This is a genomic window from Nostoc sp. KVJ20 (assembly GCF_001712795.1).
Lineage (GTDB): Bacteria > Cyanobacteriota > Cyanobacteriia > Cyanobacteriales > Nostocaceae > Nostoc.
On sequence record NZ_KV757608.1, the window covers coordinates 1 to 57,671 of the forward strand.

A 57,671-nucleotide genomic window follows, 5' to 3' on the forward strand; every position below is an offset into this window, starting at 1 on the left:
AAACCCCTACCCTTGAAAGCTGCTCCCCCTGCTCCCCCTGCTCCCCCTGCCTCCCCATCTCCTCGTACCTGCTTCCCCGACTGACAAGCATTGAGAATACAAACGGGAATCCCCTTCCCCGTCAACAAATTCGCTAATTCCCCCGCCTCTATGGGATCAGCTTTTCCCTTACTTTCCCCATCCAAAAACAAAAATGCCCTTACCCCCTCATAAGGTTGAATATCTTCCCGTCCCCACCTAGCTTGATAGGTATATCGGTTGCGTGTCACCCCATCTTGAATATCTGCATAACCCATCAACGCCCCGTGACAATCAAAATGGATGATATGGTAATATCCCGCACCCTTGGCCTCTAAATGCCGTTCTAAACTTTCATAAGTACCCGGACGCAATAAGTCAATATTTACAGGCAAGTGACTATTTTGAATCACCTCAATCAACGGACGGGCAATGGTACGATAACCCACATCATGCTCCTCATCCGGTCGAGCAATTACCACCAACAAGTTAATTATCGGCGATTCTGCCATATTCGCCGCCACTGATGCGGCTTTATCAAGGCGCTTGCGTATCATTACGCAATCCACACTCAAAGGTCGCGGCCAATCCTTATCCCGCAAAGCTTCCCAGTGTAGCGCGTGAAATTCGGGACTATTACCTACTATCTCAATTTTTACCTGCTTCAGATTTCCCCGCAGTTGACGATAATGGCTATAAGCATCAATATCAGCCTTAAAAACCTGGTTAAATAAACTTTCTCCGTAACTAACAACACTCGTTTTCGCTGCTTCTGCTTTCTTCCCGTTTAACATCGGGTAAGTCAGCCATTCTTCAAAATACCATTCGAGTTGCTGTTCTTCCTGGTGTGTAAAAGGGTCAGTAATATTGATTGGGTATTCGCTATCACCCTCAAAAATCAAACTTGCGGCAAAACCGTTTTCTGTTGGCTGCTTTTCCCGAATCGTGATGACTGCCATACACAAGTTAGCTCAACGTAAATACCAGGATATATTTATATACTTACGCATAAACTCCAATTCCAGGAAATTGTCGCCAATCGGTTAAGGCAAGAGACGCGATGAATCGCCGTCTCTACAATAATTAGTCTTTTGTAGAGACGGCGATTTATCGCGTCTTGCCCAATACCCCATGCTCTAACTAACAATTCCCAATACAAACTCGCCTTCATTCACAGCTTGGTTGGTTGCGACATCATAAACTAATCCATCTTGTTGAGCGCAGACATCAATTACACTAGGTAGTTGACCTTCTTTATTAAAGCTGAGAATTTGATAGAGTTTGTCTCCAGCTTTGACTTTAGTACCTAATTCTATTCTGGATTGAATCATGCCACCTGCGATCGCATAATATTTTTTCCGGTTGCTGCTAGATGCGAAAGTCATCTCATGAGTTTTTGCGTCTTCTGATAAATTAGAAACTTGTATTACACCTTTTTGCGCTAAATAGTTTTTCACACCCAGTACACCTTTAGCGACTGAATCAGGGTTTATTTGCATTCCTGTTCCTAATTCTAGTGTCCAAGCTTCCACATCAAACTTGATTTCTCTACCAAACTCTTTAAAACAAGCTTCCAGTGCTAACCAAGGTTTGATAAAAGCTTCATCAAAAGCATCACCATCGTATTTATCAAGCAAAATTCCAAAATCGAGTAGAAAGTATTTTGCACTATCTTCTCGATTTTGGAAGTAATAAACGTAATCTAAAGCTTGATTTGTAGAGCTATGTAAATCAATTAAATAATCTGCATCTAAACTGAGGTTTTGTAGTTTGTAGGCAAAAATCTCAGTATAAGGAACACCGCTAGAAGAATTAAGTTTTTCTAAAATTTTTGCGAATTCTTGCTTAATTATAGTTAGATAATTTTGTCGAATGACCTTTAGATCACTATGAAGTTGAGATTTAGTAAAAGCAACTAAATCATCAGCTTCTTTCTCATAGTCCCAAAATATCCTATTCCAGTCTTTGGCTTCATAAATGCAGTATCGTCCAGGAGAAAAATGATGAGCGCGTTCATTTGTCCCCATTGGATTACAAACGGGAACCAGCCAGATTTCTCCAGTTAAATCTGTATCATTTATTTTTAATAAAAACTCAATTAACTGATGAATAACGGCATTACCAGCAATTTCTGCACCGTGCAGATTAGATTGAATGTATACCTTTTTACCAGATTGAGCGCCAATAAATTTGTATAGTTGTAAGGATAGGCGATCGCCTGAAGCCATTTGACGTAATAAAATTGTTTCAATAACTGGCTGCATAAAAATTTGAATAAATTATGAATCAAAATCCACACAAACCCAAATCATACCAATTATTTTCGTAAGGGAAGCAGTTGCAGTTATTTGAGCTAGTATTTCGCAGTACATACGAAGCAATCTGAATCTTACTTTTGATCGGGGATGCCACCACATATAGAATTATTGAGTTATATCCTTAATCGTTTTTAACTCATGTCGTCACCCAGTACTCTAGAACAAGACCGATACAATCTATCTGCCCAGGAAGTACTGGACAATCCCTATCCTACCTACCGCCGTATTTTATTAGAAGATCCTGTTTACTGGAGTGATTTTTTTGGGGGCTGGTATCTAATGCGCTATAAGGACGTTGCCGCAGCTATGCAAGATAAACGGATTTCGTCCAAGCGTCCACCTATTAGTAAAATACCAGAATCAGAGCAACAGAAGATACTTCCCCTTCTGGAAACTCTATCAAAATGGATTCTATTTTGCGACCCTCCAGAACACACACGTCTGCGTCCGTTATTTAACAAGGCATTCACTCCTAGTATCATTGGCAGCATGGCAGAGCAAATTCAGACGCTAGTAGACGAACTAATTGATGGTGTTTATGAGCGGGGTAACATGAATATTATTCATGATTTAGCTTATCCAATGCCCGCGATCGTCATCGCCCAAATGCTGGGCGCAAAGTCCGAAGACCGCGAACAGTTTAAGAAATGGTCTAGCGATTTGGCAAGATTTTTTGGCATGTTCCGCATGAAGCCAGAAATTTTGACCACCGCTCAACAAAGTATTATCGAAATGACCGAATATTTCCGCCACATCCTTGAAGAACGTCGTCATAATCCCCAAGATGATCTCATGAGTAGCCTCATCTTTGCACAAGAAAAGGGAAATTCTCTCAATGACGACGAAATTTTATCCAATTGCGTTTTCTTAACTTTTGCGGGTCATGAAACTACCACTAACTTGATTGCTAACGGCTTACTTGCTTTACTCAAAAATCCTAGTCAAATGCAAAAGTTAAAGGATGATCCCTCGCTAATTACAACTACTGTAGAAGAGTTTTTGCGCTATGACAGCCCAGTACAACGTCAAGCCCGCATAGCAGTTACCGATCTCGAAATTGATGGCAAACAAATTAGCCAAGGGCAACGCCTATTTCTGGTAATTGGTGCTGCCAACCGTGACCCTGAGCAATTTCTAGACCCCGATAAATTAGACATTACACGCTCTGAAAACCCACACTTGGCATTTGGAAAAGGAACCCACTTTTGCCTCGGTGCATCTCTTGGCAGACTTGAAGCACAAATTGCCATCGACACCATTGTGCGCCGCCTTAGTAATCTCCACTTGGATACAGATCGAATTGAATGGCATCAAAACCCATCCTTGCGAGGTATGAAATCAATGCCTGTAGCTTTCAATTTATAAAATACTGCCCTAGCGAAAGCAATGCGATACAAGTGACTCCTTCACGTCCCTGGTAAATTTAGCAACCGCTCATCCAAATGACTACGGTCTGCCAAAACCTTTAACAACGGCCCATGTGAGGTAAATTCTACAATACTGACCGAAGCAACAGGACATCCCAAACGAAAACGGAAGCGTCCCACATCAATCCCCAGCAAACTACACAGAATTATTCTGATAGTTGCCTTGTGTGCAACAACTAAAACATTACCATTACTGTAACTTTGTTTAATTTCTTCAATTACCTGCAAGGCACGAGAAGCAATTGTAACCGCCATTTCTCCACCAGTAGGAGCATTCCAAGCCGGATCTGCTGACCAGCGAATATAATCATCGTGATATTCACGGCTAATTATTTCTGGCGTTTTTCCTTCCCACTTGCCATAGTTGATTTCCTTTAAACCATCCCTAAGTTGTGGTTCCATCCCTATTGCTTCACATAAGGGTTTTGCTGTCAATACAGTCCGCCGCATTGGACTACAAAATATTGCTGTCCAATCCATAGAACTATATGCATCAGCAAAAGCCTTTGCCATCTCCAACCCTTCTGGGGTAAGTTCTGAGTCTATAGAACCGCAAAAGGAATTATTGCGACTACATTCTGTCTGTCCGTGACGGAGGAGATAAAGAGTTAGGCTCACGGTATATTCCCATCAATTGTAAATTTAAGAGCGCTAACAATCAGATGTCGCTGAAGATAGTTAATGCCTGTGGTATGTTACTACAATTTTTTGAGATTTCGAATAATTTTCAGGCGAAAGTTGCCGCAGCTACGACCAGCGTAGATATTCCCATTAAAAAGGCAGGTATTGGTGCAGGAGCAAAAATTAAACTAATTTTTAGGTAATATTGCACCATCTTTTACCAAAGAATACATTAAACAGAATGTTAAGTGTGAAATTATAAATTTTTAACTACACACTTAACACGCTCTATCGTACCTATTTAGAAGTTGTTGACCTAAGCTCTTGCCGTATCTTTTCGTTGCTGCTTGTACTTGCGGCAGAAAGCTAGACCAAAACCACCGACCATTAATAAACCCAATGTAGTTAAAGGTTCGGGTACAGACACTTTAGTTTTGAATTTGCTGGTAATAAACAGACTATACACATTATCATCATTACTTGGGTTTACAGTATTTAACTCGACGAACGTATCACCTGCCTGGATAAAAGGATTAGGATCAGCGCTATTACCAAGAGCTAGATTATAAAGTTCATCATCAGTCCTAAAACCGCCAGAATCAGAGGCAAACGGATCTGGGTTAGTCAAACTATCACCAATACCGCCAGCAGTGATTAGAGCACCATTAGCTCCTTCTCCATCATCCTGACCGCCAGCAGAGCTAGTTAAGCGTCGAGAGCTAGTAGAGTCTGTTATCACGTCCACAATAGTTAATTGACCAGATGGCTGAATGCTATAGGTATCGGCAAAAGATACTATAAAGTCGCCACCGCTATAAGGTTGATCAAAATTCAACCTGGTTGTGTCTCCTGTGGGGGATAGCTCGCCGTCTAAGATAAAAGACGACAAACCGACGGTTGTGGCATCTTGATAAGACACAACTAAAGTTTCACCGTCATTGTCTCCTAGCTCTTCAATAGTATGGTTTTGCAAACCTCCTAAAGAGCTAAGAAGGCTGGTAACATCCCAACGTACAGTAGTTGCTGGGTTTTCGTTAGGCGCGAGTACAAAGGCATCAGCAACCTTCAACAAATTACCGTTCAGTTTGACATCACTTACAGGGCCATTATAATCCTCCCAAACAGAAGAGGCATAAAGGTATGCTTTGAGAACAGTTGCACCTACAGGTACGTCTGTTTGCAATGTGCCATTGTTACTGGTGCTACCAAAAGCATCTATGGAAAGTGCCGCATTGTCGAAGCTCTCACGAAACAACAAAGCTGCGGATGCTGGCGAACTTAAGGCAGCAAACCCAAAACTGACACCAAGCACTGCAAATGTACTCAAAGTAGCTTTGCGTATGTCAGCAGGCAAATATTTCTGTAACTTCTGTCTTACCTGAAATCTATTCATGACACTTATTATGGGTATTTGATATTCTTAGGAAGAATTACGTGTTTTTTCGTAAATCTCCAACTTAATATCGCTACACAAGAATATATTTTCAACAAATCATTACCTATATTTATGAAAACTTTAAGATATTTTTTTGATGAAAATATTTTAAAATGCAGCTAAAAGCTATAAATAATAAAGTTATTTTACACTTTAAGGAAAAAACATATATGTAAGTATGTAAGATTTATGTGAATTTTATTTGATTAAAAATAAATAATCTAGCGTGAATTCAACAGACCTCCCTTTCCCCGGTTCTCTCTCCAAAGCGCAAAAAGAGGAGCAACGCAAAAATTAGCTTCTTAAGCCTCTCTGCTTCGGGGAAAGGTTTGGAGAGGGGTCAAATCAAACTCGTGGAACTCACGCTAATATAAATAATGTATTATACATAATCTCTACTGAATAGTAGGTAAAAAATAAAGGCGGGCAATGCCCATCCCAATCTTTAGATAGTACGGTTTTATTTTGCCAATCTACTTAGCTTGCCAAATTAAACTAATTGAATTTATAAGTTTTGAATTTATAGAAATAGATTATCTAACTTTTAGAAGCTTAAATTTAAAAAGTGAGGATTTTCTAAAGCTCATTTTTGAAGGGAGCTGGGGGATCTGAGTTCGTACAGTCTTAATTTTGTAAGAATAATAATAATTGTAGAGACGTAATTAATCACGCCTCTACAAAAGTTCAAAAAATCAAGCTATTCCTTTATTTTTCTACACTTCCTAAAAAGAGAATAAAGGTGTATAACATTGATTTTCTAACACTCCATACCTTTTGGCAAAATGGAATCCATCCCATTGATATCCCTAGCTGCAAAAAGGTTATGAATTGCTAGTCAATGTTTTTCTTGACATTATCTTTTACGTCTTCAATTCCGTGACGTACTTCGCTTTCAGCTTGCTTGGCTTTACCTTTAGCTTTATCTTCTGGATCTCCAGTGATATTTCCTAATGCTTCTTGGGCTTTACCTTCAACATTTTTAGCAGCAGCTTTAGCGCGATCTTCAATACTCATTTTGTACTCCTGATTTTGTAAAAAATTCACTTCAAAGCTATAACTAACTTTGAAATCTTTTGTGATTACTATTACACAGTAGCTTAATTATTTTGCTAAAGCCTTCCACCACAAGGCATATTAAATAATTTGTAATTCGTAATTCGTAATTCGTAATTAAGAAAGGTAGTTGTAGTAAGTGTTCTGGCTGTTGAGTGAATATAAAATAAGGTAAGAATAGTTTAGTTACCTATGCTAAAAGACATAGAACAAATGCAAATCTAGTAATTTCTACTTTTGACTGTTTAAATAAAAAAACCAGTTTCGCATGGAAACTGGGTTAATAAAGTATATGGTGATATTTTTTTCTAATCTAGAAAACCCATTAGGCTTTCAGAATTGTCAATCTCATTTGATGCTATTGGACGATTACCGAAGGTGGAATAGCTTTCATCAATTACCAATAAACTTGAGCCAATTGGACGAATCCCAGAGAGGTTGATACTTTCAACAACTTGGAATGTATTAGCACCAATTGGACGAATACCCATTGAGTTATAGGTTTCAACTACTTCCAAGGTACTAGTGCTAACGGGACGCACCCCAGCAATTGAGAGGTGTTCAGCAACTTCTAAGTCGCTAGCGCCTATTGGACGAATTCCAGAAATGGCGAGTGTTCCAGAAGCTCCCACTGGCAGTTCAGTAACTTCCTCGACTTTATCTGCATTCAAGCTCTGGTCTTGTTGATTTTCAACTTCCTCTGTACCTTCCCCTGGAGACTTGGCAGGCTTTTGCCGAGAACTGGTTGCTTTGCCAGCGTTGCTAATAGTCATAAACGAAAACCTCTAGTTTGTTAATTGGATTTTACAATAATTAAGGAAAGATGAAATTTTTTCCCATATACATTAAGAGTTTAACCTTAAAAAACCTCACATAGATATAAGTATCTTTAAAACTGATACATAAGTAAATTTTAATTAATAATTTTTGTAAAAAATTATTGCCATTTATTTTGGTCTAATAAGCCAGCTACAATGGATACAGGGCGGAATCGTCACCATGAGATAGGGTATTTTCAGCAAAACTGTATGACAGAATTTTGTCTTCAAGCTCCCTTTAGTCCCACAGGCGATCAACCACAAGCGATCGCACAACTAACTGCTAGTATCCAATCAGGCAATCGTTATCAAACTTTACTAGGAGCCACTGGAACAGGCAAGACATTTTCGGTAGCAGCAGTTATTGAGAAAATTGGCAAGCCGACTTTAGTTCTGGCCCATAACAAAACCTTGGCTGCACAGCTTTGTAACGAGTTACGAGATTTCTTTCCCAACAACGCAGTCGAGTATTTTGTCAGCTACTACGATTACTATCAGCCAGAAGCGTATATTCCTGTTACCGATACTTATATTGAAAAAACAGCAGCGATTAATGATGAAATAGATATGTTGCGGCATTCAGCGACGCGATCGCTGTTTGAACGCCGTGATGTCATTGTCGTTGCTTCCATCAGTTGCATCTACGGTTTGGGAATGCCGGCAGAATATCTGAAAGCTGCCATCCCTCTTCAGATAGGTATGGAAGTAAATCAACGCCAAATTTTACGAGATTTGGCAAATGTTCAATACAGCCGTAACGACATCGAAATGGGTCGGGGAAAATTTCGCGTCCGAGGTGATGTCTTAGAAATTGGCCCAGCTTATGAAGACCGGATTATTCGTGTAGAATTCTTTGGTGATGAAATAGACGCGATTCGGTACATTGACCCGGTGACAGGGGAAATACTCAAGAGTTTGGAAGCAGTGAATGTCTACCCTGCGCGTCACTTCGTCACCCCAGAAGAACGGTTAGAAGTAGCTTGTAATGACATCGCCGCCGAATTAAAACAGCAAAAACTAGACTTAGAACAAGCTGGGAAACTATTAGAAGCGCAACGCATAGATCAACGTACACGCTATGACCTAGAAATGCTGCGCGAAGTCGGTTATTGCAACGGCGTTGAGAACTATTCCCGTCACTTAGCAGGAAGACAAGCTGGAGAATCACCAGAATGTTTAATTGATTATTTTCCCAAAGATTGGCTATTAATTATTGATGAATCTCACGTTACTGTACCCCAAATTCGCGGGATGTATAACGGCGATCAAGCGAGAAAAAAAGTTTTAATTGAACATGGATTTCGTCTTCCTAGCGCTGCTGATAACCGTCCTTTAAAAGCAGAAGAATTTTGGCAAAAGGTGAATCAGTGTATTTTTGTTTCCGCAACTCCTGGAAATTGGGAAATAGAAGTTTCAGAAGATAATGTAATTGAGCAAGTGATTAGACCAACTGGAGTAGTTGATCCAGAAATTTCTGTGCGTCCTACGGAAGGACAAATTGATGATTTATTAGGAGAAATTAAAGATAGAGCCGATCGCCATGAACGAGTGTTAATTACCACATTAACCAAACGCATGGCTGAAGATTTAACCGAATATTTGCAAGACCACGGTATCAGGGTACGGTATTTACATTCCGAGATTACTTCTATTGAGCGCATTGAAATTTTGCAGAACTTGCGCGAGGGAAAATTTGATGTTTTGGTTGGTGTGAACTTGCTGCGAGAAGGTTTGGATTTACCCGAAGTTTCCTTAGTGGCAATTATGGATGCAGATAAAGAAGGTTTCTTAAGAACCGAGCGTTCCTTAATTCAAACTATTGGTAGAGCCGCGCGTCACGTCCAGGGACAAGCGATTTTGTATGCCGATAATATGACAGGTAGCATGATTAAAGCTATTGATGAAACAGACAGGCGGCGGGGGATTCAAACGGCACATAATCGATTGCATGGGATTACACCGCAACCAATAGTGAAAAAATCAAGTAATGCGATTTTGGCTTTTTTAGATGTATCTCGGCGGTTGAATGCAACAGACTTGAAAGTTGTAGATGAACATCTAGATGAACTGCCATTAGAACAGATTCCAGGGTTGATTACTTTGTTGGAAGCACAGATGAAAGAGGCGGCGAAGAAACTAGAATTTGAAGAGGCGGGGAAATTGCGCGATCGCATTAAACATCTGCGGGATAAAATGCTAGGACGTTAACGTGAATTTTATGCTGACCAATATTTGCCTAATAATATGAATTACCTTTAGCCGGAGGTGTGTTTCAACTCCGGCATTAGGCTGATGCATCATCTTTTAAATTAGTCTCATTTTCAATTAATTCAAAAAATTGCGAAATCTGCTCCGTTGAGCGAATGTGATAAACACTTTTAGTACTTTGAGCTTGCTTGATGTACTCACGATATTTTGGGGTCAAATATTTGTGACATAACCAAAGCACGCGATAGCTAGTAAGCGAACTCTTAAATATTGGACTCTTTTCCGGCCAGCCTTCTGGCGGTTTAAAAAAGCCTGTAATTAGTCGTTTAGTCACCCACCAGAAATGCACATATAGCGGTAAATCGATAAAAATTAGAGTATCCGCCTTGTTCAGTCTTAGCCAGACAGTTTCTATGGAACCAAACCCGTCAATAATCCAACGGTCAGTAACCAAAATTTTCTCATGGGTGTGCTTATATTCTTCTTGTGGAACCTCAATCCCGCCTGATTGATATTGAATCTTGTCTAAGACGTGAAGTGGTAAACCAGTGATTTCCGATAATCTTTTGCTTAGAGTTGATTTACCGCCTCCAGTATTGCCAAACACCGCTACTTTTTTCATCGCCACTTCCTTTTAGTGCAATTAAGTCACTTAGTAGACTAGATTGAGGTATGAAACGAAAGCCAACAATCTCAGTCCTTGAATACCTAAGAAACGCTTGTACCAGACAGATGCGTTGGCTTCATTTATATTTTATCTGTCGCTGGTAAAGCTAGCCGTTGTTCTAATGGCAAAGTATAAATCTTGACGCCAAAACGCGGTCTAACAATGCGTTAGAGTCGACACCGCTGATTTGAGCCGTTAATGACAAGCTTCTGCGATCGCATTAAACATCTCCGGGATAAAATGTTAGGACGTTAACGTGAATCTTATGCTCACCAATATTCGCCTAATTAGTGTTCGAGAATATCACCAAATGGCGGAAACGGGAATTTTTCATCCTGAAGAACGCTTAGAATTAATCGCGGGACAAATCATTAGAATGTCAGCAAAAGGTACTGCTCACGAATCAGCAATTACCCGCACAGAAAGGTTGTTACGTCAACGTTTGGGTGACAAAGTTTTATTAAGAATCTAGTCGCCAGTGCAACTTGATGATTATTCGGAACCAGAACCAGATATTTCAGTGGTGAAGCTGAATCCATTAGATTATGAGGATCACCATCCCAATGCTTCCGAAGTATTTTTACTGATTGAAATAGCTGATTCCAGTCTCAAGTACGATCGCGAAGTCAAAGCGATCGCATACTCTAAGTCAGGGATTATTGAGTACTGGATTTTAGATGTGAATGGACGCAAGTTATATATGTATCGTCTCCCTAGTCCAGACGGCTATCACAGTGAGAGCATACTTGCAGAGGATGTGACAATTTCACCTTTAGCTTTCCCTGATTGTGCGATCGCTATTCGGGAATTATTGCGAAAAATCTAAATAATTCGTAATTTAGAAAAACGTTAGTGAGTCCACGAACGTTTTTCTAGTCATACTAAAAGAGAACGCCATTTTTTAGCTATCCTAAATCAAGTGAATCATTAAGGGATCGTACCAATGGTTGCTTTACCCGACAACATTTTGATGAGTGCAGAAGAATACCTGGTTTGGGAACCTACCCAAGAGGAACGCTACGAGTATTGGGATGGCGAAGTTGTGATGATGAGCGGTGCTACACGCAACCATAATCGGGTTTCTGGAAATTTCTTTAAGCTCTTAGATGATGCCTTAGCCGATCGCACCTGTGAAGTATACATTGTAGATGTAAAGGTGCAGGTAGAACCGGGGCAAAAGTATTTTTATCCAGATGTGGTGGTGACTTGCGATGAGCGAGATACTGATCCACAATTGGTACAATTTCCCTGCTTAATTATCGAAGTGCTATCACCTTCAACAGAAGCAGCTGATAGGGGGAAAAAGTTTGCCAAATATCGCCAATCTCCAACCTTGCAAGAATATGTCTTAGTACAAGTAGCGCAACCGGGTGTAGAAGTGTTTCGACGCAACGAACAGGGGAAATGGGTGCTGTCGGAGTATAATTTGGGCGATATATTGCGGCTAGAATCTGTAGATGTGGAAATTGCGATCGCTAATTTGTATCGACAAGTGCAGTTTGAAACTGAAGCCACCGAAAATTGACATCAGAGATAGTTAATACTAGTTAACAATCGCAAGTCCCGCAACTCTAGAAAATTCATTGACATTGTGAGTTACAAGAGTCGCTTGAAGTGCTATAGCTATTCCTGCAATCAAAATATCCATCGGGCCAATTGGAGTTCCTTGCTTGTCTAACTGGGTGCGAATTTTAGCAGCATCAAAGAGCAGCATTGTAATCGAAGGGAACCAGGTTTACTCAGCTTAAAAGTTGCTGAAGTTGCTGGGTACGTTTTGCTAGCGAGGTGGATTTTTCAATACCGACTTGTAACTCAAAAACAACGATTGTCGGAATACTAATTTCTTCAGCAGAGATACTGAGAAGGTTATGAGCAACTTGTCCTTGACCCTTGAAGTAGTAAATTAGGGTGTTGGTATCTAAAACGTACATCTAGAGACTTTCCCGTAGGATGTCTTGTCCCATTTCAGCCCGAATATCTTCCAGGCTTGGAAAGTCTTCTTTCCAAGTTCCACTAAGGGAATAAACAAGTTCTGCCCAAGAAACTGAGTCTGCTATGTCGATGGGTTGGTTATCATTTAGGTTCTTATTACGAATAAATTCAGCAAAACTCAAGACCTCCCTAGCTTGCTCTTGGGCAAGGGATTTAACGAGTGCGTAAATCTGTTCAGCGATGTTCATAATAGGATTCCAGATAAAGGTTATAAGAATCTTGGCAATCTGACCTTCCGACTGTCTTTGAATTTGATGCTATCTCCCCAAATAAGTCGCATACAATGGTAAAAATTCTGAAGAAGTTGTAAATAATTACACTTCCTGAAAGGCTAATTTGGGATTAAACCAGTTGTCTTATGCAAAGTATTCCATATCAATACCGACTGCTGATTTTGTTTTTGCTGATGGGTTTGGTTGTAGCTGTAGACTACTGGCGTAATCCCACAAAACCGACAAAACTTCAGGAATATTCGTTTTTAATCGTGTCCGGTTTAATTGGTGCTGGGTTTGGTATCGTTAACGATCAGATTACCTGTACTCTCTCACCCGCTTACTTTTATTACTTCAAAAATGTTCCTTATGGTTCTAATTTTCGCTGGGAAGTGAGTGAGGTTGGATTTCAGGCAGGGTTTTTTGCTGGTTTTTTAAGCTACGGCATATTTCTCTTGGTTAATCAGAGACGAAAGTTACCTTTGTCTTATCGTCAATTACTTAAAATGGCACGGTATCCCATTATTTGGGCAATTGTAGTTGCTCAAATAACAGGATTCATATTTTATTATTTTCAATTTCCCTTCTTTGCCGATCAGATTACGCCAGTAGTTCAGCCAGCAGAAGTTTCTAGATTTATGTTGGTTTGGGGAATCCATATTGGACTTTACATCGGTGCAGTGTTAGGAATTGTGCATGGTGTAGCAAAGATTCGTCGAAGAGTGCCATATCTGTCACTATAAAGACTATATCCACCCTCGTAATTTTTTATGTACCTGCGCTAAATAGCACATATAATCATCAATTTTGTAATTATCAGCAGCTTTCACTATGTAATCCTGAGCTAAATCAAGATTATTTTGAGCTTCGTAATATAATCCCAAGTAAAGATGACTGTAAAAACTTCCTTTTATTCCTTCTGATTGACCAACAGTTAAAACATCATCTGGTGTACAATTTCCTGCATACAAATCATATACGCATTGCATAATACGTCGAGGGTCATTTTTCACAGTTAGTAAAGAATTACGTGCCTCTTCAACCCCTAAAGAACGAGCTATGCAGAGATATCGCCATACTGTTTCTTCTACATCTTGAGCATTCACTGTCAAATCTATTTCAAATTGTTCAGCGCCCTCAGCAAATCTTTCTGCATAATAATACGATAATCCCCGTTGCCAGAGATACGGTTTAATACGGGTGTCCAATTGCTCCGCCATATCAAAATCTTGAATAGATTCATCAATCTTGGCCAGTTGAAAGTTAACCATGCCTCGACGAATGTAAGCATTGGGATTTTTCGGCTGATTGCGAATGGTTTCATTCCAGCGCTGGAGTTGATTTTCCAGAGAATTTGAAAAAAACATAAATTTGCTAGCTAATAGGCATTAAGTAGAATATTTTCAGGCTTGGGGAGAACTCGTCAACCCCTAAAATGAGTCAAGTTTTGTCATACTAAATTCTTGACGTTATATTTCTACTTTTTTATGACCAGTGTGATTGAGTTTCCTTGGCAGCAAGAGGCTATTATTCTCCACAGTCAATATCTAATAAATAGTTTTCAGCATTGGACAGGAAATTGTTTGCTAGATGCCAATGCTTCTGAATTTGAAACAGCAAAGGCGTTATTTGAAGCACCTTTTGTCTTAGTTTCTCACGGCACTGAGTCAGATCCAATTTTTAACTATGGTAATCGCAAAGCGTTGGAACTATGGGAGCTTTCTTGGGAAGAGTTTACCAAAATGCCTTCCCGAAAATCGGCTGAAGAGGTTGTGCAGGAAGAACGCGATCGCCTATTATCAGAAGCAACAACTAAAGGCTTTATCAATAATTATTCCGGTATCCGCACTTCTAGCACTGGTAAACGCTTCTACATAGAAGATACCACCCTATGGAACATCTTAGATGAACAAAATCAGCACTGTGGTCAAGCTGCTTTTTTCTCTAACTGGAAATTTATCTCATGAAACCTACTATTTCAGGGGGTAGTCCTACAATAAATCTTAAATATAATACTGAGATCCATCCATGAGGTAGAAGAAACTACTTACAAAATTCCGTATTGTAGAATCGCTGTCTTAACAAATTAGGAAAAACGCCCGTGGTTCCAATTAGCGATAATAATCCTGCAAAAATCACGCCTTATGTTACTTATGGACTGATTGCTGCCAACGTCCTCGCTTTTCTTTATGAAGCAAGTCTTCCCCCACAAGCATTAAATGGGTTTTTACACCTTGCAGCTGTAGTTCCACGAGAACTCAGCTTAAGCTTTGCAGGTGTTTCTGTACATCAACCAGTGCCAGAGTGGGCAACTTTGATTACTTCACAATTTCTGCATGGGGGATTGTTGCACTTAGGTGGCAATATGCTATTTCTCTGGATTTTTGGCAACAACGTTGAAGATAAGTTAGGTCATGCCAAATATTTACTCTTTTATTTATCTTGCGGTATTTTAGCATCCTTAACTCAGTGGTTCTTCGCTCAAGATTCTAGCATTCCTTCTTTGGGTGCAAGTGGTGCGATCGCAGGTGTCATGGGTGCATATATTCTCCGCTTCCCTAACGCCGAAGTTCTAGGCGTTGTACCTTTAGGATTTTTCTTCCCGACTTTCCGCGTTCCCGCCTATTTCTTTTTAGGATTCTGGTTTCTCGAACAAGCCTTTTACGGACTTGCTAGTTTTGAAACACGTACCAACATTGGCATGGAAAGCGGCGGTATCGCCTACTGGGCCCATGCAGGCGGATTTATCTTTGGGGCAATTCTCGGCCCCCTGTTGGGTTTATTTAGCGATAAATCCCTGAAAGAATCTTGGTATAAGTAACTCTTCATGTTATACTTCGTCCCTCAATCATACTGATTAATTTAATAGGTGAAATTGCCTAGCCTTCGCAACTGCTAGCCTTACAAGCTATATTGCAGTTAGTCAATAATTTAGGAAAAACACCTGTGTTTCCCCTCTACGATGAAAATCCGACGCGAATCACCCCGTATTTCACCTACGGGTTAATTGGCATGAATATTTTAGTTTTCCTTCACGAGGTGAGCCTGTCAAATGCACAATTGAGTCAGTTTTTCAATCAATATGCGGTAGTACCTCAAGAATTAACCACCAATTTGGGTGAAGAATGGATAACGTTATTTACGTCGCAATTTTTACACGGTGGTTGGTGGCACTTAATCTCAAATATGGTGTTTCTCTGGGTTTTTGGCAACAATATTGAAGATCGATTGGGTCATTTAAAATATCTGATTTTTTATTTGGCGTGTGGTGCTTTAGCTGCCTTGTGTCAATGGTTTATTGGCATGAATTCTGAGATTCCCTCCTTGGGGGCAAGTGGTGCAATTTCTGGAGTTTTGGGTGCGTACATTATCCGCTTTCCTCACGCTAAAGTCATGACTTTAGTTTTTTTGGGGATTTTCATCACCACAATCAGAGTTCCAGCACTAGTAATCATTGGACTTTTTGTTGTGCAAAATGTAATATCTGGTCTTGCTACTCTGCAAACAGCGGCTAATATGGCTGTGCAAACCGGTGGAGTTGCCTACTGGGCCCACATCGGTGGTTTTGTTTTTGGAGTAATTCTCGCTCCCCTATTTGGCTTGTTTAGGCGCGACTAAATACAGCATTTCCTAAAACTCGTAATGCTTATGAAAGCTCTGCGTATCCTCTGCGTTAAAATCTCCATATTTGGAAACTATTAGTTTTTGTTGGCACTCGCCGAAACTTCTTCAGATTCTTCCACCTCAGATGTAAATGTTGATGATGTCGATGATGGTGCAACTTGTTCAGGTGCAGAAACGGTGATATCAGCACCATTAATAATTGCTCCCAATAACCCTAGTTCAGCTTCCACTAATTGATCAATAGCCTCACCTAGCATATTCTCTTGTGTATAGTGTGGTCGCGCTACTAGTACGATCCCATCGCTGTAGGGCTGGATTAACAAAGGGTCATTAGATATGCTGAGAGGGCTAGTATCTAAAATCACTAAATCAAAACGTTCCCGCACATCCTCCATCAGCCGCCGCATTTCGCTAGATTCAAGAATAGCAGCGGATTGCCGTACAGGACCGGGGCTGGGGACAATGTATAAATTTTCTACATCAGGCACTAAACGAATACATTCACTCAAGTTAGCGTAATAACGCAGGGGTTCAATAGTTGCTTCAGGATCAGGAATTACATTCAGGGATGTACAACGGGAAGGCGATCGCAAATCTGTTTCGATAATTAAGGTTCTTTTACCAGCGCGGGCTGAAGCTACACCCAAGTTATATGCACTTGTTGTTTTACCCTCTAGGCTACTGGTGCTAGTAACCAACACCACCTTTAAGTTTTTACCACCAATCCGGCGCAGATTACTACGGAATTTCTCATAAAATTCTAAATAAGGAGAATCTTGGGAAAATAACACCGGCACAGCATCTTGATCCAAATCATCAACTGGCATTAAAGGCAATTCTCCCAACACTGCCACTTCCCGTTGCTTGAGACTCTGGCGGATATCCTCTCTGGTTTTGAAAGTTCCTTCCAGCGCTCCCAACAAAAATATCACCCCGCCACCAATTACCAGACCCAAGAAACCACCCACAGCAAGGGTAATAGGCACACTCTTCGGAGGTTTTAGATCGACAGTAACAGTGGGGCGTCTGGCAATGCTGAGACTGCTGGTAGTTTCTGCCTCTGCGGTTTTAGCATCGGTTAATTTCACCTGCATTTGATCATAGATAGCTTTTTTGAGCGCAACCTCCTGTTCTAAACGCGATCGCTCTAATTGCTTATTAGGTATCAGAGAATACTCTTGCCGTAGTCGCGCTTCTTGTTGGATTTCTTGAGTTAGTTGTTGTTGTAGCGTCTCTCGTTGGGTTTGCAAAGACACCATTTGGTTTGCCAATTGCTGGCGGGCTGGATCTAAGCTGCTTTGGGTGCGAATACCTGCAACACTACCCTGAAGCGGAGCGGCTGTTCCATCACCACCTAATACCTCAGAGGCACGTTGTTGCAGCAATTCTTCCGCAGCTTGTTTCTGACGTAGCAACTGAACCATCGTTGGGTGTTCCGGTCGCAAATCTTTTCTGAGCACGGCGATTTGCGACTCACTTTGATAAATTTGCGCTCGCAAGTTACCAATTATGGGATCAGCACTCAAAGCAGAAGAAATATAAGCCTGTCCGACTGTTAAGCCTAACTTATTTTGTAAACTACGAAGTTGCCCATCAACTCCAGAAATGGTTAATTGAATTTGCCGTTGGAGATTTTGGCTAGCAGTAATAGCGCTTAACAAGCTGCCATTCTCGGCTGCTAATATTGCTGTTCGCTCTATGCGATCGTACTGTTCCAACTTCTGTTCAGCAACTTGCAGTTCTCGTTTAGCTTGTGGTGTGCGATCGTTAATCTTTTCAATAATTGCTTGTAATCGTCCAGTATTGATATCACTGCTCAACTTGACCATTGCTTGCATCAATTCTGTCAAGACCTGTATGGCTCGTTTGGCATCACCATCGACATATTTCAATTCCAAGATACTAGATTCTAATTCTCCACTCCTAGGATTTTTTTTAGGTACAGAAAGGACAACACTGGCACCGAGCTTTTGCGGTTTGACACCAACTTTTTCTGCCACTGCTGCAATTATTTGGTTTGAGAGTAAAACTTCCTCATTCAGTTCCTTTCCTTGCTGTTGGATTTCACTACCAGTTGCAGAGAAAGAAACTGGTGGGCCACTATAAGTAAGTGCAGCAGATGCTATATAGCTAGTAGGTGGCTCTGGTTGCATAGCCACCACAGTTGACCCTGCTACAACTAAAGCAAAACTAGCTAGTCCAATCCACTTGTACTTATCAAAAGCAATAAGATAGCGCTTAACAATTGGTGGGGTCATGGCAGGGGCATATAGAATCAGTAATCAGTTGTCAGTTATTTAGTTATCAGCTGTCAATTTTGATTTGTTATTTTTCACCATTATCTTCTCTATCTCTCTCATCACAATTATCTCTGTTCATCTAGCAACAATCAGCAAAAAAGTGAGACTCACTAATTTGAACCACCACCACCGAAGTTGTCAAAAAATCGGAGAAAGGATTGAACATTAAAGAAAGGTTGGGTAATGGTAGTCAGGAAATTAGTAATTCTACCGATGAGGTTCCGACCAACAACAAGAACATCATTATCTTGAAGCGCTACATTTTGGGATGCATCACCGCCCAGAGCTTTTTTAGCATCAAGTTTCTGAGTAACAGCTTTACCTCGTTCAGGATCAAAGCGAACCAGAGCGATATCTCGAAGATTAGCAGTGTCGAGATTTACTCCTCCTAAAGCATCTACAAATGTACTGCCGTTAGGCAACGCTTGAATGGAAATACCTCCCGCAGCATAGTTTAAAACCCTGACTCTAATTTGTGGCACAGCCAAGGATGAACGTGCTACCAAATTCCGGTCATAACCGTCATCATTACCAACTTCACGACGCGGCACGAGGATTGCATCTCCGTCTTGTAAGCGTAAATTAGGGATTGAACCACCATTTTGCAGCGCTGCGTATAAGTCAATAGTTTGTGAAATCACAGAACCATCCATTAGCTTCCGACGTATTTGCACTTGTCGCAGGTCTGCATTCAACGTTGAACCACCAGATATTAGCAAAGCATCAGCAACACGGGGTGTTGTTGAATTAATCGGATAAATTCCTGGTCTAAATATTTCCCCACTAATGGTAACTTGGACTGGTCGCGTCCCTGCCAAGGATACTACCACGATTGGATCTGGGAAAAAGCGACTCAAACCCAAGCGAATTTTTTCTTGAGCTTCTTCCAGGGTTAAACCTTGTAATGATACCGTTCCCACTTGCGGCACTACAATGTTGCCTTCTGGACTAATTACAGCTTGAAAACCGAAGTCTTGACGCTGCGTTGCTAAGGCTAAAACTATTACTGGATCAACCACATAACGATTTAAACCCAAGCGAATTTTTTCTTGAGCTTCTTGCAAAGTTAAACCTTGTAAGAAAACTGTTCCCAGCAATGGCACTACAATATTGCCTTCTGGGTTGATTAAAGCTTGAAAACTTAAATCTGGAAAGCGCTGAACCGAAACGCTAATTCCATCTCCTATCCCTAAGCGGTATGGGCCAGGAGGACGCTGAAGCACAACGCCAATTATATCTCCTGGGCCCAAGAGGTAGCGGCTAAGTTGGGGGGAAATTTCGTCATTTGCACCTGGAGGTACAAATTCAGTACCTGGAACAGGCGAGGGGGGTTGCCTTGGTGATTGTCCTTGAGGTGGAAAGGGCTGGGCAACAACAAGTTGGATAGGTGTTGTTAAAAAAACTCCTACTTGAAGACTGGCACAACACAAGGCGCTGAATCCACGCATATAATAACTGGCATCTATAAACATCGGTGCAGAAAATACTGATATAGAAATTAGTCGCGCCGAGTGGTTATTCTACTCTAAAAATGTCCTAAATGTCTCTTTTATCTACAAGTATTTACTAAGAGAAGGAGAATAATTTTGCTAAATTTAATTTCTAACTTCATATTGTCAACATCTTTTAACTGAGTTTTAGGGTGAACGTAATTATAGAGATGCTTTTGATAAATTTTTGCCCAAAGGCATGGATAACAGACTCTACAAAGGGCCTGCCATCAATGCAGCTTGTACTGTTTCCCCAATCGACTGGGCTAAAGGCCAAGATGTTTCTACCTCCCCTAAAGGTTCCATTGGAATTAGAATACTTACACCCACCCAAGGAATGCGTTGCTGATGCCATTGTGCCAATTGATCCGCCAAAAACCAGTGGAAAGGTGATGGATTTCCGCCATCTGGCATAGCGTACCATTGCAAGACAGCGAAGGTTTGCTGTGGTGTGGAGGCGCGAAAGAACCTAGCTTTTACTTGAGTTTTGAGATTAGATGCCAACTTTGCAGGTGGTTTCACAGTAAATTCAGCAGAACGAGATTGAGCTACATCCCACTTTCCCCAGCGTGATCTTCCCCAGCCGTTAACGTCTGTCCACTCTACCTCTGGTTGATCCATAGGCCCATTTTGGGGCAGTAAAAGCAGGATTGCCTGGGATTCGGAACCTTCTTTTTTTATTACCTGCAAAGACCATTTATGTTCGCCAATTTGCTGTTCTGCTTGTTCAGTAGTTTGCCAAGCAGGAAGGGCTAACCCAGTCTTGCGGATCTGTCTTAACTCGTTGAGGGTAGTAACAGGGGGCGGCTGTTTCCATTGCCATTGTCCTGTCAGGTATCCGGGAACCCCTCCAATTGCCAGCAGCACTAGCAATAACAAAAGTGCTGCTACTTGACTCAATTGGTTTTCTTTAAAAAACTTGGAGAAGGAAGTCATCAGTAAAATTTGCAGTACTTAGGCAAAATTTTACTTTATAAAATAACATTGTGAGTTCAGTAATATTTAGGACTTATGGGGAGATGAGGGAGCAGGGGAAGCAAGGGGAGAAGAACCAATGCCCCATGCCCCATGCCCAGATTCTAACTTTCTACTTCTTGCTGAGTTTCTAGAGATGCTGAAAAATAGCTATTAATCCAATTCAGTAAGGGCACTAATGACACCAGCATACAAGCAGAGTAAAGATCACCGCCCCATCCGTCATGCAGCCATTTAAAAGCTCCTTCTTGACCTGTGCCATGAAAGAAAGTGAGTAAAGTATTACGAATGATATTGGCAGTAGTACTAACGATCGCAGCAACAGATAAAAACGATATAGTTGTGCGCCGTGAAGACAAAGCATCTGTCCAATACAACAGCATTAAGCCGACATAGAGAGTCGTAAACAACATTTTTAGCCCCGCACAATAGGGGGCAACTTCCACAATCCGTCCTCCTACGTAGAGATTTATCTCATCTACGGTTACTTCCATACCAAATTGATTCAGTATGAAACCTGCTGTACCAGCGATGAAGCTTTGGAGAGGCAAGGTATAGGGAGCAATCAGATAAGGCATTGCTGTTGGGGTTGCCAAAAATACTAGTAGCAGGGGAAATCCTTGCGATCGCAAACCTGATATTCCCTTAAACCATAAGCATAATCCTACCAAGATAACGGGCAACGAAATGTTAACCCACTCTGTAACACCACTAAGATAAAAAACTGCCCCTAATAGTAAGAAAACAGCGCCCAAAGGATGGATGGTATCTGGCAAACGTTTCCACTTTTTCCGGTTCATCCAACCCAGATAAGCCGCAAATGGTAGACCAATAATCCCGTGGCTGAAATATTCGTGTTCTGTACTAATATTTTTGTGCAGCCAACCATCCAACCAGTGTAGCAATATAGGAGCATAAAGCAGCAGCAAAACGCCTAATACAGCTAGATTTAACAAGCCTGATGCGTTTATGTTTTTAACCTGTTGCCGGAGTGCCATGATTTTAAGTATTAGTCATTGGTCATTGGTCATTAGTCATTGGTCATTGGTCATTTGCAAAGGATAAATGACAAAGGACAAAGGACAAATTAAGTATGAATTAATTTCAGGCTACCACGCTGCCCAGGTCAGCAGGAGATAGATTATCTACCTGATAAATTGTTGATACTGCATGAGCGATCGCTGCTACAACTTCTTTAACTTGGCTACTACTCAAACCAGGATACATCGGTAATGATAATATTTGTTTTGACAGTTTTTCTGCTTGGGGAAAATCTCCAGGCTGATAGCCTAAGTTGGTGAATGCTGGCTGGAGATGACAAGGAATTGGGTAGTGAATGCCAGTTTGAATTCCCGCTGCTGTGAGTTTTTCCTGGAGTTGCTGACGTTCTATTGGGCAAGAATCATCAACTTTAATGACATAAAGATGATAAACGTGTCCTGTATCACTTTGGTTTTCCATAGGGATAATGCCAGCAGTTGCCAAGGGTGCTAGTTCTTTATCATACTGCTGGGCAATAGTCAGGCGATCGCGATTCCACTGTGGCAAATATGGTAGTTTTTTGTGCAAAATCGCTGCTTGTAAAGTATCCAACCGGCTATTTGTACCTGGTTCAGTATGAAAATACTTTTGCGATGCACCATAATTTCGCAAACGCACCATCTTCTGGGCTACATCTGAATCTCGTGTCAGCAACATTCCCCCATCCCCAAATGCGCCCAAATTTTTGCTGGGATAGAAACTAAAAGCTGCTGCTATCCCTACTGAACCAGCGTGATATCCGTCTCTTTGGGCGAGGTGTGCTTGGGCTGCATCTTCAAAAACTAATAGTCTGTAGGTATCGGCAAAGTTCACTAGATCGCGTGGTGATACCATCTGACCATAGAGATGTACAGGAATAATTGCTTTAGTCTGAGGTGTAATTGCCTTTGCTGCGGCTTCTAAGTCAATTAAAGCTGTTTGGCGATCGCAATCTACCAGAATTGGCTTGGCACCAGCGCGGATTACCCCAATCAAGGTTGCGACAAAAGTATTTGCGGGTAAAATCACTTCATCGCCAGCACCAATATTACACGCTTGCAATCCGAGAGCGATCGCATCTGTTCCTGATGCAACACCAACTCCATATTCTGTCCCAGACACTCTTGCAAATGCGGCTTCAAAATCTGAGAGTGCTTGTCCTAAAATAAAATCTCCCTGTTCCAATACGGATTGGATTGCATCTTGTAATTGGGTTTGAATTGGTTCGTGTTGTAATTTCAGGTCTACAAAAGGAACTCTAATAGTCATTTTATTCATTACCAGTTGTCCTTAAAAATATTTTCTCGTGTGCAAAAAATAGAAAAGCCAACACAATTTTTGGCGGGAAATTGTAATAGGTTTAATCTATTGGATGGAGACTTATATCAACTATCGAGTACGTTATGGGTAATTCAAAACCACACCCTGTTCTGTTGATTGTCCGAAGTTGCCATTAGACTTCTTTGCAACTGCCCCTCCGACTTCTTTCAAAACTCAAAAAGCTGATAAATTAAGCTTTTCACAAATTTTGTAGCTTGCTTACTCATAGGGATATTGGTTGGTCTATTTACGTCATCCTTTACTAGGATTGTTAGCCCTGGGTACTATCTGTCATCAGTAAAAATTGCTATCAATAGTTACACTAACACAGTAGTTATATTAAGTAAATTTACTTTAAACATACCAGTAAAAAATTTTCTCTTATATACATAAATAATGACAGTCACTTTGTATTCTATCCTTAGCGTTAGGTTACCCTAGCTGAATCCAAATCTAACGCAGTCTGATTGCAAAATCTCAAGCAATAAAGACTACACCAGTGGTAAATAAAGAACATTCAGCACCAGTAAATCGTAACTGGTAGATACCACATTGTCGGCTTAGTGGAAGGAATAAAAAATTTTTGCCCCAAATTTGTTTGTCAGAGGCAAAATTAGGGAATGCTTAAAAATAGCAATTGATAACCCAGTAATAGGGCTTATATCAATTACAGTATCGAGAAATTATTAAGGTAGCAGTGGCAATGATAGAGCCTGAAAACAAATTATTTGCCCTAAAGGATGGTTGGGATTCTCATGAATCAAGAGAACAACAACGCCTCAAAGCTTTGTCAGATTTAGGTTTGCGGCAACCAGAAACGATTCCAGTTTTTGAAGAAGCTACACAGACTGCTGCCCATTTTTTGGAAGCACCAATTTCCATATTGGGATTTGTGGATCAAGAACGGCACTGGTTCAAGTCGGCGGTCGGCTTATCTAGGCTGGGATTAATGAATCATTTGGCACAAAGCCGCCAACTGTCACGCCGGGAATCCTTCTGCACTCAGGTAGTAGATAGCTATCAAATATTTGTAATTAATGATACGCATAAAATTACAGATCCCGTACTTTCTAGCAGCAAGTTGGTGCAAGATTATGGTATTCGTGCTTACTTAGGAGCGCCACTGATTGATGCTGAGGGACATTGTTTGGGTGCATTGGCGGTGATGGATTTAGTACCGCGCAACTTTACAACCAGAGACATTGAGTTTTTACAAATCATAGCTCGTTGGAGCATGAGTGAATTTGAACGTAACCGACTTTTGCAAGGGAAACTCGAATCAAACACTCCCAAAAATGCTCCTATATTTTCACTCAATGACGAACTTAACACAGAGATTAAAATCACCACACCCACCAAAGATAGCGACTCTGTTTCTACCAAGCAACTGAAACTGGAACTTTTAGGTCAGCTAACTCAGGAGTTACGCACACCTTTAACATCTGTACTCGGTATGGCTAGTGTTTTAGGACGTGAGATTTATGGGCCTTTGACGACTAAGCAGAGAGAATATTTAGAAATTATCCAACACAGTGGTCGGTACTTACTTTCCCTAGTAAACGAAATTACCGAACTAGGAGCTATCGATGAAAACTCAACTGTGCTAAATCTAGCTCCTGTGGATATTGAAATGCTATGCCAACAAGCTATCAATACCCTAGAAGAAGTAGCGAATCGCCGCGAGCAAGATATTCGCCTGTCTATAGAACCGGGACGCAATCGCATTTGGCCTTTAGATAAAGACAAGGTGCGGCAAATGCTGTATCACCTGGTTTTCAGTGTGATTCAACTTGCGGCTACAGGTAGCATTGTTCGCATTCATGTTTCTTATAAGGAAGATACGCTCAACATTACTATTTGGGTTTCCCATCCCTGGCTAGGGGACGGCATAACTGAGGTTGATCCTTACTTCCGTCTCAATTCTTTGTCACTGCTGGAACTGACAGGTGAGGTAGCAACTTACAATACTCATGCAGAAAACCAGGAGCAACTAGATAATTTATCAGTGGCAGTAGACAATTCAAAAAAATTGAGTGATTCCCACTCAAATTTCTTTGCTAGTAGTTCAGGTATAAATTTAGCTAAATCACATGGAAGTCTTTCTCGTGAAAGCTTGGGTCTATTACTAAGTTGTCAATTGGCAGAATTGCACGGTGGACACATTTTGATTCAAGGTTCACCAGAATCAGGATATCGTTATGTGCTTTCTTTGCCACTGCAACTAGCAACTCCTTCACAAGCAATTAGCGATGTTTAATCTTGGGGATTGGGGATTGGAGACTGGGAAAGATGTAAATATGAGTCCTATCTCTATTATTTAATTAATTCGTAGCGAATTCTCTGCGTGCTTCTGCGCTTACCTATGCGTTTAAATTTCAACCCTCAATTCACCATAATTTTACGTAAAGCTGTACTAAGTACATGAAAGACTATCTTAACTTTGTATTAGCTGATGGCTAGGAATAAGAGCGCCATCATGCGATGTGCAATCTCCGTTATTACCTTTTTATAGCTATAAGCATTATGATCAATTCCAAGTTCTGCGTCGGCAGGCTAATTGATCTCAATGTTTTTTATGAATTTAGTCTGGCAACGATTTACTTTATCATCTTTACCGCTCAAAGAATATCTTGCTACCAGTTACGTACACCGCTCTCTGGTGGGACTGTTGAGTTCTTGGCGGCAAACCAGCATTTTGCTCCAGTGGGGAGATGCGATCGCAGCGGCTTTACTCAGCTTAATATATGCCCTTGCACCTTTTGCTTCGAGTACGTTGGTGGGTTTGTTGCTGGTAGCTTGTGCAGGATTTTGGCTACTGTTGACTTTATCTGATGAAGTCATACCAGCAAATGTCTCGTCAGTCACTCCCATTCACCTGCTGGTATTGCTCTACTGGGGAGTTGCCGCAATTGCAACAGCATTATCCCCTGTGAAAAAGGCGGCACTTAACGACTTAGGAACCTTGACCTTGTATTTGCTACTATTTACCCTTTGTGCCAGGGTATTAAGGTCGCCTCGCCTCCGGTCTTGGATTATCATCCTTTATCTACATGTATCGTTAATTGTTAGTGTATATGGGTTACGGCAATGGTTTTTTGGAGCCACAGCACTAGCAACTTGGGTTGACCCAGAATCTCCTCTATCTAAGACTACAAGGGTCTATAGTTATTTAGGCAATCCCAACTTATTGGCTGGATATCTCTTACCAGCAGTAATTTTTAGCTTAGTGGCAATTTTTGCATGGCAGAGCTGGCTTAAAAAAGCTCTAGCATTAACAATGCTAATTGTCAATACTGCCTCCCTAATCCTCACTTTTAGTCGTGGTGGTTGGATTGGACTAGTAGTAGCATTTTTAGCTGTGATGGCATTGCTAGTTTATTGGAAAAGCGTCGAAATGCCTCCTTTTTGGCGTACTTGGTCGCTGCCGATTGTCTTGGGAGGTTTGATCGGCGTATTGCTGCTAGCAGTGATATTTGTAGAGCCAGTGCGCCTGCGAGTGTTCAGCATTTTTGCCGATCGCAAAGATAGCAGTAATAATTTTCGCCGAAATGTGTGGGATGCGGTCTTTGAGATGATTCGCGATCGCCCGATTTTCGGCATTGGCCCCGGCCACAACTCTTTTAATAAAGTTTATCCTCTCTACCAACGCCCTCGTTACACTGCTCTGAGTGCCTATTCGATTTTCTTTGAGGTGGCTGTAGAAACTGGCTTTGTTGGTTTAGGCTGCTTTCTCTGGCTAATAATTGTCACATTTAATACGGCATTTCTACAAATCCAACGACTGCGACGAATCAGAAGTGTAGAGGGATTTTGGTTAATTGGAGCGATCGCTACTTTGTTGGGTATGCTAGCTCACGGAACCGTAGATACTGTCTGGTATCGGCCTGAAGTCAATACCCTCTGGTGGCTCATCGTTGCCTTAATTGCTAGCTACTGGACACCTTTAGCTCAAAACCAGACAAATTCATCTCACTCAGAACCAACAGTAAACTAATCACTAGTAAATTGTCAGTTGTTTTCCTGATCACAACTGACAACTCACATTTTGGAATTTTGTAGACAGATAGCAACTTGCCAAAGGTTATTTTGAGTTGCTTGCACCAATTTTTAAAATTATTCCGACAGATAGATTCACAAAATCCAGATGCAATAGAGGATTCCCAATCCAAAATCTAAAATCCAAAATCTAAAATGCTATTAGTCTCTATAGGTAGTGGCACTTGGCGCATTAGGATCGCGATAAGCGGTCGGTTCGTTATCGCGCTTTTTGCCAGCCAAACCGGCTAGACCGAATAGACCAATTAATCCTAGCCAACCCCAATCAAAATCGTTGCGATCAGAAGTGGTCGTTGTTGGAGCAGTATTGACTCCGGGATCATTAGTTGTCTGAGCTTGTGCAGATAGAGTTAAGGGTAAAATTCCCATACTCAAGGTGAGAACGCCAGCGCCAATAGCTTTAATGAAATTACTTTTCATAAGTTGTGAAAATTCCTGATGCCATCCGAAGTTACTCACAACTGTATCGAGTTCTAACCTTAACAAAATCAATCTGCGGCTATAAACTAGACATTTTCACAACTAACGCTATGGATAGACAAAATACTTTGATAGCAATCTGTTTCTCCCTCTGGTGTGGTAGTTTGCTTACACTAACCGTTAATAGCTTTTCATTGCCCGTTGAATGTCACGCTGGTCTTGGCGTCGTTTCAAGTCTTCTCGCTTATCGTGGAGCTTTTTACCTTTGCCAAGGGCTATACTCACTTTTACCCAGCCTCGTTTGAGATACATTTTCAAAGGGATTAAAGTTAAACCCTGCTGTTCTACTTTGCCAATTAGCTTACGGAGTTCTTGACGATGCAATAGTAGCTTGCGTGTACGCCGTGGCTCATGATTGAAATACTGTCCACTAGCGTTGTAAGGCGAGATATGAATATTGATCAACCATGCTTCGCCATTGCGAAGCAAAGCATAGCCATCTTGGAGATTGACTTTACCCGCACGAATGGACTTCACCTCGGTTCCTGTCAACTCAATTCCAGCTTCGTAAGTTTCTAGAATTTCATACAAATAACGGGCTTGGCGGTTGTCGCTAATAACTTTGTAACCGTCGTTCTTGTCGCTCATTGATAATTTTGTGTGCTTTAAATGTACCTAAAAAGTTATTTGGATTGGCTTGTGAATTATAGGGTGTATCTTAGAACCGCTATAAATTATGAACTGTATATCACTAATTTAGCTTTTCTAAGTTCACAATTAAGACTTTTTTGGCAATATTGATTAAGTTAATAATTTATACTATGATAAGCATTTACTATGCCTTATTGATGAGTTGTTACAAATTACAAAGCTCTCTATGCCTCTCAAGCAGAGGGAGTCAAAGGTGAGTTAGACTTCGTTAACTCATCCTAAAGATTTAAGATTTTCTTTATAAATAAACCCTGAAGGCAGTCCTTAGCTGGTAATCCTGTCATAGTATGAAACATAAGAACACTATTATTATCTGTGTTCACCGATGGAGCACGTAGAAGTAAATTTCTGAGTAAAAAAATGCTAGGGGTGTACTATCCATGCCCTTGACGATCCTTGTAGTGGATGATGATTTGGGCACTCGTTTGTCTGTTAGCGACTATCTTGAACTGTCTGGCTACTCGGTGATCACGGCTAATGACGGTCGAGAGGCTTTAGTTATGGTAGATGACTATCATCCTGATTTGATTGTCACGGATATCGTCATGCCACAGATGAATGGCTATGAACTGGTGCGCCGGGTGCGTCAACAGCCAGTGTTTCGTTTATTGCCTGTAATTTTATTAACGGCACGCACTAAGACTCAGGAAAGAATTATGGGCTACCAGTCAGGGTGCGATTTATATTTACCCAAGCCTTTTGAACTGGAAGAGTTAGCAGCAGCAATTCGTAATCTTTTGGAGCGATCGCAAATCATTCAATCAGAGTATCGCTTTTCTCATAAAGAGAGCTTGGGCATTCCCACCTCAACAAAAACGGGGGATGCCCATAATTCTCTGTCCACTCAAATTCAGAAATCCCATCTGCACTCAGCCCTAACTCATAGAGAACAAGAAGTCCTAGAGTTATTGACTCATGGTCTTTCTAATGCCGATATGGGTCATCAGCTACACTTGAGTCCTCGCACAGTGGAAAAGTACGTTAGCAGTTTATTGAGAAAAACCTCAACCAGCAACCGAGCGGAATTAGTGCGTTTTGCGATGAAGCATGGTTTGGTGGAATAAAAGTTAGGAGTTAAAAGTGAGGAGTGAGGAATTAAAACTCCTAACTCATAACTCCTCACTTTTAACTTTTGTTAGCAGACCTTCACAAGCATCGATTAGTAAATCAATCACCTGATTAAATCCCTCTTGACCACCGTAATAGGGATCTGGAACTTCCTTTAGAGTGTGTCGAGAGCAAAACTCGCACATCAAACGCACTTTATGGTGATATTGCTTGGTTTGATCAAGAGTGAGGATGTTCTCATAATTTTCTTGATCCATCGCCAAAATCAAATCAAACTCTTGAAAATCTGACCTTAGAAACTGTCGTGCTTGGCCACGCAGTTTAATTCCCAATTTAGTAGCAGCCGCAGCACTCATACGTCTGTCAGGTGGGCTACCAACGTGATAGCTAGATGTACCAGCAGAGTCACAGAGGATGCCATCGCTCAAGCCAGCCTGCTCAATTAGATGATTCATGATGTTTTCTGCCGATGGAGATCGGCAGATATTACCTAAGCAGACAAACAGCAACTTGTAAGGCATAGATATTATTTGTCCTTTGTCAATAGTCATTTGTCCTTTGTCGAATGACCAATGACCCTTCGGGTTCACCAGTTGCTCATGGGGGAAACCCCCAAGACCGCACTGGCTCACCAATGACTAATGACCAATGACTAAAATCCAGGTAACTCCAACCCACTGGTTAATTCTTCCATACGTTCCCGCATGGTTGCTGTGGACTTGTTGTAGGCTTCTTTCATTGCCACTGTGACGAGATCGGAAAGTACTTCTGCACCTTCTCCCAAAGCATCTGGAGAAATTTCTACCCGCTTGGGTTCTTGGTTGCCACTGACAATTACCTTCACTAGACCGCCGCCAGATTCTCCTAGAATCTCCATTTGCTCCAATTCTTCTTGGAGTCGCTTTGCGCCTTCTTGAACTTGCTGTGCTTTCTTAAAAGCTTCGGCCAGTTCCTTCATTTTTCCTAAGCCAAAGCCAAATCCCTGTCCTTTTCCTGTCATAATTATTTGTACGCGTGTGCGTTGAATAACAAATCAAATTCAATTATAGATGCGGTAAGTAATTTGACTCTTTTTTTACCAATAATTAATGCGTCATGATCATCGGGAGTAGGGATTAGGGAATTGGGCATTGGGCATTGGGCATTGCATATTGGTTATTAATTCATCTCCCCATTCCCCATTCCCCATTCCCCATTCTTCACTCCCCATTCTTTATCCACAAGCACCTTGAAACTCTCCGAGCATTTTGACTTCTGGCTCTAAATTAATAGACCAACGTTCTTGTACTTGATGTTGGATGTGGCGAATGAGACAGAAGATATCACTAGCTTTTGCCCCACCTCGGTTAACGATAAAATTAGCATGGAGTAATGCTACTTGTGCTCCACCAATTTGGTAGCCTTTCAGACCAGTTTGTTCAATTAACCAGCCAGCACTGTAAGGTTTAGGATTGCGGAACACACTACCACAACTGGGGAAGTTGTATGGTTGGGTGCTTAACCGATGCTTTTTGTGTTCTTTGGTGATTGCTACAACTTTTGCTGGGTCTGCACCTGGCGCAAGTTGTAAGGTGGCTTGGGTAACTATGCGATCGCCACCTTGCAATAATGAAGTTCGGTAGCTATAACCTAACTGTTCTGGGGTAAGAGTCTCTAGCGTCCCATCGGGTGAAAGTACCTCGGCACTAACTAACATATCTGCGATACAGCTATTATGTGCCCCTGCGTTCATCACCACGGCACCACCTGCTGTTCCGGGAATACCAACAGCCCACTCCAATCCTTGCCACCCTAGCTCTGCTGCTGCCCATGCCAAGCTGGGAATTGATTCTCCGGCAGCAACGGTTAATTGACCTGTTTGGGGGTCAAAGTTGCTAAAGCGGAGATGACGAGTAGCAATGACTAAGCCTGATATACCGCCATCACTCACCAACAGGTTAGAACCTGCTCCCAGTGTTGTCACTTTTAAATCACGTTCTTTTGCGTATTTCAGACTTGCTTGTAGTGCTTCTAAGTTTCGGGGAGAAACGTACAAGTCAGCTGCTCCTCCAACTCTATAGGAAGTAAACGCTGACAAAGAAGCCTGGGACTTAATCGCACAATCAGTACTGGGTAAGTAAATTACTTCACTGTCCACTGAATTAGCTGTTTGGTGTTTCTTTGTATTCAAAGCAGAAACTTTGCAGACGTTTCCAACTGCCTGGGAAATGGTCATCTTTACTTTTTTTGGTAAAATTTTTACATTTATTTACCGCAAAGATACGGTAATAGAGTTCACAAATGAAACCGTTGCTAAAGGGGTACTTTACTCAGAAATAAAACTTCGCAAAGTCTCCATTTAGGATGTAGCTTTAGCAGGCTCACAAAGTGTCGTAATTACTTCAGGAATCACCTGATTCAAATTCCCAGCCCCCAAAAACAACGCCAAATCTCCTGGGCGTAGTGTTTGTAGCAAGTATTCACATACTGAGGGTAAAGTTGGTTGATAAATTACCTGCGAATGCTGTTTAGCAATTTCCGCCGTTAGATGCTCACCACTAATTTGCCCTAAATTGGGTTCGCCTGCACTGTAAATATCAGTCAGTACAACCAAATCAGCATGGGTAAAAGACTCGGCAAATTCTTCTAAAAAGGTCAGTGTCCGGCTATAGCGATGGGGTTGAAAGATAGCAACTACTCTTTGCCCTGGTCTTGCCTGTAAACGTGCTGCGGCGAGAGTAGCGCGAATCTCGCTGGGGTGATGAGCATAGTCATCGATGAAGGTAATGCCATTGACTTCACCTCGGAATTCAAAGCGGCGTCTTGCTCCTTCAAAGGTGGCGATACCTTTGGCAATTTCTCCAAATTCTAAGCCTAATATCCGACCAACAGCCACCGCTGCTAGGGCATTACTGAGATTGTGCCGACTAAGCAAGCGCAACTTCAACACGCCCAAAGCTTTGCCTCTTTCCCAAACTAAAGCTGTGGTGCCATCAGCACGATAATCGATATTAGTAACGGTGTAGTCAGCGTCGGTATCTGAATGTAAGCTGTAGGTAATTGTGGGTTGTAAGCGATCGCGCACTGTAGCACAGTCAATGCTACCTATCAACGTTTTACAACCCTTGGCAAATGTTTGGAAGGTGTCAATAACTTCTTCTAATGTATCGTAATGGTCAGGATGATCGAGTTCAATATTGGTGATGATGCCAATCTCTGGAGCGTGTTTTACCAAGGAACCATCAGATTCATCTGCTTCGGCTACCAAATATTGGCTTTGTCCCAATCTAGCATTGCCTTCCCAAGCATTGACTTCGCCACCCACTAAAATCGTTGGGTCTAGACCAGCTTCCAGAAGCATATAGCCAATCATGCTACTGGTTGTCGTTTTGCCGTGTGTTCCTGCCACTGCAATACTATGGTAATCGGCAATTAAGGCGGCTAACACATCTGAACGATGTAAAACTGGACAGCCTAATTCTAGTGCTGCTTTGTATTCTAAATTATTAGTGTTTATTGCTGTTGAACAAATGACTTGAGGCAGTTTTGACTTAGTATCAGCAGGTAATTGTTCTTGTGAATTTAATACTACTGTATTCGCCAATACCTGAGGGCGAAAGAATTCGAGATTGCTTGCCTCTTGTTTACCAAAAATATGAGCACCGATAGATTCCAACTTATGCGTAATATGGTTTGGACGAAGATCCGAACCTGATACTGGAAATTGGCGCTTTGCGAGAACGTATGCCAGAGCAGACATACCTATACCACCGATGCCAATGAAATGAAATGGTCTACCACTAAAATCTACAGAATTAGTCATTTATTACTCCTCTTACACCACACCACACCATAATCACAAATGACACGCGTATCATAACAGGAATTTGATTTTTACCGTAACTGCTCCTATATCATGTTTATATTTGATGCCCAGATGACTTTTCCGCTCTGGTTTTCCTTGTTCAGAATGATTTTACCTTGGTTAGAGGTTTTTGCTATTTCTAAACTGTTCTTAAGATTATTCTGAAAATTTTGGCCGCATCGGGAAAGAAATTCTTGTAATGTCAAATACATATTTTTGGCTACCTTACTGGAATTGGCTACATAATACATTGTTTAGTGAAACTGATTTGAAATTGCATCAAGTCTAGGCGTGAATTGAGTACAATAGTACATTGGTAATGAAACTATTTTTCAATTGCATAAAACCCAGGCATAACTGGATGCAGCAACTCGCAATTTTTGGTGGCACATTTGATCCAATTCATTGGGGACACCTGCTGGTAGCCGAGACAGCTTTGCATCAAGTATCCCTTGAAAAGGTAATTTGGGTGCCATCCCTAAATCCTCCTCACAAAGAAGCAGCTTTGTTTGAGCATCGTGTGCAAATGCTGCAATTAGCTACAAAAGATAACCCAGGGTTTGCTGTCTCACTAGTGGAGACAAATCGCTCTGGGACTTCCTATGCCATTAACACCCTGATTGACTTATCTGCTTGTTACCCAAATACTCACTGGTACTGGATTGTTGGCTTGGATACTTTCCAAACCTTACCCCGTTGGTACCGTGGACACGAACTAGCACAAATGTGTGATTGGTTAATCGCACCCCGACTGCTAGGTGGTGAGACTATAACTCAAAGCAAATTAATCTGCAAGCAAGTGGAGCAACAACTCAGGGAGCAGTTACATACCATTCACTGGCAACTCTTGAATATACCTTTAGTAGGAGTTTCGTCAAGTCTAATTCGCAAATTTTGCCGCGAACGCCAGTCAATTCGTTATTTAGTCCCGGAACCGGTAAGATCATATATTACTAACAACAATCTCTACTCGAACAAATCTGAATAAATTATGTGTTTTTTTATTGATCTAACACTTTATGGTTAAAAGTGCCCCCCCCCTTTGCGATATGATTGGGGTCAACGATATCAACATATAAGCATAAATACAGAGGGCAAGACACTGTGATTAGAGTTGCAATCAACGGTTTCGGGCGAATTGGACGTAACTTTGCGCGTTGCTGGGTGGGTAGAGAGAACAGTCAAATCGATCTTGTTGCTATTAATGACACTTCAGACCCTAGAACCAATGCTCACCTGCTCAAGTATGACTCAATGCTAGGGAAGATCAAGGGCGCTGAGATTAGTGCCGATGATAACTCTATCATCGTTAACGGTAAGACCATTAAGTGCGTATCCGATCGCAACCCAGAAAACTTGCCCTGGAAAGATTGGGGAATTGACCTAATTATCGAAGCAACCGGGGTATTTACTAGCAAAGAAGGAGCGCTCAAGCACGTAAATGCTGGAGCCAAGAAAGTTCTGATTACCGCTCCTGGTAAAAACGAGGATGGTACTTTTGTGGTTGGTGTGAATCATCATGACTATGACCACAACAAACACCACATTATCAGTAACGCTAGCTGTACTACCAACTGCTTGGCACCAATCGCCAAGGTGTTGAATGATAAGTTCGGCATCATTAAAGGTACGATGACCACCACCCACAGCTATACAGGTGATCAACGCTTGCTAGACGCTTCTCACCGGGATTTGCGACGGGCGAGGGCAGCAGCGATAAACATTGTACCCACCTCTACTGGTGCAGCAAAAGCAGTAGCACTGGTTATCCCAGACCTGAAAGGCAAGCTAAATGGCGTTGCCTTGCGCGTACCAACCCCGAACGTCTCAATGGTAGATTTCGTAGTTCAGGTTGAGAAGCGTACTATTACTGAAGAAGTTAACCAAGCTCTCAAGGATGCTGCTGAAGGCCCATTGAAAGGCATTTTGGACTATAGCGAACTAGAACTGGTATCGTCTGATTATCAAGGTAGCGATGCTTCTTCGATTGTCGATTCCAGCTTGACTTTAGTTATGGGCAATGACTTAGTAAAAGTTATGGCGTGGTATGACAACGAGTGGGGTTACAGCCAACGAGTCTTGGATTTGGCAGAATTAGTAGCCCAGAAGTGGCAATAATTCATCATTTGCATTTGTCATTTGTCATTGGTCATTGGTCATTATAAAAATGACATAGACGCGCTAGCGGCTACTCTACGAGTTCTCCAGCGGAGTACCCGCAGGAGTAGGACTATTGACGAAAATGTTGATATCCCTGACTAAGATTTAGAACTTGGTCAGGGAATTTTTTTTGTTCGTCGTGTAATAGTACTCTTGATCCGGCTGTAATCTTACCTACGATCGCAGCACCTTCTCCAAGATGTTGCACTAAGGCTGATGCTAATTCTTGTGGTAAGCACAGTACTAATTCAAAGTCTTCGCCACCGTATAGAGCATATTTTAGCGCTTGCTCTGGTGGCAACCAATGGTTAAAAGTTTTTGGTACGGGAATTTGTCTGCGTTCTAGGACAGCGCCAACACAACTGGCGCGGCAGATTTGGATAATCGCATCTGCCAAACCATCGCTGCTATCCATACCAGCAATGGGCATGGGGCAATGGGCATGGGGCATGGGGCATTGAAATGCTAAAATTTTCCAGAGGATTGGTAAGATATCTAATCGTGGCTGTGGGCGTTGGTGTGCGTGGATTAAAGCCGTCTTTTCCACGTCATTGAGGTCTTGTGCTAATTCGGGATGCAAGAGGAGTTCTAAGCCAGCGTGGGAGGCTCCATGAACGCCTGTAACGACGATCGCATTTCCAATAACGGCAGCAGAACGGCGGATAATTTGACTGGGGTTAACTTGACCAAAAGCAGTAATTGCCAGGGTAGTTACAGGCGATCGCACGACATCACCCCCGACAATTGGAGTATTGTATTTTTGCAGGCATTCTGTCATTCCCTGATACAAGCGTTCTACCCAACTAACCCTAAGTTCACTGGGTAGTCCTAACCCGACAGTGATTCCCAGTGGGGAAGCGCCCATTGCTGCTAAATCTGATAAATTGGCAGCAGCAGCTCGCCAACCTGCATCTTCTGGGGAAGTGGTGAGGTTACTAAAATGCACACCATCAACGAGTACATCTGTAGTCACTACCAAAGATTGTCCTGGTGCAGTCTCAAGTACTGCGGCATCATCGCCGATAATTTCTGGTGGACAAAAGCGCTGTAATCTTTCTAAAAGGCCTTGTTCGCCAATCTCTTTTACTTGTTGAGAAGATAACTCACTGTTCACAATCGGTTTTCCGTGTTGCAAAATTACGAAGAAAACTGATGATTTACTTTACTGTTTAAGATAAGGGTATCGTCTAGGAGTCAGTTGGAATGGTAAAAACACCAGTAACCAGCATTACGTTTGAGGAGTACTTAACTTATGATGATGGTAGCGATTTTCATTATGAACTGGTGGATGGGAAGCTAGAACTAATGAATCCACCTACTATTGAACATTTCCTGATTGCCAAATTTCTTGAGCAATTACTAGATGCAGAAATCAAACGTTGTAACTTTACTTGGCTGTGTTTTCGGGAAAGTGGGGTGAGAACGGGTAGAAATAAATCTAGGTTGACTGATTTGTGTGTTGTGACACTGGAGCAAGCCAGAGAATTATTAAATGTCTCAGCAGTATTTGAGTCACCCCCGTTACTAGTTGTCGAAGTGGTTAGTCCTGAGTCGGTGAAACGGGACTATCGTTATAAACGCTCGGAATATGCGGTCTTAGAGGTTCCTGAATATTGGATTGTAGACCCACTGAAAGCAAAAGTTTCGGTGTTACTACTGGAAGATGGATTTTACGAAGAAACAGTTTTTACAGATAGCCAGCAAATAGTATCACAAATTTTTCCAGAGTTAAGGATCATAGTTGATCAAATATTCACCGCCGGGAATCTGAATCAGGAGAGACGCGATTAATCGCGTCTGTACAAGAATTATTCTTCTCCTGATTTCTTCTTATGCAGCTTGCGGCTCAACCAGATTTTCTATTCCTTTAACCACGGTTGCCGATTCAATTTTGTCACCAGCCTTCAGTTTATCCAAAACTTCTTTGCCTTCGGTGAGATAGCCAAAAACGGCATAACGACCATCTAATAGGTTGCGTCCGGCGGGGGTGAGTTCTGGTTCAAACAGAAAGAAGAAAAATTGTGATGAACCACCATTTACTTCACTTTCGGGACGAGCCATTACCACTGCACCAAAGGCAGAAAAAGGCAGAACTGGCATATCAACGTAACGACCAGCTTCTTCTAGAGTAATGCCATAAGTAGGTTCTTTATCGCCCTCAACCAAGACTTCTAAGGGTATGGCACGATATTTGCCCGTTTTTGGGTCAATGAAACCTACGTCTTTTCCAGCAGGATCTCCAGTTTGGAGAAAGTAAGATTCTTCAGAACGAGTAAATTCTAAGCCATTATAAAAACCCCTCTGTACCAAATCTACAAAATTACCAGCAGTAACAGGGGCGCTATAACCGTCTACTACAAAGGTTAAATCGCCTTTGTTAGTTTTCAATTCTATAGTGGCACGACCTTTAAGTTGCGGCAGGTTGCTGTACTCAGTAGGCACTTCAAAGGGGAATTGTTTCACCATTGACTCTTCTAGCAAAGTAACGAGATTTAGCAGTTTAGTTCTCTCTTGCAGAATTTGTTCTTTATCTTTGCTGTTCGCCAATTCTTGTAACTTACCCACCCCAGATTTCAACTCGGCAATCCAAGCTTCGGCTTGGGGTTGGCGTTCTTCGGGAACGCTTGTTAAGATTTGGGAAGGTTTATCGAGAATGCGGGATGCTTGGCTAATGTCTTTGGAAATAGCACCCCAACGTCGATTCGCCCGCAGTTGGGCAGAGATATCCTCTAAACTGGCTTGTAGTTGCCGCACAGGTTTGTTATCTATCGGGAGTGCATACCGCAACAAAGCCTTACCGTCGGTAATTGCATTGCCAGATGGCAGTGCGGCGCTACTGGAGGGAGTCCACCCAGCTGTAGTTATGCCTAAAAATATTGTTACCAGCAGTATTGCCATTAGGCTGTTCTTCAGCCAGGATTTTAATAAGTTAAGCATGGGATAACTCAAATGCAGCATTAAATTGTTGACTGGACGTAACCCATAAATAATCTTCCCACGTTAAGGGCGGAGGATAAATGACAAATGACTAATGACAAATGACAACTAACTAATGACAAATGCCCAATGACGACCCTAGAAGGGTACAATAAATGCCGATTGTCTTCAAAAATTTGAAAGTTTCATGATCTCCAGTAACGACTTTCGACCCGGTGTTTCAATTGTATTGGATGGGTCTGTATGGCGAGTGCTTGAATTCCTACACGTCAAGCCAGGTAAAGGTTCTGCCTTTGTACGAACTAAGCTAAAAAATGTCCAGAGTGGGAGCGTTATGGAAAAAACGTTCCGCGCGGGGGAAACAGTGCCGCAAGCCACCCTAGAAAAAAGTACGATGCAGCATACCTATAAAGAGGGCGATGAGTTCGTCTTTATGGATATGGAAACCTACGAAGAAGGCAGATTGACCCGTGAACAAATTGGCGATCGCGTCAAGTACCTTAAGGAAGGTATGGAAGCTGAAGTTATTAAATGGGGTGAGCAGGTTCTAGGAGTAGAATTGCCTAAGTCTGTGGTTCTGGAAATTGTACAAACAGATCCAGGCTTAAAAGGTGATACTGCCACAGGTGGCTCAAAACCAGCAACTCTGGAAACTGGTGCAATTGTGATGGTTCCTTTGTTTATTTCTCAAGGGGAACGCATCAAAGTTGACACTCAGGAAGATAAATATATCAGCAGGGAATAACTTTCATCTCTGTAGAGATGCAAGTCCCGATTGAAATCCCTATATAGGGATTAAATCCCTGCCACACTTAAGATGCTCATTTACGGATAGGTCGAGGTAATAAAAACTGTGCCATTGGACTTTAATGAAATTCGCCAATTACTGGCAACTATCGCACAAACAGATATTGCAGAAGTCACGCTCAAAAGCGATGATTTTGAACTAACAGTCCGTAAGGCTGTGAGCCTCAGCAATCAGATGTTGTCGGTGGGTCAAGGGACTTTAGGCAGTGTGGTAGGTTCTGGCTCGACATCGGGTTCATCTGGGGGAAACCAGTTGAACGCCAGTCAAGTAACGGAGGTGTCCACATCTCGCGTGTTTGAAAATACTGGTACTAGCACACAATTGCAGTTGTCAGTAAATCCTCCCTCAACCATTGACCAGAGATTAGTAGAAGTGCCTTCCCCAATGGTGGGAACGTTTTATCGCGCTCCCGCACCTGGGGAAGCGGCATTTGTGGAAGTGGGCGATCGCGTCCGCAAAGGTCAAACAGTCTGTATCATTGAGGCCATGAAGCTGATGAATGAAATTGAAGCCGAAGTCTCTGGACAAGTAATGGAAATTCTTCTCCAAAATGGTGACGCCGTAGAATATGGCCAACCTTTGATGCGAATTAACCCTGATTAAGTATTAATGTATATATCAAGTGAGTAATTGTTAAAACTTTCAGTCTTTGCGGGTTAATCCTGATGAAACAAACGTTGCCTTTACCACCCGAAGTGGTGCAACAAGTAGCTGAATACTTCAGTCTGTTAAGTGAGCCAATGCGCCTGCGGCTGCTCCACTTATTACGGGATGAAGAAAAATGCGTGCAAGAGTTGGTAGAGGCAACACAGACTTCTCAGGCAAATGTGTCAAAACACCTGAAGGTAATGTGGCAAGCAGGTATCCTTAGCCGCCGCAGTGAAGGAACTTGCGCCTATTACCGGGTGGAAGATCAAATGATTTTTGAGTTGTGTAACCGGGTTTGCGATCGCCTCGCCACAAGGTTAGAGGAGCAAGCCCGTAATTTTCGTGTGTTAAATAGCAAACGGTAATTCTAAGAGAGTTATGAGTTATGAGTTATGAGTTATGAGTTATGAGTTAAAACTCCTCACTCCTAACTTGTAACTCCTAACTTTTTTAAAGCGGATAATTTTTCTGAAAGCTTTCACGAGTTAGTGGTTGTTGTAACTCTACACCCTCACCGCCTAAAACATCTAACGGTTTGCCGTTTACGTCAATGTATACCTTGGCTTTGGGATTTAAACTTGTCGCAGTGTAAACAACTTGTCCCACGCGACCCATCATTGAGGTGCTACCACCACCGCTGGTAAAATCTTCAGATAAATTAACGTGAACTTCATCATTTTCTGTCTTCAACCCCAACAGCTTGGTTCCTTTGGGGATGGTTGTAGAATCTGTTCCTTCTGTTGGACCTGCTAACAAACTTTGAAAAGCTGATTCTAAAGGCTGATTTTGTCTTATAGAAGCTACTTTCACAGGTTGGGGAACCAAAGCAATATTTTTGTCATTTGATCTGAGCCAATAAACATTAGGGGTTTGCTCGTTAGCTGGCTGCCTAGTTGATGGCTGTGCTGGTTGAGCGATTCGCCCAGAGGGGTTTGACGGTGTAGGAGTATTGCTGGATTGAGTACTAAACCAAGCTACACCGCCACCCACCGCTACAACCACCGCTGAGACGGCTGCAATTACGCCTGAAGAAATACGATTAGATCCTTGTTGGTCTTTCATGTTCAAAACCTTCCTGACTGAGGGCTGATATGGTAGTTATGTGAGGAGCAGCCTGGTTAAGGACGATACTTACGAGTAGAGAGTTTCCCGCAACTTGGAGGAGATTTTATGCCTTTTAACTCCGCTTAACTCCGCAAGTCTTTAATTCAATTCTAGAATTTTTACTTCTAGTCCGTCACCTGCCAAATTATGTAAATTTTGGGGAGTGGGGAGATGAGGGAGATGGGGGAGACAAAGAGGAAAAGAGAGAATTTACTCCCCCTCTATTCCTTGTCTCTTCTCCATGCCTCATATCCTATGCCCTATGTCCTATTGCTTCCGTAATCCACTGTTGGAGGGTTGTTGTAACTTCCTCAATGACAATTTCTTGAGATTTGCGGGTTGCTCTTTCTACAACTTCAACTTTGCCATTGGCGATCGCCCGCCCGGTTACAATTCTATAAGGTATGCCAATTAAATCAGCATCTTTGAATTTCACTCCTGCCCGTTCGTCGCGGTCATCGAGTAGGGTTTCAATTCCCCTGGAATTGAGTTCTGTGTAAAGTTTTTGAGCGATTTCGATTTGTTGAGCATCCTTAATGTTGGGAATTGTGATGATCGCGTGATAAGGTGCGATCGCAACTGGCCAAATAATCCCATCTTTATCGTAAGATTGCTCTACGGCAGCTTGCGCTAACCGCGACACGCCTACACCAAAACAACCCATAAATAACGGCTTTTCTTCACCCTGTTCATTGGTATAAGTTGCTCCCATCGCTTGGGAATATTTAGTGCCTAATTGGAAGATGTGACCTGCTTCAATTCCACGGGCACTTTGTAAGGTTTGGTCTGGGTTATGGATGGCGCGATCGCCTGATCTTGCCTTACGAATATCTACTACTCGTTCTGGTAACTTATATTGCTGACCCCAATTAGCACCAACTACGTGATAACCAACTTCATTCGCCCCTGTCACAAAGTTTTTTAAATCAACAGCTGTTTGATCTACCAAGCGCAAAAACTTGGGATGGATCTGTTTGTTGGCGGCAATATACTCGTCTGCGATGTCTGGGGCAATGTAGCCTAAAGGTAGAGATTTAGCTGTCCATGCTTGCTGGGCTTCTACATTTGGTACATTCAAACTAATAATAGTTTTAGCACCATACTCAGAAGCTAATTTAGTCAATTCATTTTGCAATTTGACTTCATTAACTTCCTGATCGCCTCGGATGCTTACCAGAACTAACACTGTTACACCATTATCATAAACGGTTTGATAAAGGACGTTTTTCACCAATTGAGTCGGAGAACAGTTGAGGAGTTGACAGACCTTTTCAATCGTCTCTGTTCCAGGTGTATCCCGTTTTTCGTAAGTTGTAAACCGTGAGGTTTCAGCGTCAATTGGTAAAGAAACAGCCTTTTCTACGTTAGCGGCGTATTTACCATCCTCAGTGTAGAGAACTTCGTCTTCGCCAGCTTCCGCCAAAATCATAAATTCTGTGGAACCAGAACCGCCAATTGCACCAGAATCAGCTTCCACTGCCCGAAAAGCCAAACCGGAACGCCGCAGCATATTGCTGTAGGCTTTATACATATCCTGGTAAGTTTCTTTGAGGCTGGCTTCATCGGTATGGAAAGAGTAGCCGTCCTTCATGATAAATTCTCGTCCGCGCATCAAACCAAAGCGGGGACGAATTTCATCGCGGAACTTGGTTTGAATTTGGTAGAGATGTAACGGTAGCTGGCGATAAGAGCGAATCATATCACGAGCGATCGCTGTGATTACTTCTTCATGAGTTGGGCCTAATCCTAATTGTTGCTCACGGCGGTCAATTAGGGAAAACATGATCCCCTCGGCTTTGGTGTAAGTATCCCAACGTCCCGATTCCTTCCATAAATCGGCTGGTTGTAATTGCGGCAAAAGACATTCTTGTGCGCCTGTAGCGTTCATTTCTTCCCGCACAATCTGGGAAACTTTTTGCAGTACCCGCCACATCAGCGGGAGATAAGCATAGATCCCACTACCGATGCGACGAATGTAACCTGCACGGAGTAATAATTTATGACTGGGAATCTCAGCATCAGCTGGATCATCCCGCAGTGTAACAAATAACATTTGTGAAAGTCGCATCGTTTACTCCCTTTCTAGAATCTTTAATTTGTTTATAAACCAATACGGTTCAGTTAAAGGCTACTGACAACAATTTTGGGTTTTCGAGACGCGATAAATCGCCGTCTCTACAAGTGTTTTGTTGCTCATTCTGAACTGTATTGTGATATAATCTTTCCAACTAATTTAGGTCTAGGTTATGAGTCCTTTGACATTAAAACTAGACACCGTTCACTTTAGTGACGAACAATTTTATCACTTATGTCAAAATAACCGCGAATTGAAATTTGAACGCACTGCCAAGGGAGAATTAATCATCATGTCCCCCGTTGGAGGTGAAAGCGGCAATCGAGAAGCAGATTTAATTATCGATCTGGGAATCTGGAATCGGCAAACTAGCCTGGGTTATACTTTCAGTTCTTCTACTATATTCAAATTACCTAATGGTGCTGACCGTTCCCCAGATGCCGCTTGGATTCAACGAGAACGTTGGCAAGCACTTACACCTGAACAAAGACGGAAATTTCCCCCCATTGCACCCGATTTTGTCATTGAATTAAGGTCAGCAACAGATGATTTGGAAATGTTGCGTTCTAAAATGCACGAATATATAGGTGCAGGGGTGCAATTGGCGTGGTTGATAAATCCCCAACAGCAGCAAGTGGAAATTTATCGCCAAAACCAAGATGCGGAAGTGCGAAATCTGCCGACACAATTATCGGGTGAAAATGTATTACCAGGATTTAGCTTGAGTCTATCGTGTTATTAAGATTTGCAAGTGCTGCTAAATCTCCATTATCTGCCCATACTTTACATCGCAGTAAAAAATACTCTATAAGTCTGCGTAGGTACGCTTCATTTTTTGTCGTATGTGACTGCAATTTCAATCGTCAGGGTATCTTACAGCAGCTAAGATAGCTTAAAAGAAATCACGGCATCTTTAGGAGAAACTACCTTGGCAGATGTAATTTATCAAGCACAAGCACCCTTAGAATTTATTCCTCCGGCGTTTAACCCCTTATTTCTACGATTCGTCCATCTGTTGCTACCCAGTTGGATAAACTGGCAAACATCTATTACCCAAATTGAAGCAGACAACGTAGAGGTACTGGTGGATCTCTATCGCCAGTTTCAGGAGGGTAAGATCCGTTTTATGCTGGCATTTCGCCATCCGAAAACAGACGATCCGTTTTGTTTAGCCTACTTGTTGTCTCAACTTGTACCAAAGGTAGCGCGATCGCAAGGTACAACACTACAACATCCCATTCACGCTCATTTTATCTACGATCGCGGCATTCCTCTCTGGGCAGGTTCCCACGTTGGCTGGATTGCTTCTCATTTAGGTGGTACTCCGATTCAGCGAGGTAAGGCTGACTGGACGGGGTTACGTTCGGCGCGTGACTTGTTTGCCAATGGTAAATTCCCAATGGCTGCTGCGCCAGAGGGTGCAACCAATGGTTTATCGGAGAATATTAGCCCTCTAGAACCTGGTATTGCCCAATTAGGCTTTTGGTGTGCTGAAGATTTGCACAAAGCTGAACGCCCCGAACAGGTTCTAATTGTACCAGTTGGGATTAAATATAGTTACGTTGACGCTCCTTGGGGTGCGATCGCGAATCTTTTAAGTGAATTGGAAGCGGCTAGTGGTTTACCTGTAAATTCAGCAGAAAATGCTTCTATAGAGTCGCTTTATCCCCGGTTGTTGGCTTTAGCAGAACATTTACTTTTGCTAATGGAAGAATTTTACACCCGGTTTTATCATCAAAAACTGCCAGATGCGAAGATTGTCAACGGGCAAATTCCCGATAGAAACGAAGCGTTAGCAGTTCGTCTACAAGCTTTGTTGAATGCAGCGTTGTTAATATCTGAGCAGTATTTTAATTTACAGTCAAAAGGTAGTTTGAGTGACCGTTGTCGGCGAGTAGAACAAGCAGGTTGGAATTATATATTTAGAGAAGAATTTAAGGATGTAAAAGGAGTATCTGCGGTTGAAAAAGCTTTAGGCGATCGCGTTGCCGAAGAAGCCAATGCCCGGATGTGGCACATGCGTTTAGTAGAAAGTTTCGTGGCTGTTTCTGGTAATTATATTCGTGAAAATCCAACGGTAGAAAGGTTTGCTGAGACGACTTTAATTTTATGGCAAATGATTGCTAAAATCAAAGGAAATAAATCTGCACAGCGTCCGCAATTGGGTAAGCAAAAAGTTAAAATAACTGTGGGTGAACCCATATCAATTTCTGAGCGTTACCCAGCTTATAAGGAAAATCGGTTAGGTGCTAGACAAGCTGTTGCTGATGTGACAAACGATTTGCAACACGCGCTGGAAGGATTGATTTGAAAAATAAGATTAGGAGTTAATTGTGAACAATATTACTATATTTAACCTTGATGATGACATCAAGTATCGTCTACAAAAACGAGCCGAAAAACATGGTCGTTCCCTTGAAGAAGAAGCCAGAGAAATTATTCGTATGGCTCTAACAGAAAATCAGGAACATTCCTTAAACTTAGCTAATATACTTGAGGAACGTTTTGCGAATTTGGAGAACTTTGAATTACCGGAAATTCCTAGAGAACCTATTCGCACCGTATCAACATTTGAAGAATGATTATTCTTGATACAAACTTTTATCAGAATTAATGAAGCCTAAAAAATCTGAAATAGTTCGTAGTTGGGCTGCTCAACAATCGTTAATGAGTCTGTTTACCACAACAATCACTCAAGCAGAAATTCTCTACGGTATCGCCTTACTCCCTGCGGGAAAACGGCGAGATGAACTTAGTCAAGCAGCACATCTGATGTTCTCAGAAGATTTTGCTGGGCGTGTTCTTCCTTTTGATCAAGCTGCTGCTGTAGCTTTTGCTAATATTGCGTCTCAAAGAAGACACAATGGTAATCCTATTTCCCAAGCCGATGCTCAGATTGCAGCTATTTGTCACACTCATGCAGCAACCATAACAACACGCAATTTCTCTGACTTTGAAGGGTGTGGTATTTCTATTATTAATCCTTGGGAAGTCTCCAGCAGATAGAAGCTATACCCGTATATCCACAGTGGCTTGTCATTAGACATAACTTCTCATATATTAACCTGGAAATACTTTAGATAAATCCAGAACTAAATCAGGAAAATATGGCAAATTAACTGATTCATTTTGCAGAAAAATTAACTTGCGGCGATAACCATATTTACCCTGTAAATCTTTATAAGGTTCGCTGTAAGATTCTAGATGGTTATCTACTAAATTAAATATCCAATAGTCGGAAATACCAGCTTCTGCATAAACAGATAATTTTACATCTTGGTCATATTTCAAAGTAGAATTAGAAATTTCAATTACCAACAATACATCAGATGGGCTAGGATGAGCTTCTAAATAGTCATCAGGACGATTTCGCACAATGACTAGATCGGGTTCTGGTTCGCTGTTATCAGGTATAATGATTGGTTCTTGTCCTCGAAGAATCGCCTCTTCTAGAACCAGCTTGAACAACTCCCGATATAAGCGGGTGCTACAAACAGAGTGCGGTGTACCTTTTGCTGCCATCTGGATTATTTCACCCTTAATTAGCTCAACTCGGTCATTCTCTTCAAAGAAGCCGAGTTCAGCTAGACGGTGATATTCAGCTATAGTAAAGCGTTTAGCAGTGGTAAGGCTCATAACAACTACGAGAATGCAGAGTTATTTTTATCTTAATATAGCTGTAACTGATTAAACTTCTGCGGTAGAGAATGATGAGGTATTTGGGTCTTCTTTTTTATCAGGTTCTGTAACTGTTTCTATACTTATACCCTTCCAGGGAAAGTCAAAATATTGTTCTTGAACCGTTTTTAACTCCTTTATTGACTCTTGGAAAAATAATTTAATGGCAGATATCTGGTCTTTTTCAGATAAAAATTCTTGTAGACTTTTTCGATAAAATATAGCTGACCATGCTGGTAAAATGGTTAAATCAACAGGAGTCCATATATTGGGTTTATCGTTAATTACTTTCTGCATGGATTTAATAATTTTTGGGCGTTCTCCAAAATTAGAAGAAACCTCTAAACATATACCTAGATATGGATATTCCGTAAAATTATCTGGATTTAAATTAAAGTATCCAAGACCACACCATAAATTATTACCTGAAAACTTAGTATAAATAATATATCTACTAGACCATTTCCATTGAGTCCTACTTGCTGCACCGTTGATAACACCTCCAAAAGCTAGCTTGAATTCGCGTTGTACTTCTTCACCGAGAGTTGATTCCATTAGATTGAGAGTTTTGTTGTAATTCACCATTGTCAATAAGTCAAGCGATGAAAATTGATTAGTGGTAGACATTCCATTTATCCTCATGAACATTAATATTTCTTGGGCTAAGATATCAGTTGAGTGTTGTGCTAAGTGGGCATAAAACTGATGCCATCTCAATTGAAAAAAAGTTATTTTTGGCTCTAAATTAAATGCTGGAGTTTTGATATCTTCTTTTGGATCATAATCACGCGTGATGTAAATTAAAATTCGATGTCTGACATTTGGTAAATTACTCAAAATATCAGCATATTTTTTTAAAGCATTATTTCCATCCTTTGCGCCAATTTTTGATTCAATAAATATTACATCTGTGCTTAAACCATTTGATAATTCAACAACAATATCAAGTCTACTATCCTCAGTATGGCTTGCTAGTGCTGGATGTTCTTGTTGAGTTGAAATCTTGATGTTGGAATAATTATCATCACTAATGATTGAGTGATGTTTTAGCCAATCAATTAAAATATCATTATTCAGGGACAAAAAATAAGCGGCAATCTCAGTAAAAAAATCTTCACGCGGTTTGTTTCCTGAATGCAGATTGAGTAAATTTGTAAACAAAGACATTTATTTTTAAGTATTTAAGGTAATTCCAAAAAAAATACACAATAATTAAGCTTGTAGTGCTGATGGAACAAGGCTACTGAAAATTTTTATAAGTTATGTTTGTATCCAGTATTACTAACGTTGCAGCAGTTATAACTTAGCCGATCGCAGTTTGACAAGATTACTACACGATACTTGCAACAAATAGGGGTAAAATTTTACCCCTACAAAGTTGTGTATTATTTTAAGAATCGCTAGAGAAGTTTACTAATATTGAGTTAAGTGACTTTCTAGCAAAGATGCGATCGCATCAGGATGAATATTTTTGTATTTCTTTTTACCAAGCTGTAAAACACAGTTGGGAGCGCTGCCACAGCATTTTTGGCAACTAGTATGTTCAATAGTAACTTTGTCTAACAAACCGCGATCGCACAAAGTTTTTTCTAATTCTGATAATAACCCTTTACCACCACGTTTCAGGCAACCACCTTTTTGACATACCATAATCCTCGCTTTGGGTTGAGGTGGTAAATCTTGTTTTGGACACGCATCAATTGGTGTCACTCGATAGGCTTTGATTTTAATTTTACTTGTGCGCGAGTCTACTTTACTATGACCACAAATGCGAAGTTGCTGACCAGGAACTAAGGATGAACTTAGTAACCGCCGCAACTCTTTAGGCAGTTTAATTTCCACATCTCCAGATGGAACCGCCAATTGTAAGTATTTATATTTTCCTGGTTCACCACCAACAAAACCTAGTAACTGTCCCTCAAGGTTCAATTCTGATAACGTCAAATACTTGTTACCCATGATTGATAAAAAGTTATTGGGAATTGGGCATTGGGCATTGGGAATGGGTCAATTCAATTTTAGATTTTAGATTGAAATTTAATCCAAAATCCAAAATCTAAAATCTAAAATTCCCACTCCCCGTTTTTTTAAGCTAGGCGTTTAGCTTCTACTGTTTGAGGTAAATTTGCTGTGTCTGGCAATTCACGAAATTCTAATTCCCAACCATTTGCTAGGGTGAGAATCTTGCCATCATTTCCATCGGTTTGTTTGACGACTTCTTCTTCCAGGTCTTTTTTAGCAACGTAAACTACTAAAGTGCCGGCATCATTCATCCGTAGCATTACTTTCATGAGATTCCTCAACCGATTCTAGTTCTTTTTTCTTGCAGCCGACGACAAACCCTGTCTCTAAGAAATGCACAGCATATATATAGGAAGTCTGCAAATATGTGCCTATACTCGCTATGTAACCGATATCTCCCTTGTTCACTAAAACTTGGCCGACTTCCTTACCAGGAAAGGTACCATCGTTTTTTAGCAGTTTACGAACTCTGACTTTTTCACCAATTTCAAAAGCGGGTGGCAAGTTTAGTTCTAATTCATCGCGTTGCATGAGAGTACCTCTGTTCTCTGACCAAATTCAACAGTTCTTCTGTCGTCAAACTGCGTTTTTTCTGTACCGATTTATGGCGTACTGCATCTAAAACAGATTGGGTTTCTTGAGAGTTCAAGAAAATTCCATGCTGTTCTAGCAAGTTAGCAACTAAATGCCGTCCAGAATGTTTACCTACTACTAAACGCCGTTCCCAACCCACTTCTTCAGGAGCAAATGGTTCGTAGGTAATGGGATTTTGCAATACCCCGTGAGCATGGATGCCTGATTCGTGAGCAAAAGTGTTTTCGCCAACGATCGCTTTCCAAGGTGGTACATCGGCTCCTGATGCGGCTGCAACTAGTTGAGACAGTTCCAGCAAGCTCGGTGTGTCAATGCCCAAATCAACGCCGTAGATGCGTTTAATCGCCATGACAACTTCTTCTAATGCTGCATTCCCTGCCCTTTCACCCAATCCGTTGACTGTGGTATTCACTGATGAGGCTCCGGCTTTGATACCTGCAAGAGCATTGGCAGTTGCTAGACCAAAATCATTATGCGTGTGGATTTCTAGGGGAATCGTCAACGCGGAAACCAGCCTTTGGACTTTAGTGTAGGTGGTGAAGGGGTCGAGAACTCCCACGGTGTCGCAGAAGCGGAAGCGGGATGCACCCCATTCTTGGGCATAAAGTGCTACATCTAAGAGGAAGTTTTCATCAGCCCTGGAAGAATCTTCTCCACCAACTGCTACCCAAAGACCTTGATCGAGGGCGAAGTGGATTGAGTCTTTGAGTTTTTGCAAACTTACTCGCCACTGACCATGAAATTTAGTGGCAATTTGGATACCAGAGACGGGAATGGCAATATGCACCCTGTTCAGACCACAGGCGATGGAAGCCTTGATATCTGAGATGACAGCGCGGTTCCAGCCCAAGAGTTTTGCTTGTAAACCCAAGTCAGAAATTGCAGCGATCGCACGGGTTTCTTCGTCGCCCATTGCCGGTATACCCACTTCTAATTCCGGTATACCAATAGCATCGAGAAATTTAGCGATCGCTACTTTTTCTTCTAGGGTAAAAGCAACACCTGCTGCTTGTTCACCATCACGTAGTGTAGTGTCATTAATTATGATTTGATTCATTGCAAATATCCCTCTCTTGGAAGTATTCTTAATATCCTTTCCCTCTACAATCCCTCGTGATGGTAAATGCTAAAAATATCACAATTCATAATGTAGGATACATGATCCTTAATTATTGCCCCATTATTAGCATCACATCTGTATGGCAAGGAACTAAATCAATGTATAAATTACTAATCGTTTTTACCGATGTCAGTTGAAATGTCTTCGAGTAGCAATGAGCTAATATAACTATTAGCAAATCCCGAACAAAGTAATACACAAAATCCAGCAATTAAGGATGTAATCATCTTCGTAACCTCATCTTTTCTAGTGCATTTGGGTGTAATTTAGGCAGATAATGCTACTTAAAGCTAAGGGGTTAAAACTAGCTAACTGTGGTCTGCTAGCCAATCAAATATTTTTCCTAGCTGCTCCAAATCAACGAAACCATACTGCCAGAGGAGCATCGGTAGTGGGCCATTTTCTAATTCACGGTGTCGCAGAGCTACAGCAATATCGGCATTTGAAAGTTCAAGTTCATTGTGCAAAAAATTGAGTAGTTTTATATCTCTGTTCCGAATCGCCATAATTGATTGAACTTTCAATTTCTTAATTTGGGAAAAAATTAAAAATCAGAAATCCCAATTTATATTTGAGAATTTCGCCTTTCTAATTGTTGCTATATGTCAGGGGAATTTCAGATTTAGTAGACCCAACAAAATCTAAACCCCATCTAATCCATCTCAGTCTGCAACAAATTCTGCTAGCGGACAGTAGCTTCAAACTCTAAACCTATTTGAGCTTTGTGCATCTATGGACAAAAAGGATAAAGTCCAGTATTTGCGTCATGAATTCAAGATTAATCATCTCTGAATTAGGTCTTTTTGAAATAATCATGACTCATCACTGTAACGCCAGCAACGCTCTAGCCATTCTAATAATTCGTGACGAGAAGCAAGAAGTTGCATAACTGTACTACGAATTAGAATTACTTCGAGCAAATTGTTCACTTGCACCCGTAAAGAACCATCAGGGGGACAAGAGCAATTAATTTTTAACTCTTGCAATCGGTGATAGATTCGCCAGCGATCGCTCAAAGGAATCTGCAAAACGTGATTTGTCATATTTGTCCTTTGTCATTTGTCTTTTGTCTGTTGTCATTTGTCTGTTGTCCTTTGTCCTTTGCTAATGACTAATGACTCTTGACTTTTAAAGTTTGCAGTTGTTTTTCGAGTTCTTCGATGCGCGAGAGCAAAGAACGAATCACGGTTGCTTCCACATCGGGTAGCTTTCCATGTTCTAAGGGAGAAAGGCTGACGCCGCTTTCGTTGCGAGAAATAATTCGGCCGGGGATTCCCACAACTGTGGAGTCGCTGGGGACATTTTGCAAGACAATGGAACCTGCACCAATACGGACGCGATCGCCAATTTGCAGATTACCCAAAACTTTCGCACCCGCCCCAATCACTGCATTTTTGCCGACTGTGGGATGACGCTTACCAGTTTCTTTACCAGTTCCGCCAAGGGTGACGCCCTGATAAATCAGTGTATAGTCGCCGACGATCGCAGTTTCGCCAATGACTACACCCATTCCGTGGTCGATAAACACGCCTTGACCAATCTCTGCACCTGGGTGAATTTCAATTCCCGTCAAAAATCGCCCCAAATGAGAAATTAAACGGGGGATAAAACCGACTCCTCGACCATGTAACCAGTGAGCAAGACGATGCAAACATAGCGCGTGCAATCCAGGGTAGCAAAACACCACTTCTAGCCAATTCCGTGCGGCTGGATCGCGCTCAAAAATAATGCGAAAATCACTCAATAATGGCTCAAAAAAAACGCCAGAGAGGAGATTTTTCAGCATGGATGTATGGGCAGAATCCTGCGTTTTGGTACTTGGGGGATTGCTAATACTGTCTAAAGACTGTTGCATCGGTAATGTCTATCTGGTAAAAGAGTCATCTGCTATTTTTATGCTTATATCAGGTGACATCCAACTCGATACAAAACTCAATGCTGATTGGATTTATTGGATTGATTAAGGTTGTACTCAAACGCTAAAACCCCGACTCAAGATAAACTTAAAATTTGTCTTGGGGTAGGGGCACTAGTGTTTAACAATGGGGGTACTAGTATTTTTGGGGCAGGGTTTAAGAATTTCTGTTCACGCTACAAGAAACTTTACCCGTAAGCTTTTGCTAAGATTTTATCAAGATATTTTGCAATATATTAAGCTGTACTCAGATGCACTCAAATAAGAGTTAGATTAGACTACAAATCAATATTCTGTATCTCCTATTACTATTAGTATCTTATTATTTGGATAGGCGAAAGACAGGTTTCTTTATTTTCTTTTAGGATTTGCTGTCTGTATGTATGTATACGTTTCAAAATATAGTTATCGCTCATAGTGAATATCTTATTATATAGATGTGTTGAAAGAAAGCATTTCAATGAGTGCAAATATAGGAATCCGATTTGATTACTGAATCATTCAAGTAAAACAACAGGGTTTTTCCTTGTGCAGCAAATTATAGAATGGGCAAATGTACCTACCAAATTAGCGATGTGTGCCAAATCCTTTCTGAGGACAATCCAAAACTGAGGACTAAGAACTAACTTTGACTACTTTTAGTATTTCTTCAATTGTTCTAAATAAACAGCAACCTACATCATAATGCTGTTACATCTTTGTTAAGAATAGTTACAGCTTCTTAACACAAGGGCATATTTCTTATGGCAGTTGGAATTAATAAGAATGCACCACATCAAGTTGTAATCGTTGGTGGCGGTTTTGGTGGACTGTATGCAGCAAAGGGTCTGAATGCAGCGAATGTAAATGTTACTCTCATTGATAAACGCAACTTTCACCTATTTCAGCCGCTTTTATATCAAGTTGCCACAGGTACATTATCACCTTCTGATATCTCTGCACCATTGCGATCTGTATTCAGCAAAAGCAAGAATACAAAGGTGTTGTTGGGAGAAGTAAGTGAGATTGATCCAAAAGCACAACAAGTTATTTTGGGTGATGAAGTAGTACCTTATGATACTTTAATTGTTGCCACAGGTGCGAACCATTCCTATTTTGGTAAGGATCATTGGGAAGAAGTTGCTCCTGGTTTGAAAACTGTAGAAGATGCGATAGAAATGCGTCGCCGGATATTTGGCGCATTTGAAGCAGCAGAAAAAGAAACTGATCCTGAAAAACGCCGTGCTTGGTTGAGTTTTGTGATTGTGGGGGGTGGCCCGACTGGTGTAGAATTAGCGGGTGCGATCGCAGAGTTGGCATACAAAACTCTCAAAGAAGATTTCCGCAGCATCGACACCTCAGAAACGAGAATTTTACTATTACAAGGTGGCCCTCGCATCCTCCCACACATGGCGCCAGAGTTATCGGCATCAGCAGCAGTATCTTTGCAAAAGTTGGGTATAGAACTCCACACTCACACCAGGGTGACAAATATTGAAGGTGATATTGTTACTTTCAAGCAAGACAATGAATTTACAGAAATTGCCTCAAAAACTATCTTGTGGGCAGCAGGTGTTCAAGGTTCGCCAATGGGGAAAGTCTTAGCAGAAACTACAGGTGTAGAGCGCGATTACTCTGGGCGTGTAATTGTAGAACCTGACTTGTCTATCGAGGGTTATGACAACATTTTCGTAATTGGAGATTTAGCCAACTTCTCCCATCAAGATGCTAAACCTTTACCTGGTGTTGCACCCGTAGCTAAACAACAAGGAGAGTATGTAGGTAAACTAATTCAACGACGGCTTCAAGGTAAGACTTTGCCACAATTTCATTACAACGATGTGGGTAGTTTGGCGATGATTGGGCAAAATTTAGCTGTTGTAGATTTAGGCTTAATCAAACTCACAGGTTTCCTTGCTTGGGCATTTTGGCTACTAGTCCACATCTACTTCTTAATCGAGTTTGACACCAAATTACTAGTAGTATTTCAGTGGGCGTGGAATTATATCACTCGTAATCGTCGCTCTAGATTGATTACAGGTCGAGAAGCTTTTGTAGAACCAAAAACTGTTAACGATAGCGTGCAAGAGCCTTCTGTGACATCTCTGTAACTTCAGGTATCACAGCTTAGTTAACGTTGGTACAAGGGTCTATTAGAGTGATGAGTGCTGTGTAGTGAAAAATCTTGGGCAAAGATTTGCTGTTCCAGGAAAAGAATATGGGGATGAAATACCGCCCTCAGCAATTTTGGCAATTTGGCATTTCATGACTTCGAGTTGCAGTTTTAATGGAGATATCAACACAAAGGGACAGTGAAGAAGTTGTAAGAGGGATAAGGTAAAACTTTCCGCTTCTGATGTCCCAGCTATGCCAGTTGTCAAATGAGTGCTGTAGAATAGCTCTACATCATTGATACAGCGCTCAACAGAGTTAATTTCCCGCTCTGCAACTGGCTAGAAATCAACAAAACCAAATATAGCGGTTCTCATTTTGATGCAATACACTTTGACCTCTCTCCAAACCTCTCTCCTAAAAGGAGAGAGGCTTTGAATTTTACTCCTCTTCCCTTGTAGGGAAGGGGCTGGGGGTTAGGTCTGTATTACACTCAACTGATAACCGCTATATAGCCGAGATAGCAAAACCCTTGTCAATGACAGTCTTGACAGTTTCTACCAGAAGTAGGTCGTGCTTAAGCGATAATAAATACATTTGCTTATAGATTGCACAGTTATGATCTGCTGCCTAAATCCAGCTTGCCACAATCCGCCCAATCCTGATGGCACAATGTTTTGCTGTAACTGCGGCACAGGATTGGTGGTGTTGAGAAACCGTTATCGTCCGATAAAAACATTAGGTGGCGGGGGATTTGGTAAAACCTATTTAGCAGAAGATTTAGACAAGCTGAATGAATATTGTGTTATCAAGCAATTTGCGCCGCGAGTACAGGGAACTGCGGCAAAAAACAAAGCCACAAAACTATTTGAGCAAGAAGCAAGGCGACTGCAACAACTAGGAGAAGATCCGCAGATTACCACGCTGTTGGCGTACTTTGAAGAAGAAAATAATCTGTATTTAGTGCAGCAGTTTATCAACGGGCAGAATTTATTAGCTGAATTAAAACAACAGGGAACTTTCAACGCAGAAAAAATCTGGGAAGTTTTGCTTGATTTATTAAATATCCTGAAAACGGTTCATCAGCACAAAGTTATTCACCGCGATATCAAACCAGAAAATATCATTCGTCGCAGCACTGACGGCAAGTTAGTCTTGATAGATTTTGGGATTTCCAAGCAACTCACCATGACAGTTATCACTAACCCAGTAACAAGAATTGGTTCCCCAGGTTATGCGCCATTAGAACAAATACAGGATGGTAAAGCTTATCCAGCAAGTGATTTATATAGTGTTGGTGCAACTTGCTTTCACTTACTGAGTGGAATTCACCCTTGGATAATGTGGGAACAACAAGGTTATGGGTGGGTTTCTTCTTGGCGGGAGCATTTGCAACAACCACAAAGCAGCGAATTGGAGAAGATTCTTGATAAGTTACTGCAAAAAGATTATCAGCAACGTTACCAATCTGCTGAAGAAGCTTTACAGGATTTTAGTTCACTGTTACCATCACTTTCACCAGTACACTCAACTCAGGCAGTAGGTGTAAATCAATCATCATCATCATTCCCTGCTACATTACCCCATCAGCCTCAAACTGGAACATCACCAGCACCAGTAAAGCCAAAAGTATCGCTACAAAACGCATCTAGACAAAATACTAATTGGAGAACAAGATTCTTGGTAGGTGCTGCTATTTCAATAGTTGGAACTCAAATATATGGTTATTTTCGCTATGGCTTGTTTCCGACTAATCCGATATCTGTAATCACTAGCAAAGATAGCGATGTTTTCTTACAGAAAACCCTCACAGGAAATTCTGACGAGGTTCTTTCCGTCGCCATCAGCCCAGATGGCAACACCCTTGTCAGTGGTGATCGTGGTTATACGATCAAACTGTGGAATCTGGCGACCGGAGAGCAAATCCGCACCCTCACAGGACATTCCTTTTTGGTTAATTCCGTGGCCATCAGCCCAGATGGCAACACTCTTGCTAGTGTTGTTTGGCCCAACAGCTCCATTGAACTGTGGAATCTCCCAACCGGAGAGCAAATCCACACCATCAAAGGGCATTCTAACGTGGTTCGTTCCGTCGCCTTCAGCCCAGATGGCAACACCCTTGCCAGTGGTAGTGTTGATGGAAGCATCAAACTGTGGAATCTGGCAACAGGAGAGCAAATTCGCACCCTCAAAGGGCATTCTGACGAAGTTAAGTCCGTCGCCTTCAGCCCAGATGGCAACACCCTTGCCAGTGGTAGTTTTGACAACACCATCAAACTGTGGAATCTAGCAACAGGAGAGCAAATCCGCACCCTCACAGGGCATTCTAACGATGTTAAGTCCGTCGCCATCAGCCCAGATGGCAAAACCCTTGCCAGTGGTAGTTATGACAACACCATCAAACTGTGGAATCTGGCAACAGGAGAGCTAATCCGCACCCTTACAGGGCATTCTAACGAAGTTAATTCCGTCGCCATCAGCCCAGATGGCAAAACCCTTGTCAGTGGTAGTTGGGACAAAACGATCAAACTGTGGAATCTAGCAACAGGAGAGCTAATCCACACTCTCACAGGGCATTCTACCCCGGTTAGTTCCCTCGCTTTTAGCCCAGATGGTAAAACCCTTGCCAGTGGTAGTTTTGACAATACCATCAAAATTTGGCGGCTAAAGTAGTAAGTGCTGAGTTAGCAGTTTTGAGTATTTAGCTGAAAACACAAAAAATAAGTAAAATTTACCAACAACACAGCCTGATTAATCCTGATTGTTCTCTGTCTGGATTCTTTGAGCGATGGAGATGTACTAGTAAGCGATTAATCAAGATTATCTGGGTCTATGCCAAGCGATATCAAATGACAAACCGCTACGCGTCTACGCAATTTTTCTGCATACCAATTCGTAATCGAGAAAAATTAACTTAAACTAA

Annotated in this window: 56 protein-coding genes and 2 pseudogenes; 23 read left to right on the forward strand and 35 right to left on the reverse strand. The window is 41.6% G+C overall.

Annotated features, from left to right (window positions below; all coding sequences use genetic code 11):
• Together A4S05_RS13750 and A4S05_RS13755 are read right to left on the reverse strand one after the other, a co-directional pair.
• On the reverse strand, nucleotides 1-977 hold a 977-nt coding region (locus A4S05_RS13750), incomplete at its 3' end, for a CHAT domain-containing protein (protein ID WP_141699718.1).
• A gap of 177 nt (nucleotides 978-1,154) precedes the next feature.
• Nucleotides 1,155-2,282, reverse strand: a complete 1,128-nt coding sequence (locus A4S05_RS13755) for a succinylglutamate desuccinylase/aspartoacylase family protein (RefSeq protein ID WP_069070396.1) — start codon at nucleotides 2,280-2,282, stop codon at nucleotides 1,155-1,157.
• 192 nt (nucleotides 2,283-2,474) lie between these two features.
• Here A4S05_RS13755 and A4S05_RS13760 point away from each other — a divergent pair, with 192 nt between their 5' ends.
• Nucleotides 2,475-3,701 carry a cytochrome P450 gene (locus A4S05_RS13760; RefSeq protein WP_069070397.1) on the forward strand — a complete coding sequence of 409 codons (1,227 nt, stop codon included), beginning with the start codon at nucleotides 2,475-2,477 and terminating at the stop codon, nucleotides 3,699-3,701.
• A gap of 41 nt (nucleotides 3,702-3,742) precedes the next feature.
• Here A4S05_RS13760 and A4S05_RS13765 read toward each other — a convergent pair whose 3' ends face one another.
• The 4 genes from A4S05_RS13765 to A4S05_RS13780 form a co-directional block, all read right to left on the reverse strand.
• The gene (locus A4S05_RS13765; RefSeq protein ID WP_069070398.1) at nucleotides 3,743-4,381 is read right to left on the reverse strand and encodes a histidine phosphatase family protein; all 639 of its coding nucleotides are present in this window, start codon (nucleotides 4,379-4,381) and stop codon (nucleotides 3,743-3,745) included.
• A gap of 319 nt (nucleotides 4,382-4,700) precedes the next feature.
• Nucleotides 4,701-5,777: a PEP-CTERM sorting domain-containing protein gene (locus A4S05_RS13770; RefSeq protein WP_141699719.1), complete on the reverse strand. Its 1,077-nt coding sequence runs from the start codon at nucleotides 5,775-5,777 to the stop codon at nucleotides 4,701-4,703.
• A gap of 873 nt (nucleotides 5,778-6,650) precedes the next feature.
• Nucleotides 6,651-6,833 (reverse strand): CsbD family protein, encoded by a 183-nt coding sequence (locus A4S05_RS13775; RefSeq protein ID WP_069070399.1) that lies wholly within the window; start codon nucleotides 6,831-6,833, stop codon nucleotides 6,651-6,653.
• Between the two features lie 347 nt (nucleotides 6,834-7,180).
• On the reverse strand, nucleotides 7,181-7,645 hold the full coding sequence (locus A4S05_RS13780) for a hypothetical protein (RefSeq protein ID WP_069070400.1): 465 nt from the start codon (nucleotides 7,643-7,645) through the stop codon (nucleotides 7,181-7,183).
• A 255-nt stretch (nucleotides 7,646-7,900) separates the two neighbouring features.
• On the opposite strand from A4S05_RS13780, the gene uvrB reads away from it, so the two are divergent.
• The gene (gene uvrB, locus A4S05_RS13785; protein ID WP_069070401.1) at nucleotides 7,901-9,898 is read left to right on the forward strand and encodes an excinuclease ABC subunit UvrB; all 1,998 of its coding nucleotides are present in this window, start codon (nucleotides 7,901-7,903) and stop codon (nucleotides 9,896-9,898) included.
• Between the two features lie 76 nt (nucleotides 9,899-9,974).
• Here the strand turns inward: uvrB and A4S05_RS13790 are convergent, their stop codons facing one another.
• Nucleotides 9,975-10,520, reverse strand: a complete 546-nt coding sequence (locus A4S05_RS13790; protein WP_069070402.1) for an isopentenyl transferase family protein — start codon at nucleotides 10,518-10,520, stop codon at nucleotides 9,975-9,977.
• 310 nt (nucleotides 10,521-10,830) lie between these two features.
• On the opposite strand from A4S05_RS13790, the pseudogene A4S05_RS13795 reads away from it, so the two are divergent.
• A pseudogene (locus A4S05_RS13795) lies at nucleotides 10,831-11,391 on the forward strand (Uma2 family endonuclease).
• A gap of 117 nt (nucleotides 11,392-11,508) precedes the next feature.
• Entirely contained in the window at nucleotides 11,509-12,090 is a 582-nt protein-coding gene (locus tag A4S05_RS13800) for a Uma2 family endonuclease (RefSeq protein WP_069070403.1), read from the forward strand.
• Between the two features lie 18 nt (nucleotides 12,091-12,108).
• On the opposite strand, the gene A4S05_RS43290 is transcribed toward A4S05_RS13800, so the two are convergent.
• The 3 genes from A4S05_RS43290 to A4S05_RS13810 are packed head-to-tail and all read right to left on the reverse strand — an operon-like array spanning nucleotide 12,109 to nucleotide 12,745.
• Nucleotides 12,109-12,279 carry a PIN domain-containing protein gene (locus tag A4S05_RS43290; RefSeq protein WP_256090971.1) on the reverse strand — a complete coding sequence of 57 codons (171 nt, stop codon included), beginning with the start codon at nucleotides 12,277-12,279 and terminating at the stop codon, nucleotides 12,109-12,111.
• A 25-nt stretch (nucleotides 12,280-12,304) separates the two neighbouring features.
• Nucleotides 12,305-12,496, reverse strand: a complete 192-nt coding sequence (locus A4S05_RS43295; RefSeq protein ID WP_256090972.1) for a PIN domain-containing protein — start codon at nucleotides 12,494-12,496, stop codon at nucleotides 12,305-12,307.
• Nucleotides 12,497-12,745 carry a hypothetical protein gene (locus A4S05_RS13810; protein ID WP_069070404.1) on the reverse strand — a complete coding sequence of 83 codons (249 nt, stop codon included), beginning with the start codon at nucleotides 12,743-12,745 and terminating at the stop codon, nucleotides 12,497-12,499.
• A 170-nt stretch (nucleotides 12,746-12,915) separates the two neighbouring features.
• Between A4S05_RS13810 and A4S05_RS13815 the strand changes: the two genes are divergently transcribed.
• Nucleotides 12,916-13,512: a hypothetical protein gene (locus A4S05_RS13815; protein WP_069070405.1), complete on the forward strand. Its 597-nt coding sequence runs from the start codon at nucleotides 12,916-12,918 to the stop codon at nucleotides 13,510-13,512.
• Between the two features lie 3 nt (nucleotides 13,513-13,515).
• On the opposite strand, the gene A4S05_RS13820 is transcribed toward A4S05_RS13815, so the two are convergent.
• Nucleotides 13,516-14,136 carry a tetratricopeptide repeat protein gene (locus tag A4S05_RS13820; RefSeq protein WP_069070406.1) on the reverse strand — a complete coding sequence of 207 codons (621 nt, stop codon included), beginning with the start codon at nucleotides 14,134-14,136 and terminating at the stop codon, nucleotides 13,516-13,518.
• Between the two features lie 120 nt (nucleotides 14,137-14,256).
• On the opposite strand from A4S05_RS13820, the gene A4S05_RS13825 reads away from it, so the two are divergent.
• The 3 genes from A4S05_RS13825 to A4S05_RS13835 all read left to right on the forward strand — a co-directional run bounded on the left by A4S05_RS13825 (nucleotide 14,257) and on the right by A4S05_RS13835 (nucleotide 16,387).
• The gene (locus tag A4S05_RS13825; RefSeq protein ID WP_069070407.1) at nucleotides 14,257-14,736 is read left to right on the forward strand and encodes an MEKHLA domain-containing protein; all 480 of its coding nucleotides are present in this window, start codon (nucleotides 14,257-14,259) and stop codon (nucleotides 14,734-14,736) included.
• A gap of 134 nt (nucleotides 14,737-14,870) precedes the next feature.
• Nucleotides 14,871-15,590 (forward strand): rhomboid family intramembrane serine protease, encoded by a 720-nt coding sequence (locus A4S05_RS13830; protein ID WP_069070408.1) that lies wholly within the window; start codon nucleotides 14,871-14,873, stop codon nucleotides 15,588-15,590.
• Nucleotides 15,591-15,715: 125 nt separating this feature from the next.
• The gene (locus A4S05_RS13835) at nucleotides 15,716-16,387 is read left to right on the forward strand and encodes a rhomboid family intramembrane serine protease (RefSeq protein WP_069070409.1); all 672 of its coding nucleotides are present in this window, start codon (nucleotides 15,716-15,718) and stop codon (nucleotides 16,385-16,387) included.
• A gap of 80 nt (nucleotides 16,388-16,467) precedes the next feature.
• Here the strand turns inward: A4S05_RS13835 and A4S05_RS13840 are convergent, their stop codons facing one another.
• The 5 genes from A4S05_RS13840 to A4S05_RS13860 all read right to left on the reverse strand — a co-directional run bounded on the left by A4S05_RS13840 (nucleotide 16,468) and on the right by A4S05_RS13860 (nucleotide 23,447).
• Nucleotides 16,468-18,651: a GumC family protein gene (locus tag A4S05_RS13840; protein WP_069070410.1), complete on the reverse strand. Its 2,184-nt coding sequence runs from the start codon at nucleotides 18,649-18,651 to the stop codon at nucleotides 16,468-16,470.
• Nucleotides 18,652-18,803: 152 nt separating this feature from the next.
• Complete coding sequence (locus tag A4S05_RS13845) at nucleotides 18,804-20,141, reverse strand: polysaccharide biosynthesis/export family protein (RefSeq protein WP_370684443.1); 1,338 nt, start codon at nucleotides 20,139-20,141, stop codon at nucleotides 18,804-18,806.
• Nucleotides 20,142-20,396: 255 nt separating this feature from the next.
• Nucleotides 20,397-21,119 (reverse strand): cyanoexosortase B system-associated protein, encoded by a 723-nt coding sequence (locus A4S05_RS13850; protein WP_069070412.1) that lies wholly within the window; start codon nucleotides 21,117-21,119, stop codon nucleotides 20,397-20,399.
• Between the two features lie 143 nt (nucleotides 21,120-21,262).
• On the reverse strand, nucleotides 21,263-22,156 hold the full coding sequence (gene crtB / locus A4S05_RS13855) for a cyanoexosortase B (protein ID WP_069070413.1): 894 nt from the start codon (nucleotides 22,154-22,156) through the stop codon (nucleotides 21,263-21,265).
• 106 nt (nucleotides 22,157-22,262) lie between these two features.
• The gene (locus A4S05_RS13860; RefSeq protein ID WP_084227102.1) at nucleotides 22,263-23,447 is read right to left on the reverse strand and encodes a DegT/DnrJ/EryC1/StrS family aminotransferase; all 1,185 of its coding nucleotides are present in this window, start codon (nucleotides 23,445-23,447) and stop codon (nucleotides 22,263-22,265) included.
• A 754-nt stretch (nucleotides 23,448-24,201) separates the two neighbouring features.
• Here A4S05_RS13860 and A4S05_RS13865 point away from each other — a divergent pair.
• Entirely contained in the window at nucleotides 24,202-25,755 is a 1,554-nt protein-coding gene (locus A4S05_RS13865; protein ID WP_069070415.1) for a GAF domain-containing sensor histidine kinase, read from the forward strand.
• A 318-nt stretch (nucleotides 25,756-26,073) separates the two neighbouring features.
• Complete coding sequence (locus A4S05_RS13870; RefSeq protein ID WP_069070450.1) at nucleotides 26,074-27,492, forward strand: IctB family putative bicarbonate transporter; 1,419 nt, start codon at nucleotides 26,074-26,076, stop codon at nucleotides 27,490-27,492.
• Between the two features lie 203 nt (nucleotides 27,493-27,695).
• Here the strand turns inward: A4S05_RS13870 and A4S05_RS13875 are convergent, their stop codons facing one another.
• Both A4S05_RS13875 and smpB read right to left on the reverse strand, forming a co-directional pair.
• Nucleotides 27,696-27,974: a WGxxGxxG family protein gene (locus A4S05_RS13875; RefSeq protein WP_069070416.1), complete on the reverse strand. Its 279-nt coding sequence runs from the start codon at nucleotides 27,972-27,974 to the stop codon at nucleotides 27,696-27,698.
• 180 nt (nucleotides 27,975-28,154) lie between these two features.
• A complete protein-coding gene (smpB, locus tag A4S05_RS13880) occupies nucleotides 28,155-28,622 on the reverse strand; it encodes an SsrA-binding protein SmpB (protein WP_069070417.1) in 468 nt (155 codons plus the stop codon).
• Nucleotides 28,623-29,065: 443 nt separating this feature from the next.
• Between smpB and A4S05_RS13885 the strand changes: the two genes are divergently transcribed.
• Nucleotides 29,066-29,749: a response regulator transcription factor gene (locus A4S05_RS13885; protein ID WP_069070418.1), complete on the forward strand. Its 684-nt coding sequence runs from the start codon at nucleotides 29,066-29,068 to the stop codon at nucleotides 29,747-29,749.
• A gap of 45 nt (nucleotides 29,750-29,794) precedes the next feature.
• Here A4S05_RS13885 and A4S05_RS13890 read toward each other — a convergent pair whose 3' ends face one another.
• The 4 genes from A4S05_RS13890 to murC form a co-directional block, all read right to left on the reverse strand.
• Nucleotides 29,795-30,274, reverse strand: a complete 480-nt coding sequence (locus tag A4S05_RS13890) for a low molecular weight protein-tyrosine-phosphatase (RefSeq protein WP_084227103.1) — start codon at nucleotides 30,272-30,274, stop codon at nucleotides 29,795-29,797.
• A 131-nt stretch (nucleotides 30,275-30,405) separates the two neighbouring features.
• On the reverse strand, nucleotides 30,406-30,753 hold the full coding sequence (locus A4S05_RS13895) for a YbaB/EbfC family nucleoid-associated protein (RefSeq protein ID WP_069070420.1): 348 nt from the start codon (nucleotides 30,751-30,753) through the stop codon (nucleotides 30,406-30,408).
• Between the two features lie 213 nt (nucleotides 30,754-30,966).
• A complete protein-coding gene (gene murB, locus A4S05_RS13900; RefSeq protein WP_069070421.1) occupies nucleotides 30,967-31,968 on the reverse strand; it encodes a UDP-N-acetylmuramate dehydrogenase in 1,002 nt (333 codons plus the stop codon).
• A gap of 123 nt (nucleotides 31,969-32,091) precedes the next feature.
• Entirely contained in the window at nucleotides 32,092-33,555 is a 1,464-nt protein-coding gene (murC, locus tag A4S05_RS13905) for a UDP-N-acetylmuramate--L-alanine ligase (RefSeq protein ID WP_069070422.1), read from the reverse strand.
• Nucleotides 33,556-33,958: 403 nt separating this feature from the next.
• Between murC and nadD the strand changes: the two genes are divergently transcribed.
• Both nadD and A4S05_RS13920 read left to right on the forward strand, forming a co-directional pair.
• The gene (gene nadD, locus A4S05_RS13915; RefSeq protein WP_069070424.1) at nucleotides 33,959-34,585 is read left to right on the forward strand and encodes a nicotinate (nicotinamide) nucleotide adenylyltransferase; all 627 of its coding nucleotides are present in this window, start codon (nucleotides 33,959-33,961) and stop codon (nucleotides 34,583-34,585) included.
• Nucleotides 34,586-34,701: 116 nt separating this feature from the next.
• Entirely contained in the window at nucleotides 34,702-35,715 is a 1,014-nt protein-coding gene (locus tag A4S05_RS13920) for a type I glyceraldehyde-3-phosphate dehydrogenase (RefSeq protein WP_069070425.1), read from the forward strand.
• 112 nt (nucleotides 35,716-35,827) lie between these two features.
• Here the strand turns inward: A4S05_RS13920 and thiL are convergent, their stop codons facing one another.
• Nucleotides 35,828-36,871, reverse strand: coding sequence for a thiamine-phosphate kinase (gene thiL, locus A4S05_RS13925; RefSeq protein ID WP_069070426.1), 1,044 nt, complete (start codon nucleotides 36,869-36,871; stop codon nucleotides 35,828-35,830).
• An 89-nt stretch (nucleotides 36,872-36,960) separates the two neighbouring features.
• On the opposite strand from thiL, the gene A4S05_RS13930 reads away from it, so the two are divergent.
• Nucleotides 36,961-37,548, forward strand: a complete 588-nt coding sequence (locus A4S05_RS13930) for a Uma2 family endonuclease (RefSeq protein ID WP_069070427.1) — start codon at nucleotides 36,961-36,963, stop codon at nucleotides 37,546-37,548.
• Between the two features lie 39 nt (nucleotides 37,549-37,587).
• Here the strand turns inward: A4S05_RS13930 and A4S05_RS13935 are convergent, their stop codons facing one another.
• Nucleotides 37,588-38,694, reverse strand: a complete 1,107-nt coding sequence (locus tag A4S05_RS13935; protein ID WP_069070451.1) for a peptidylprolyl isomerase — start codon at nucleotides 38,692-38,694, stop codon at nucleotides 37,588-37,590.
• 187 nt (nucleotides 38,695-38,881) lie between these two features.
• Here A4S05_RS13935 and efp point away from each other — a divergent pair, with 187 nt between their 5' ends.
• The 3 genes from efp (at nucleotide 38,882) to A4S05_RS13950 (ending at nucleotide 40,515) form a co-directional block, all read left to right on the forward strand.
• The gene (efp, locus tag A4S05_RS13940; RefSeq protein WP_069070428.1) at nucleotides 38,882-39,439 is read left to right on the forward strand and encodes an elongation factor P; all 558 of its coding nucleotides are present in this window, start codon (nucleotides 38,882-38,884) and stop codon (nucleotides 39,437-39,439) included.
• Between the two features lie 108 nt (nucleotides 39,440-39,547).
• Nucleotides 39,548-40,105, forward strand: a complete 558-nt coding sequence (gene accB, locus A4S05_RS13945; protein ID WP_069070429.1) for an acetyl-CoA carboxylase biotin carboxyl carrier protein — start codon at nucleotides 39,548-39,550, stop codon at nucleotides 40,103-40,105.
• 62 nt (nucleotides 40,106-40,167) lie between these two features.
• The gene (locus A4S05_RS13950) at nucleotides 40,168-40,515 is read left to right on the forward strand and encodes an ArsR/SmtB family transcription factor (RefSeq protein ID WP_069070430.1); all 348 of its coding nucleotides are present in this window, start codon (nucleotides 40,168-40,170) and stop codon (nucleotides 40,513-40,515) included.
• A gap of 85 nt (nucleotides 40,516-40,600) precedes the next feature.
• On the opposite strand, the gene A4S05_RS13955 is transcribed toward A4S05_RS13950, so the two are convergent.
• The gene (locus A4S05_RS13955) at nucleotides 40,601-41,212 is read right to left on the reverse strand and encodes a GerMN domain-containing protein (protein WP_069070431.1); all 612 of its coding nucleotides are present in this window, start codon (nucleotides 41,210-41,212) and stop codon (nucleotides 40,601-40,603) included.
• Between the two features lie 295 nt (nucleotides 41,213-41,507).
• Complete coding sequence (locus A4S05_RS13960) at nucleotides 41,508-43,322, reverse strand: proline--tRNA ligase (protein WP_069070432.1); 1,815 nt, start codon at nucleotides 43,320-43,322, stop codon at nucleotides 41,508-41,510.
• Nucleotides 43,323-43,500: 178 nt separating this feature from the next.
• Between A4S05_RS13960 and A4S05_RS13965 the strand changes: the two genes are divergently transcribed.
• The 4 genes and pseudogenes from A4S05_RS13965 (at nucleotide 43,501) to A4S05_RS13980 (ending at nucleotide 46,334) form a co-directional block, all read left to right on the forward strand.
• A complete protein-coding gene (locus A4S05_RS13965) occupies nucleotides 43,501-44,070 on the forward strand; it encodes a Uma2 family endonuclease (RefSeq protein ID WP_069070433.1) in 570 nt (189 codons plus the stop codon).
• Nucleotides 44,071-44,256: 186 nt separating this feature from the next.
• Nucleotides 44,257-45,639, forward strand: coding sequence for a lysophospholipid acyltransferase family protein (locus tag A4S05_RS13970; RefSeq protein ID WP_069070434.1), 1,383 nt, complete (start codon nucleotides 44,257-44,259; stop codon nucleotides 45,637-45,639).
• Between the two features lie 22 nt (nucleotides 45,640-45,661).
• Nucleotides 45,662-45,910, forward strand: coding sequence for a FitA-like ribbon-helix-helix domain-containing protein (locus A4S05_RS13975; protein WP_069070435.1), 249 nt, complete (start codon nucleotides 45,662-45,664; stop codon nucleotides 45,908-45,910).
• Nucleotides 45,907-46,334: pseudogene (locus A4S05_RS13980) on the forward strand (type II toxin-antitoxin system VapC family toxin). The gene A4S05_RS13975 and the pseudogene A4S05_RS13980 overlap by 4 nt, the downstream one beginning before the upstream one ends.
• 54 nt (nucleotides 46,335-46,388) lie before the next feature.
• Here the strand turns inward: A4S05_RS13980 and A4S05_RS13985 are convergent.
• From A4S05_RS13985 to cysE, 9 genes are all read right to left on the reverse strand, one after another.
• Nucleotides 46,389-46,964 (reverse strand): Uma2 family endonuclease, encoded by a 576-nt coding sequence (locus A4S05_RS13985; protein ID WP_069070437.1) that lies wholly within the window; start codon nucleotides 46,962-46,964, stop codon nucleotides 46,389-46,391.
• Between the two features lie 51 nt (nucleotides 46,965-47,015).
• The gene (locus A4S05_RS13990; protein WP_069070438.1) at nucleotides 47,016-48,173 is read right to left on the reverse strand and encodes a PD-(D/E)XK nuclease family protein; all 1,158 of its coding nucleotides are present in this window, start codon (nucleotides 48,171-48,173) and stop codon (nucleotides 47,016-47,018) included.
• Nucleotides 48,174-48,419: 246 nt separating this feature from the next.
• Nucleotides 48,420-48,965 (reverse strand): (2Fe-2S) ferredoxin domain-containing protein, encoded by a 546-nt coding sequence (locus A4S05_RS13995; protein WP_069070439.1) that lies wholly within the window; start codon nucleotides 48,963-48,965, stop codon nucleotides 48,420-48,422.
• 128 nt (nucleotides 48,966-49,093) lie between these two features.
• Entirely contained in the window at nucleotides 49,094-49,297 is a 204-nt protein-coding gene (nifT, locus tag A4S05_RS14000; RefSeq protein WP_069070440.1) for a putative nitrogen fixation protein NifT, read from the reverse strand.
• A complete protein-coding gene (locus A4S05_RS14005) occupies nucleotides 49,272-49,559 on the reverse strand; it encodes a nitrogen fixation protein NifZ (RefSeq protein ID WP_069070441.1) in 288 nt (95 codons plus the stop codon). The genes nifT and A4S05_RS14005 overlap by 26 nt, the downstream gene beginning before the upstream one ends.
• Nucleotides 49,546-50,679: a homocitrate synthase gene (gene nifV, locus A4S05_RS14010; protein ID WP_069070442.1), complete on the reverse strand. Its 1,134-nt coding sequence runs from the start codon at nucleotides 50,677-50,679 to the stop codon at nucleotides 49,546-49,548. Before nifV ends, A4S05_RS14005 begins: the two co-directional genes overlap by 14 nt.
• A 371-nt stretch (nucleotides 50,680-51,050) precedes the next feature.
• On the reverse strand, nucleotides 51,051-51,248 hold the full coding sequence (locus tag A4S05_RS14015; RefSeq protein ID WP_069070443.1) for a DUF2949 domain-containing protein: 198 nt from the start codon (nucleotides 51,246-51,248) through the stop codon (nucleotides 51,051-51,053).
• Nucleotides 51,249-51,554: 306 nt separating this feature from the next.
• A complete protein-coding gene (locus A4S05_RS14020; protein WP_069070444.1) occupies nucleotides 51,555-51,785 on the reverse strand; it encodes an Asr1405/Asl0597 family protein in 231 nt (76 codons plus the stop codon).
• 68 nt (nucleotides 51,786-51,853) lie between these two features.
• Nucleotides 51,854-52,597, reverse strand: a complete 744-nt coding sequence (gene cysE / locus A4S05_RS14025) for a serine O-acetyltransferase (protein WP_069070445.1) — start codon at nucleotides 52,595-52,597, stop codon at nucleotides 51,854-51,856.
• 803 nt (nucleotides 52,598-53,400) lie between these two features.
• Here cysE and A4S05_RS14030 point away from each other — a divergent pair.
• Both A4S05_RS14030 and A4S05_RS14035 read left to right on the forward strand, forming a co-directional pair.
• Nucleotides 53,401-54,747, forward strand: a complete 1,347-nt coding sequence (locus A4S05_RS14030; RefSeq protein WP_069070446.1) for an NAD(P)/FAD-dependent oxidoreductase — start codon at nucleotides 53,401-53,403, stop codon at nucleotides 54,745-54,747.
• Nucleotides 54,748-55,366: 619 nt separating this feature from the next.
• Nucleotides 55,367-57,421, forward strand: a complete 2,055-nt coding sequence (locus tag A4S05_RS14035) for a protein kinase domain-containing protein (RefSeq protein WP_069070447.1) — start codon at nucleotides 55,367-55,369, stop codon at nucleotides 57,419-57,421.
• Nucleotides 57,422-57,671: the final 250 nt, after the last annotated feature.

Bases quoted from the DNA above. Each gene is read 5' to 3' on its own strand.
- A4S05_RS13755 (WP_069070396.1), bottom strand. From the start codon at position 2,282: ATGCAGCCAGTTATTGAAACAATTTTATTACGTCAAATGGCTTCAGGC.
- A4S05_RS13760 (WP_069070397.1), top strand. From the start codon at position 2,475: ATGTCGTCACCCAGTACTCTAGAACAAGACCGATACAATCTATCTGCC.
- A4S05_RS13770 (WP_141699719.1), bottom strand. From the start codon at position 5,777: ATGAATAGATTTCAGGTAAGACAGAAGTTACAGAAATATTTGCCTGCT.
- A4S05_RS13775 (WP_069070399.1), bottom strand. From the start codon at position 6,833: ATGAGTATTGAAGATCGCGCTAAAGCTGCTGCTAAAAATGTTGAAGGT.
- A4S05_RS13780 (WP_069070400.1), bottom strand. From the start codon at position 7,645: ATGACTATTAGCAACGCTGGCAAAGCAACCAGTTCTCGGCAAAAGCCT.
- uvrB (WP_069070401.1), top strand. From the start codon at position 7,901: ATGACAGAATTTTGTCTTCAAGCTCCCTTTAGTCCCACAGGCGATCAA.
- A4S05_RS13790 (WP_069070402.1), bottom strand. From the start codon at position 10,520: ATGAAAAAAGTAGCGGTGTTTGGCAATACTGGAGGCGGTAAATCAACT.
- A4S05_RS13800 (WP_069070403.1), top strand. From the start codon at position 11,509: ATGGTTGCTTTACCCGACAACATTTTGATGAGTGCAGAAGAATACCTG.
- A4S05_RS43290 (WP_256090971.1), bottom strand. From the start codon at position 12,279: ATGCTGCTCTTTGATGCTGCTAAAATTCGCACCCAGTTAGACAAGCAA.
- A4S05_RS43295 (WP_256090972.1), bottom strand. From the start codon at position 12,496: ATGTACGTTTTAGATACCAACACCCTAATTTACTACTTCAAGGGTCAA.
- A4S05_RS13810 (WP_069070404.1), bottom strand. From the start codon at position 12,745: ATGAACATCGCTGAACAGATTTACGCACTCGTTAAATCCCTTGCCCAA.
- A4S05_RS13815 (WP_069070405.1), top strand. From the start codon at position 12,916: ATGCAAAGTATTCCATATCAATACCGACTGCTGATTTTGTTTTTGCTG.
- A4S05_RS13820 (WP_069070406.1), bottom strand. From the start codon at position 14,136: ATGTTTTTTTCAAATTCTCTGGAAAATCAACTCCAGCGCTGGAATGAA.
- A4S05_RS13825 (WP_069070407.1), top strand. From the start codon at position 14,257: ATGACCAGTGTGATTGAGTTTCCTTGGCAGCAAGAGGCTATTATTCTC.
- A4S05_RS13840 (WP_069070410.1), bottom strand. From the start codon at position 18,651: ATGACCCCACCAATTGTTAAGCGCTATCTTATTGCTTTTGATAAGTAC.
- A4S05_RS13845 (WP_370684443.1), bottom strand. From the start codon at position 20,141: ATGCGTGGATTCAGCGCCTTGTGTTGTGCCAGTCTTCAAGTAGGAGTT.
- A4S05_RS13850 (WP_069070412.1), bottom strand. From the start codon at position 21,119: ATGACTTCCTTCTCCAAGTTTTTTAAAGAAAACCAATTGAGTCAAGTA.
- crtB (WP_069070413.1), bottom strand. From the start codon at position 22,156: ATGGCACTCCGGCAACAGGTTAAAAACATAAACGCATCAGGCTTGTTA.
- A4S05_RS13860 (WP_084227102.1), bottom strand. From the start codon at position 23,447: ATGACTATTAGAGTTCCTTTTGTAGACCTGAAATTACAACACGAACCA.
- A4S05_RS13865 (WP_069070415.1), top strand. From the start codon at position 24,202: ATGATAGAGCCTGAAAACAAATTATTTGCCCTAAAGGATGGTTGGGAT.
- A4S05_RS13870 (WP_069070450.1), top strand. From the start codon at position 26,074: ATGAATTTAGTCTGGCAACGATTTACTTTATCATCTTTACCGCTCAAA.
- A4S05_RS13875 (WP_069070416.1), bottom strand. From the start codon at position 27,974: ATGAAAAGTAATTTCATTAAAGCTATTGGCGCTGGCGTTCTCACCTTG.
- smpB (WP_069070417.1), bottom strand. From the start codon at position 28,622: ATGAGCGACAAGAACGACGGTTACAAAGTTATTAGCGACAACCGCCAA.
- A4S05_RS13885 (WP_069070418.1), top strand. From the start codon at position 29,066: ATGCCCTTGACGATCCTTGTAGTGGATGATGATTTGGGCACTCGTTTG.
- A4S05_RS13890 (WP_084227103.1), bottom strand. From the start codon at position 30,274: ATGCCTTACAAGTTGCTGTTTGTCTGCTTAGGTAATATCTGCCGATCT.
- A4S05_RS13895 (WP_069070420.1), bottom strand. From the start codon at position 30,753: ATGACAGGAAAAGGACAGGGATTTGGCTTTGGCTTAGGAAAAATGAAG.
- murB (WP_069070421.1), bottom strand. From the start codon at position 31,968: ATGACCATTTCCCAGGCAGTTGGAAACGTCTGCAAAGTTTCTGCTTTG.
- murC (WP_069070422.1), bottom strand. From the start codon at position 33,555: ATGACTAATTCTGTAGATTTTAGTGGTAGACCATTTCATTTCATTGGC.
- nadD (WP_069070424.1), top strand. From the start codon at position 33,959: ATGCAGCAACTCGCAATTTTTGGTGGCACATTTGATCCAATTCATTGG.
- A4S05_RS13930 (WP_069070427.1), top strand. From the start codon at position 36,961: ATGGTAAAAACACCAGTAACCAGCATTACGTTTGAGGAGTACTTAACT.
- A4S05_RS13935 (WP_069070451.1), bottom strand. From the start codon at position 38,694: ATGCTTAACTTATTAAAATCCTGGCTGAAGAACAGCCTAATGGCAATA.
- efp (WP_069070428.1), top strand. From the start codon at position 38,882: ATGATCTCCAGTAACGACTTTCGACCCGGTGTTTCAATTGTATTGGAT.
- A4S05_RS13950 (WP_069070430.1), top strand. From the start codon at position 40,168: ATGAAACAAACGTTGCCTTTACCACCCGAAGTGGTGCAACAAGTAGCT.
- A4S05_RS13955 (WP_069070431.1), bottom strand. From the start codon at position 41,212: ATGAAAGACCAACAAGGATCTAATCGTATTTCTTCAGGCGTAATTGCA.
- A4S05_RS13960 (WP_069070432.1), bottom strand. From the start codon at position 43,322: ATGCGACTTTCACAAATGTTATTTGTTACACTGCGGGATGATCCAGCT.
- A4S05_RS13965 (WP_069070433.1), top strand. From the start codon at position 43,501: ATGAGTCCTTTGACATTAAAACTAGACACCGTTCACTTTAGTGACGAA.
- A4S05_RS13985 (WP_069070437.1), bottom strand. From the start codon at position 46,964: ATGAGCCTTACCACTGCTAAACGCTTTACTATAGCTGAATATCACCGT.
- A4S05_RS13990 (WP_069070438.1), bottom strand. From the start codon at position 48,173: ATGTCTTTGTTTACAAATTTACTCAATCTGCATTCAGGAAACAAACCG.
- A4S05_RS13995 (WP_069070439.1), bottom strand. From the start codon at position 48,965: ATGGGTAACAAGTATTTGACGTTATCAGAATTGAACCTTGAGGGACAG.
- nifT (WP_069070440.1), bottom strand. From the start codon at position 49,297: ATGAAAGTAATGCTACGGATGAATGATGCCGGCACTTTAGTAGTTTAC.
- A4S05_RS14005 (WP_069070441.1), bottom strand. From the start codon at position 49,559: ATGCAACGCGATGAATTAGAACTAAACTTGCCACCCGCTTTTGAAATT.
- nifV (WP_069070442.1), bottom strand. From the start codon at position 50,679: ATGAATCAAATCATAATTAATGACACTACACTACGTGATGGTGAACAA.
- A4S05_RS14015 (WP_069070443.1), bottom strand. From the start codon at position 51,248: ATGGCGATTCGGAACAGAGATATAAAACTACTCAATTTTTTGCACAAT.
- A4S05_RS14020 (WP_069070444.1), bottom strand. From the start codon at position 51,785: ATGACAAATCACGTTTTGCAGATTCCTTTGAGCGATCGCTGGCGAATC.
- cysE (WP_069070445.1), bottom strand. From the start codon at position 52,597: ATGCAACAGTCTTTAGACAGTATTAGCAATCCCCCAAGTACCAAAACG.
- A4S05_RS14030 (WP_069070446.1), top strand. From the start codon at position 53,401: ATGGCAGTTGGAATTAATAAGAATGCACCACATCAAGTTGTAATCGTT.
- A4S05_RS14035 (WP_069070447.1), top strand. From the start codon at position 55,367: ATGATCTGCTGCCTAAATCCAGCTTGCCACAATCCGCCCAATCCTGAT.